Annotated in this window: 55 protein-coding genes (2 of these 55 running past the window's edge); 25 read left to right on the forward strand and 30 right to left on the reverse strand. The window is 63.4% G+C overall.

Annotated elements, in window-relative coordinates:
• From E4M07_RS18890 to E4M07_RS18925, 8 genes are all read right to left on the reverse strand, one after another.
• Window positions 1–110 carry the beginning of a M56 family metallopeptidase gene (locus E4M07_RS18890; RefSeq protein ID WP_136659932.1) on the reverse strand. It extends 1,033 nt beyond the left edge of the window, so only the first 110 of its 1,143 coding nucleotides appear in the window; the start codon lies at window positions 108–110; the stop codon falls past the left edge of the window.
• Window positions 97–495, reverse strand: a complete 399-nt coding sequence (locus E4M07_RS18895; RefSeq protein WP_206057311.1) for a BlaI/MecI/CopY family transcriptional regulator — start codon at window positions 493–495, stop codon at window positions 97–99. Before E4M07_RS18895 ends, E4M07_RS18890 begins: the two co-directional genes overlap by 14 nt.
• Before the next feature lie 125 nt (window positions 496–620).
• Entirely contained in the window at window positions 621–899 is a 279-nt protein-coding gene (locus E4M07_RS18900) for a DUF2160 domain-containing protein (RefSeq protein ID WP_136659933.1), read from the reverse strand.
• Window positions 899–1,696 (reverse strand): carbohydrate ABC transporter permease, encoded by a 798-nt coding sequence (locus tag E4M07_RS18905; protein WP_136659934.1) that lies wholly within the window; start codon window positions 1,694–1,696, stop codon window positions 899–901. Before E4M07_RS18905 ends, E4M07_RS18900 begins: the two co-directional genes overlap by 1 nt.
• Before the next feature lie 16 nt (window positions 1,697–1,712).
• Window positions 1,713–2,570: a sugar ABC transporter permease gene (locus E4M07_RS18910; protein WP_136659935.1), complete on the reverse strand. Its 858-nt coding sequence runs from the start codon at window positions 2,568–2,570 to the stop codon at window positions 1,713–1,715.
• The gene (locus E4M07_RS18915; protein WP_136659936.1) at window positions 2,567–3,649 is read right to left on the reverse strand and encodes an ABC transporter ATP-binding protein; all 1,083 of its coding nucleotides are present in this window, start codon (window positions 3,647–3,649) and stop codon (window positions 2,567–2,569) included. Before E4M07_RS18915 ends, E4M07_RS18910 begins: the two co-directional genes overlap by 4 nt.
• Before the next feature lie 11 nt (window positions 3,650–3,660).
• Window positions 3,661–4,725, reverse strand: a complete 1,065-nt coding sequence (locus tag E4M07_RS18920; protein ID WP_136659937.1) for an ABC transporter ATP-binding protein — start codon at window positions 4,723–4,725, stop codon at window positions 3,661–3,663.
• Window positions 4,726–4,829: 104 nt separating this feature from the next.
• On the reverse strand, window positions 4,830–6,566 hold the full coding sequence (locus E4M07_RS18925) for an ABC transporter substrate-binding protein (RefSeq protein ID WP_136659938.1): 1,737 nt from the start codon (window positions 6,564–6,566) through the stop codon (window positions 4,830–4,832).
• Between the two features lie 536 nt (window positions 6,567–7,102).
• On the opposite strand from E4M07_RS18925, the gene E4M07_RS18930 reads away from it, so the two are divergent.
• Window positions 7,103–7,390: a hypothetical protein gene (locus tag E4M07_RS18930; RefSeq protein ID WP_136659939.1), complete on the forward strand. Its 288-nt coding sequence runs from the start codon at window positions 7,103–7,105 to the stop codon at window positions 7,388–7,390.
• A 21-nt stretch (window positions 7,391–7,411) separates the two neighbouring features.
• Here E4M07_RS18930 and E4M07_RS18935 read toward each other — a convergent pair whose 3' ends face one another.
• Window positions 7,412–8,338 carry a LysR family transcriptional regulator gene (locus E4M07_RS18935; protein WP_136659940.1) on the reverse strand — a complete coding sequence of 309 codons (927 nt, stop codon included), beginning with the start codon at window positions 8,336–8,338 and terminating at the stop codon, window positions 7,412–7,414.
• A 368-nt stretch (window positions 8,339–8,706) separates the two neighbouring features.
• Here E4M07_RS18935 and torT point away from each other — a divergent pair, with 368 nt between their 5' ends.
• From torT to E4M07_RS19005, 14 genes are all read left to right on the forward strand, one after another.
• The gene (gene torT, locus E4M07_RS18940) at window positions 8,707–9,780 is read left to right on the forward strand and encodes a TMAO reductase system periplasmic protein TorT (protein WP_136659941.1); all 1,074 of its coding nucleotides are present in this window, start codon (window positions 8,707–8,709) and stop codon (window positions 9,778–9,780) included.
• 22 nt (window positions 9,781–9,802) lie between these two features.
• Window positions 9,803–11,341, forward strand: a complete 1,539-nt coding sequence (locus E4M07_RS18945; protein ID WP_136659942.1) for a sugar ABC transporter ATP-binding protein — start codon at window positions 9,803–9,805, stop codon at window positions 11,339–11,341.
• Entirely contained in the window at window positions 11,341–12,369 is a 1,029-nt protein-coding gene (locus E4M07_RS18950) for an ABC transporter permease (protein WP_136659943.1), read from the forward strand. Before E4M07_RS18945 ends, E4M07_RS18950 begins: the two co-directional genes overlap by 1 nt.
• Before the next feature lie 14 nt (window positions 12,370–12,383).
• Complete coding sequence (pxpA, locus tag E4M07_RS18955; protein WP_136659944.1) at window positions 12,384–13,112, forward strand: 5-oxoprolinase subunit PxpA; 729 nt, start codon at window positions 12,384–12,386, stop codon at window positions 13,110–13,112.
• A gap of 31 nt (window positions 13,113–13,143) precedes the next feature.
• A complete protein-coding gene (locus tag E4M07_RS18960) occupies window positions 13,144–13,386 on the forward strand; it encodes an acetyl-CoA carboxylase (RefSeq protein WP_136659945.1) in 243 nt (80 codons plus the stop codon).
• A 10-nt stretch (window positions 13,387–13,396) separates the two neighbouring features.
• Window positions 13,397–14,785: an acetyl-CoA carboxylase biotin carboxylase subunit gene (locus E4M07_RS18965; RefSeq protein WP_136659946.1), complete on the forward strand. Its 1,389-nt coding sequence runs from the start codon at window positions 13,397–13,399 to the stop codon at window positions 14,783–14,785.
• Entirely contained in the window at window positions 14,782–15,657 is an 876-nt protein-coding gene (locus tag E4M07_RS18970; protein WP_136659947.1) for a carboxyltransferase domain-containing protein, read from the forward strand. The genes E4M07_RS18965 and E4M07_RS18970 overlap by 4 nt, the downstream gene beginning before the upstream one ends.
• A complete protein-coding gene (locus E4M07_RS18975) occupies window positions 15,647–16,621 on the forward strand; it encodes a biotin-dependent carboxyltransferase family protein (protein ID WP_136659948.1) in 975 nt (324 codons plus the stop codon). The genes E4M07_RS18970 and E4M07_RS18975 overlap by 11 nt, the downstream gene beginning before the upstream one ends.
• An 8-nt stretch (window positions 16,622–16,629) precedes the next feature.
• A complete protein-coding gene (locus E4M07_RS18980) occupies window positions 16,630–17,934 on the forward strand; it encodes a 4-aminobutyrate--2-oxoglutarate transaminase (RefSeq protein WP_136660014.1) in 1,305 nt (434 codons plus the stop codon).
• A 65-nt stretch (window positions 17,935–17,999) separates the two neighbouring features.
• Complete coding sequence (gene bioB / locus E4M07_RS18985; protein WP_136659949.1) at window positions 18,000–18,992, forward strand: biotin synthase BioB; 993 nt, start codon at window positions 18,000–18,002, stop codon at window positions 18,990–18,992.
• Window positions 18,976–20,133 carry an 8-amino-7-oxononanoate synthase gene (locus E4M07_RS18990; RefSeq protein ID WP_136659950.1) on the forward strand — a complete coding sequence of 386 codons (1,158 nt, stop codon included), beginning with the start codon at window positions 18,976–18,978 and terminating at the stop codon, window positions 20,131–20,133. Before bioB ends, E4M07_RS18990 begins: the two co-directional genes overlap by 17 nt.
• Window positions 20,130–20,756, forward strand: a complete 627-nt coding sequence (bioD, locus tag E4M07_RS18995; protein ID WP_136659951.1) for a dethiobiotin synthase — start codon at window positions 20,130–20,132, stop codon at window positions 20,754–20,756. The genes E4M07_RS18990 and bioD overlap by 4 nt, the downstream gene beginning before the upstream one ends.
• A gap of 31 nt (window positions 20,757–20,787) precedes the next feature.
• Window positions 20,788–22,056, forward strand: a complete 1,269-nt coding sequence (locus E4M07_RS19000; RefSeq protein ID WP_136659952.1) for an adenosylmethionine--8-amino-7-oxononanoate transaminase — start codon at window positions 20,788–20,790, stop codon at window positions 22,054–22,056.
• The gene (locus E4M07_RS19005) at window positions 22,056–23,039 is read left to right on the forward strand and encodes a beta-ketoacyl-ACP synthase III (protein ID WP_136659953.1); all 984 of its coding nucleotides are present in this window, start codon (window positions 22,056–22,058) and stop codon (window positions 23,037–23,039) included. The genes E4M07_RS19000 and E4M07_RS19005 overlap by 1 nt, the downstream gene beginning before the upstream one ends.
• 4 nt (window positions 23,040–23,043) lie before the next feature.
• On the opposite strand, the gene E4M07_RS19010 is transcribed toward E4M07_RS19005, so the two are convergent.
• Window positions 23,044–23,820: a 3-keto-5-aminohexanoate cleavage protein gene (locus E4M07_RS19010; RefSeq protein ID WP_246660507.1), complete on the reverse strand. Its 777-nt coding sequence runs from the start codon at window positions 23,818–23,820 to the stop codon at window positions 23,044–23,046.
• A 342-nt stretch (window positions 23,821–24,162) separates the two neighbouring features.
• Here E4M07_RS19010 and E4M07_RS19015 point away from each other — a divergent pair, with 342 nt between their 5' ends.
• Genes E4M07_RS19015 through E4M07_RS19025 form a run of 3 tightly spaced genes read left to right on the forward strand, consistent with a single transcriptional unit; the run spans window position 24,163 to window position 25,782 of the window.
• Window positions 24,163–24,372, forward strand: coding sequence for a PqqD family protein (locus E4M07_RS19015; protein ID WP_169054286.1), 210 nt, complete (start codon window positions 24,163–24,165; stop codon window positions 24,370–24,372).
• Window positions 24,359–24,799: a lasso peptide biosynthesis B2 protein gene (locus E4M07_RS19020; RefSeq protein WP_136659955.1), complete on the forward strand. Its 441-nt coding sequence runs from the start codon at window positions 24,359–24,361 to the stop codon at window positions 24,797–24,799. Before E4M07_RS19015 ends, E4M07_RS19020 begins: the two co-directional genes overlap by 14 nt.
• Complete coding sequence (locus tag E4M07_RS19025; RefSeq protein WP_136659956.1) at window positions 24,796–25,782, forward strand: hypothetical protein; 987 nt, start codon at window positions 24,796–24,798, stop codon at window positions 25,780–25,782. Before E4M07_RS19020 ends, E4M07_RS19025 begins: the two co-directional genes overlap by 4 nt.
• A gap of 7 nt (window positions 25,783–25,789) precedes the next feature.
• On the opposite strand, the gene E4M07_RS19030 is transcribed toward E4M07_RS19025, so the two are convergent.
• The 4 genes from E4M07_RS19030 to E4M07_RS19040 are packed head-to-tail and all read right to left on the reverse strand — an operon-like array spanning window position 25,790 to window position 29,068.
• Window positions 25,790–26,809: a nucleotidyltransferase family protein gene (locus E4M07_RS19030; protein ID WP_169054287.1), complete on the reverse strand. Its 1,020-nt coding sequence runs from the start codon at window positions 26,807–26,809 to the stop codon at window positions 25,790–25,792.
• Window positions 26,806–27,045: an acyl carrier protein gene (locus E4M07_RS29145; protein ID WP_169054288.1), complete on the reverse strand. Its 240-nt coding sequence runs from the start codon at window positions 27,043–27,045 to the stop codon at window positions 26,806–26,808. The genes E4M07_RS19030 and E4M07_RS29145 overlap by 4 nt, the downstream gene beginning before the upstream one ends.
• Entirely contained in the window at window positions 27,042–27,629 is a 588-nt protein-coding gene (locus E4M07_RS19035) for a GNAT family protein (protein ID WP_136659958.1), read from the reverse strand. Before E4M07_RS19035 ends, E4M07_RS29145 begins: the two co-directional genes overlap by 4 nt.
• On the reverse strand, window positions 27,626–29,068 hold the full coding sequence (locus tag E4M07_RS19040; protein WP_136659959.1) for a class I adenylate-forming enzyme family protein: 1,443 nt from the start codon (window positions 29,066–29,068) through the stop codon (window positions 27,626–27,628). The genes E4M07_RS19035 and E4M07_RS19040 overlap by 4 nt, the downstream gene beginning before the upstream one ends.
• Before the next feature lie 354 nt (window positions 29,069–29,422).
• Between E4M07_RS19040 and E4M07_RS19045 the strand changes: the two genes are divergently transcribed.
• From E4M07_RS19045 to E4M07_RS19060, 4 genes are all read left to right on the forward strand, one after another.
• Window positions 29,423–30,328, forward strand: a complete 906-nt coding sequence (locus E4M07_RS19045; RefSeq protein WP_136659960.1) for a MurR/RpiR family transcriptional regulator — start codon at window positions 29,423–29,425, stop codon at window positions 30,326–30,328.
• 5 nt (window positions 30,329–30,333) lie between these two features.
• A complete protein-coding gene (locus E4M07_RS19050) occupies window positions 30,334–31,305 on the forward strand; it encodes a TAXI family TRAP transporter solute-binding subunit (protein ID WP_136659961.1) in 972 nt (323 codons plus the stop codon).
• A gap of 79 nt (window positions 31,306–31,384) precedes the next feature.
• A complete protein-coding gene (locus E4M07_RS19055; protein WP_136659962.1) occupies window positions 31,385–34,207 on the forward strand; it encodes a TRAP transporter permease in 2,823 nt (940 codons plus the stop codon).
• A gap of 3 nt (window positions 34,208–34,210) precedes the next feature.
• A complete protein-coding gene (locus tag E4M07_RS19060) occupies window positions 34,211–34,651 on the forward strand; it encodes a universal stress protein (RefSeq protein WP_246660508.1) in 441 nt (146 codons plus the stop codon).
• Between the two features lie 87 nt (window positions 34,652–34,738).
• Here the strand turns inward: E4M07_RS19060 and E4M07_RS19065 are convergent, their stop codons facing one another.
• The 10 genes from E4M07_RS19065 to E4M07_RS19110 all read right to left on the reverse strand — a co-directional run bounded on the left by E4M07_RS19065 (window position 34,739) and on the right by E4M07_RS19110 (window position 44,661).
• Window positions 34,739–35,236, reverse strand: a complete 498-nt coding sequence (locus tag E4M07_RS19065; RefSeq protein ID WP_136659963.1) for an OsmC family protein — start codon at window positions 35,234–35,236, stop codon at window positions 34,739–34,741.
• Window positions 35,233–36,258: an SMP-30/gluconolactonase/LRE family protein gene (locus E4M07_RS19070; protein ID WP_136659964.1), complete on the reverse strand. Its 1,026-nt coding sequence runs from the start codon at window positions 36,256–36,258 to the stop codon at window positions 35,233–35,235. The genes E4M07_RS19065 and E4M07_RS19070 overlap by 4 nt, the downstream gene beginning before the upstream one ends.
• The gene (locus E4M07_RS19075; protein ID WP_136659965.1) at window positions 36,258–37,196 is read right to left on the reverse strand and encodes a 3-keto-5-aminohexanoate cleavage protein; all 939 of its coding nucleotides are present in this window, start codon (window positions 37,194–37,196) and stop codon (window positions 36,258–36,260) included. The genes E4M07_RS19070 and E4M07_RS19075 overlap by 1 nt, the downstream gene beginning before the upstream one ends.
• 9 nt (window positions 37,197–37,205) lie before the next feature.
• Window positions 37,206–37,982, reverse strand: a complete 777-nt coding sequence (locus E4M07_RS19080; RefSeq protein ID WP_136659966.1) for a cyclase family protein — start codon at window positions 37,980–37,982, stop codon at window positions 37,206–37,208.
• An 11-nt stretch (window positions 37,983–37,993) separates the two neighbouring features.
• Window positions 37,994–39,307, reverse strand: coding sequence for a TRAP transporter large permease (locus E4M07_RS19085; protein ID WP_136659967.1), 1,314 nt, complete (start codon window positions 39,305–39,307; stop codon window positions 37,994–37,996).
• Complete coding sequence (locus E4M07_RS19090; protein WP_136659968.1) at window positions 39,294–39,857, reverse strand: TRAP transporter small permease subunit; 564 nt, start codon at window positions 39,855–39,857, stop codon at window positions 39,294–39,296. The genes E4M07_RS19085 and E4M07_RS19090 overlap by 14 nt, the downstream gene beginning before the upstream one ends.
• 64 nt (window positions 39,858–39,921) lie before the next feature.
• Complete coding sequence (locus tag E4M07_RS19095; RefSeq protein ID WP_136659969.1) at window positions 39,922–40,983, reverse strand: C4-dicarboxylate TRAP transporter substrate-binding protein; 1,062 nt, start codon at window positions 40,981–40,983, stop codon at window positions 39,922–39,924.
• 64 nt (window positions 40,984–41,047) lie between these two features.
• Complete coding sequence (locus E4M07_RS19100) at window positions 41,048–41,725, reverse strand: TetR/AcrR family transcriptional regulator (RefSeq protein WP_246660509.1); 678 nt, start codon at window positions 41,723–41,725, stop codon at window positions 41,048–41,050.
• Between the two features lie 168 nt (window positions 41,726–41,893).
• Window positions 41,894–43,375 (reverse strand): di-heme oxidoredictase family protein, encoded by a 1,482-nt coding sequence (locus E4M07_RS19105; RefSeq protein ID WP_136659970.1) that lies wholly within the window; start codon window positions 43,373–43,375, stop codon window positions 41,894–41,896.
• 11 nt (window positions 43,376–43,386) lie between these two features.
• Window positions 43,387–44,661 (reverse strand): imelysin family protein, encoded by a 1,275-nt coding sequence (locus E4M07_RS19110; RefSeq protein WP_206057316.1) that lies wholly within the window; start codon window positions 44,659–44,661, stop codon window positions 43,387–43,389.
• 440 nt (window positions 44,662–45,101) lie between these two features.
• Between E4M07_RS19110 and E4M07_RS19115 the strand changes: the two genes are divergently transcribed.
• Window positions 45,102–46,829 (forward strand): long-chain-fatty-acid--CoA ligase, encoded by a 1,728-nt coding sequence (locus E4M07_RS19115; RefSeq protein WP_136659972.1) that lies wholly within the window; start codon window positions 45,102–45,104, stop codon window positions 46,827–46,829.
• Between the two features lie 184 nt (window positions 46,830–47,013).
• Window positions 47,014–48,642, forward strand: a complete 1,629-nt coding sequence (gene pgi / locus E4M07_RS19120; RefSeq protein WP_136659973.1) for a glucose-6-phosphate isomerase — start codon at window positions 47,014–47,016, stop codon at window positions 48,640–48,642.
• Window positions 48,643–48,649: 7 nt separating this feature from the next.
• Here pgi and E4M07_RS19125 read toward each other — a convergent pair whose 3' ends face one another.
• Window positions 48,650–49,120 carry a DUF1203 domain-containing protein gene (locus tag E4M07_RS19125; RefSeq protein ID WP_136659974.1) on the reverse strand — a complete coding sequence of 157 codons (471 nt, stop codon included), beginning with the start codon at window positions 49,118–49,120 and terminating at the stop codon, window positions 48,650–48,652.
• Between the two features lie 126 nt (window positions 49,121–49,246).
• Window positions 49,247–50,743, reverse strand: coding sequence for a CoA-acylating methylmalonate-semialdehyde dehydrogenase (locus E4M07_RS19130; protein ID WP_136659975.1), 1,497 nt, complete (start codon window positions 50,741–50,743; stop codon window positions 49,247–49,249).
• Window positions 50,744–50,870: 127 nt separating this feature from the next.
• Here E4M07_RS19130 and E4M07_RS19135 point away from each other — a divergent pair, with 127 nt between their 5' ends.
• Complete coding sequence (locus E4M07_RS19135; RefSeq protein WP_136659976.1) at window positions 50,871–51,752, forward strand: LysR family transcriptional regulator; 882 nt, start codon at window positions 50,871–50,873, stop codon at window positions 51,750–51,752.
• A 120-nt stretch (window positions 51,753–51,872) separates the two neighbouring features.
• On the opposite strand, the gene E4M07_RS19140 is transcribed toward E4M07_RS19135, so the two are convergent.
• The 4 genes in view from E4M07_RS19140 to E4M07_RS19155 are tightly spaced (at most 34 nt apart) and all read right to left on the reverse strand, a layout consistent with a single transcriptional unit that may run on beyond the window.
• Window positions 51,873–52,634: a hypothetical protein gene (locus E4M07_RS19140; RefSeq protein WP_136659977.1), complete on the reverse strand. Its 762-nt coding sequence runs from the start codon at window positions 52,632–52,634 to the stop codon at window positions 51,873–51,875.
• Window positions 52,635–52,652: 18 nt separating this feature from the next.
• Window positions 52,653–53,840, reverse strand: coding sequence for a carboxynorspermidine decarboxylase (locus E4M07_RS19145; RefSeq protein ID WP_136659978.1), 1,188 nt, complete (start codon window positions 53,838–53,840; stop codon window positions 52,653–52,655).
• Complete coding sequence (locus E4M07_RS19150; protein WP_136659979.1) at window positions 53,833–55,089, reverse strand: saccharopine dehydrogenase family protein; 1,257 nt, start codon at window positions 55,087–55,089, stop codon at window positions 53,833–53,835. The genes E4M07_RS19145 and E4M07_RS19150 overlap by 8 nt, the downstream gene beginning before the upstream one ends.
• Before the next feature lie 34 nt (window positions 55,090–55,123).
• Window positions 55,124–55,809 carry the 3' portion of an orotate phosphoribosyltransferase gene (locus E4M07_RS19155; RefSeq protein ID WP_136659980.1) on the reverse strand. The gene runs 16 nt beyond the window's last position, so the window shows 686 of its 702 coding nt (coding positions 17–702); the start codon falls outside the window, past its right edge; its stop codon occupies window positions 55,124–55,126.

Below are 55,809 nucleotides of genomic sequence, written 5' to 3' on the forward strand. Positions count from 1 at the left end.
ATGCCGGCGCGATTGAGACAGAGACGGGCGAGCAGCCACAGGCCGAAGGCAAAGGCCATCAGGATGTTGATGTTGAGATATGCGTCAAGGACGGCGCTAATCGGAATCATTTTTCATCCTCCTATCCAGCAGCTCGCTGATTTCGTTCAGCGCGTCCTTCGACAGGTCATTGTCATCGACCAGGCGGGCCACCAGCGTGGCCGGCGTATTGTCGAAAAGCTTCTCGGACAGGTCCTTCAGGGAGCGCGTCTGATACGCGTCCTTGCTCAGCAGTGCCCTGTAGAGGAAGGTCTTTCCCTGTTTCGTGCTGGTAACGAACCCCTTTTGCTCCAGGATCCTCATGATCGTCGCCGCAGACGTGTACGCAAGATCGCGGTCCGGAGCCAGGTTGGCCAGGACATCACGAACCGTTCCCTCCCCGAGTTCCCAAAGACGGGTCATGAATTCGAGCTCGACCTCTGTCAGAAATTCGGCCTTCTTCTTTTGTCGCACCATGGTCCCGTCCAAAGACACCTCGCCTCGTTCCGCGCGACAGTACATACTAAAACTTTCGTTTTTCCAAGCGAATTTTTCGTGCCCCCGCGATCGGGACCGGACTGGATCGCACCGAATCCCCTTTGTCAGACTTTCCAGAAGCAGAAGGCACCCCAGGCAACGCTCAAGAAAAGCGGCGCCCAAAGCGGCAGGCCGAACAGTCCGAGCCAGGCAAGAAAGATATAGACGGCGCCCAGAAGCGACATGAACAGCCGGTCGCCGCGGGTGGTCACCAGACCGAATATGCCCCGGCGTTCTGCGCCGCCGGGATAGCGGATTTCAAGGGCGGTGAGCACGGCCATCGCCGAAAAAATGCCGATGAACACCAGCGCGGTCGGCCAGGTCCAGGCCATCCAGCTCAGCATCACACCCTCCCCAGGGCAAAGCCCTTGGCAATGTAGTTGCGGACGAAATAGATGACGATCGCGCCCGGAATGATGGTCAGCGTTCCGGCCGCGGCCAGCAGGCCAAGCTCGTAGCCGGCGCTCGACGCGGTCTTCGTCATCGTCGCGGCAATCGGCTTGGCGGCCACCGCCGTCAGTGTCTTGGCGAGCAGCAGCTCGACCCATGAGAACATGAAGCAGAAGAAGGCGGCCACGCCGACGCCCGAACTGATCGTCGGCAGGAAAATTGTGATGAAGAAGCGGGGAAAGGAATAGCCGTCGACATAGGCGGTCTCGTCCAGCTCCACCGGTACGCCGCTCATGAAACCCTCGAGGATCCAGACGGCAAGCGGAATGTTGAACAGACAATGCGCCAGCGCCACGGCCCAATAGGTGTCGAACAGGCCGACGGCCGAATAGAGCTGGAAGAAGGGCAGTGCGAAGACGGCGGCCGGCGCCATCCGGTTGGTCAGCAGCCAGAAGAAGAGCTGCTTGTCTCCCAGGAACCTGTAGCGCGAGAACGCATAGGCCGCAGGCAACGCCACGGCGATCGAGATCACCGTGTTGAGCGACACATAGGCGATCGAGTTGATATAGCCCCAGTACCAGGAAGGGTCGGTGAAGATCACCCGGTAATTATCGAAGGTCCAGGTCTGCGGGAACAGCGAGAAGCCCGACAGGATCTCGCCCGTTGTCTTGAAGCTCATCGCCACCAGCCAGTAGATCGGCAGGAGCAGGAACAGGATATAGATGATGACGATCCAGTTTCTCTTGCGCATTTGGTCTTTCCTGCCGCTAGTTGTTGCGGGTCATCAGCGTGTAGAACAGCCACGAGGCCAGAAGCGTGATCGCGAAATAGATAAGCGACATGGCCGCTGCGGGACCGAGGTCGAACTGACCGAGCGCCATCTTCTCCAGATCGATCGACAGCAGCGTGGTGGAGTTTCCGGGGCCGCCGCCTGTCAGCACGAAGGGTTCGGTGTAGATGTTGAAGCTGTCCATGAAGCGCAGCAGCACAGCGATGATCAGCACCTGCTTCATCTTCGGCAACTGGATGAAGCGGAACACCGACCAGGCCGAGGCCCCGTCGATCTTCGCCGCCTGGTAATAGGCGTCCGGGATCGATACCAGTCCTGCGTAGGACAGCAGCGCCACCAGCGACGTCCAATGCCACACATCCATCACGATAATGGTGATCCAGGCGGCCAGCGGATCCTGGGTCATGTTGTAGTTGATGCCCAGCGTGTGGTTCATGACATAGCCAAGCAGGCCGATATCGGGCAGCGTGAAGATGTTCCACATGGCGCCGACGACATTCCACGGAATGAGCATCGGCAGCGCCATGGTGACGAGGCACACCGGCACCCAGAAGCCCTTGCGCGGCATGGCCAGCGCTATGATGACGCCGAGCGGCACCTCGATCGCCAGGATTGTGCCGGTGAACAGGAACTGCCTGCCGAGCGCGGCGTGGAAACGTTCCGAACGCAGCAGCTTCTCGAACCAGTCGAGCCCCTGCCAGAAGAAGAGGTTGTCGCCGAATGTCTCCTGCACCGAGTAATTGACGACGGTCATCATCGGGATCAGCGCGTTGAATGCCACTAGCAAAAGCACGGGCATGACGAAATACCAGGCTTTCTGATTTTCGACCTTCATGCGGCCATCTCCCCCGGAACGCTGGCGATCCAGCCGTCGCGATACAGGCGCGTCTGCGCCGGCTCGAACTGCAGATGCACGGTTTCGCCCTGTTCAGGCACCGAGTGCTCGACAATGGCATTGACGCGGGTGTCGCCGAGCATCGCCTCGACCACGAAATGGCGCCCGACATCGGCCACCTTGCGCACCGTTGCCGCCAGGCCCTTACCAGCGATCGAGACGAATTCCGGCCGCACACCGATCTGGGTTGCGCCGGTGCCATCAGCGACCGCGCCCTCGAGGGCGATGCGATCATCCCCGACATAGGCGGCGCCGCCGCGCACTTCGCATGGCAGAACGTTCATACCGGGCGATCCGATGAAATGGCCGACGAATGTGTGGGCGGGTCGATCGAACAGCTCGACCGGAGTTCCGATCTGCACCACCTCGCCCTCCTGCATGACCACCACCTGATCGGCGAAGGTCAAGGCCTCGGTCTGGTCGTGGGTGACATAGATCATCGTCGCCCGCACCCGCTGGTGCAGTTCCTTGAGCTTGGAGCGCAGCTTCCATTTCAGATGCGGGTCGATAACCGTCAGCGGTTCGTCGAACATCACCACATTGACGTCGTCGCGCACCAGGCCGCGGCCCATGGAGATCTTCTGCTTGTTGTCGGGCGAAAGGCCGGCGGCGCGTGTCTGCAGCATGTCCGTGACCTCCAGCATGCCGGCAATCTCGCGGACGCGCGCATCCACCTTGTCTTTCGCGACGCCGCGGTTGCGCAGCGGGAAGGCCAGATTGTCGTAGACGGTCATCGTGTCGTAGATCACCGGGAACTGGAAGACCTGTGCGATGTTGCGCTCGACCGGCGGCAGGGCCGTGACATCGCGTCCGTCGAACAGGATGCTGCCTTCGGAGGGCGTCAGCAGGCCGGAAATAATGTTGAGCAGGGTCGACTTTCCGCAGCCGGAAGGACCGAGCAGCGCATAGGCGCCGCCATCCTGCCAGTCGATGTCGATCTGCTTGAGCGCATAATCCTCCGGGCCGGCCGGGTTTGCGAGATAGCTGTGGCGCAGCCTGGACAGGGTGATTTTTGCCATCGTTGCCGCTCCTAAGCCGCCAACGTTCCGTCGGGGCCGAAGTAAAAGCACTTCGACGCGTCCATGAAGAACCGGTGATCCTCGCCGACGCGGTAGGGATGCACGCCTGCCGCCAGCGACACCCAGCTGTCATTGCCGAGGAGGAAATGCGCGCTGCTCTCGGAGCCGTTCAGCTCGGTCACCTGCACGGTGCCCATCATCGGCACGGCGTCGTCAGTGCTCTTCACGGGCGAGACATGGTGGGGACGCACCGCAACCGTGTAGGGACCGTCCGTCAGGTCGGCAGCCTGTCCCGTCAGCGTCCATTTGACATTGGCGTTGAGCCGCGCCTCGCTGCCCTGCTTCTGGATCTGCGCCGCGTTGATCGGCGGATCGGAGAATACCTCGGCGGAGATCAAATCGCGCGGATTGCGATAGATTTCGGCCGTCGGCCCGAACTGCGTGACACGCCCGTCGTGCATCAGTCCGGTGCGGCCGCCGAGTAGCAGCGCCTCTTCGGGCTCGGAGGTCGCATAGACGACGACGGCACCGCGTCCCGCGAACAGATCGGGAAGCTGATCGCGCAGTTCCTCGCGCAGCTTGTAATCGAGGTTGGCGAGCGGTTCGTCGAGGAATACGGCATTGCTTTCCTTGGCGATCGCCCGGGCCAGGGCCGTGCGCTGCTGCTGGCCGCCGGAAAGTTCGTGCGGCCTGCGCCGCAGCATTGGCTTCAGCTGCAGCAGGTCCGCCGCCTCTTCGACCCTTGCCTCGACCTCCGAACGCGCCATGCCAGCAACACGGAGCGGCGAGGCGATGTTGTCGAAAACACTCATGTGCGGGTAGTTGACGAAGAACTGGTGTACGAGGCTGATGTTTCGCTTCTGGGTACTCAGCGCCGTAACGTCACGGCCGTCCATCATGATCTGGCCGGTGGCGCACCGGTCGAGGCCGGCCATCAGTTTGATGAGCGAGGTCTTGCCCGCCCCGGTCTCGCCGAGAAGCACGTTGAAGTGGCCGGGCTCGAGGCGCAGATTGACCGGCTTGATGTGCTGGATGCCGCCGATGCGCTTGGTGACGCTTCTGAGTTCAAGAGCCATGGTGGAAAATTTCCCGTAATCGATGCCCGTTTTCGCAGTAACAGCCGGGACCCGCAGGTCCCGGCCAGGTCCGCCCGGAGGATGTTGGCGTGACGGAAAGGGCTTTACTGGGATGCCCAGCGGGCAACGAGATCGTCGTAATTGACCGTCTTGCCCTGCGGCTTCTCGTTGTCCAGCGGCGGTTTGGCGCCACCGTTGGCGTACCAGTAGGCCGCGTCCTTCGGCTCATTGAGGCGCGGGCCGCAGCCGCCGTAGACATTGGCCTGCTCGTCGGCAGCCTGCATGCGGGCCATGGTGACGTCCATTTCCTCGGCCAGCCGGTCCATGGCTTCCTGCGGCGTGAAGGCGCCGGAATTCACGTCACCGATCTGCTGCCACCAGATCTGGGCGAGCTTCGGATAGTCCGGCACGTTGATGCCGGTCGGCGACCATGCCACCCGGTCAGGCGAGCGGTAGAACTCGACCAGGCCGCCCAGCTTCGACGCGCGCTCGGTAAAGGACTCATGGTTGACGGTGCTGTCGCGGATGAAGGTCAGCCCGACATGCGACTTTTTGGTGTCGACCGTCTTGGAGACAACGAACTGGGCGTAGAGCCAGGCGGCCTTGGCGCGGTCGACCGGGGTCGACTTGAGGATCGTCCAGGAGCCGACGTCCTGGTAACCGACCTTCTGGCCTTCTTCCCAGTAGGGGCCGTGCGGTGACGGTGCCATGCGCCACAGCGGATTGCCTTCGGCATCGACGGTGTTGTTGCCTTCCGAATTCGGCTTCACCATGTCGGCGGTAAAGGCCGTATACCAGAAGATCTGCTGCGCCACGTTGCCCTGGCTGAGCGCCGGTAACGACTGGTAGAAGTCGAAGGACGCGGCGCCGGGAGGCGCGTAGTTGCGCAGCCATTCGTCCCATTTGCGGATGGCGTAGACGGCGGCCGGGCCGTTGGCTGCACCGCCGCGCGATACGGAGGCGCCGACCGGGTTGCAGCTGCCTTCCTCCATGCGGATGCCCCACTCGTCGATCGGAATGCCGTTCGGCTCGCCCTTCGAGCCGGCACCGGCCATCGAAAGCCAGGCGTCGGTCATGCGCCAGCCAAGGTCGGGGGCGCGCTTGCCATAGTCCATATGGCCGTAGATGCGCACTCCGTCGATCTCCTCGACGTCATTGGAAAAGAACTCGGCGATATCCTCATAGGCCGACCAGTTGACGGGCACACCGAGGTCGTAACCGTATTTCGCCTTGAAGGCCTCCTGAAGATCCGGACGGTCGAACCAGTCCTTGCGGAACCAGTAGAGATTGGCGAACTGCTGATCGGGCAGCTGGTAGAGGTCGCCGTCGGGGCCGGTGGTGAACTGGGTGCCCATGAAATCGCCGAGATCGAGGCCCGGATTGGTCACGTCCTTGCCCTCGCCCTCCATCCAGTCGCTGAGGTTGTAGGCCAACTGCAGGCGCGAATGGGTGCCGATCAGATCGGAATCATTGACATAGGCGTCGTAGAGGTTCCGCTTGGTCTGCATCTGGGTCTGCACGGCCTGCACGACCTCGCCCTCACCGAGGATCTGGTGATTGACCTTGATGCCGGTAATGTCCTCGAACGCCTTGGTCAGCACCTCCGACTCGTAGGAGTGCGTCGGAATACCTTCGGACAGGACGTTGATCTCCATTCCGCGGAACGGTTCCGCGGCCTCGATGAACCATGCCATTTCGGCCATCTGCTCATCCTTCGTGAGCACCGAGGGCTGAAACTCCTGATCAATCCATTTCTTTGCCGCGGCGGCGTCAGCATGGGCCGCCGACGTTCCGGCAACGACCGCCGCGACCGCTACTGCGGATAGCAGATACTTGCGCATCTCTTCTCCTCCCGAGATTTCATTTGACCAGCAAATCCTGGCTGACAAATTCTCTGAACAACGGTGACAAAAAGTCAAACTAAAAATTTAGTAGATGAGAATCTTTTTTACAATCCATTGATTTTAGTATGAAATTTTTTTCATCGGGTTGGCCTATAGCGTGCTTGCGAGGCGATTGCGATCCCTGTCTTCCTTTCCGGCATCTCATCGTCCGGTCGAATTCCCGTCCTTTGCCCGGACAATTTTCCGGCGATGAATTCAGCTGCCATGCAACCTGTGCGACGGCGCAACGAAGCCGGCCGTTGTCGCAGTCCAATCGATCTTGTCGCACTGCCATGGCACGCCTTGAGCAGTCGCCGCCAAAACCTGCCTGAGTGTGGCAACGGCCACAGTCGCCCCATCGTGAACCGACTAAACTCACGAAGACTTTACTGGACGGGCCACTCGCGCGCGGCTCTATGCTCTGCGACGCGCACAACCGTTGTTTTAGTGAGGGATCAAGAATTTTTTGCGGGGACACGATAAAGGATTTCGAAATGTTGCCCAGGACGACTCCGCAAATTGCACTCCTGCTCTTCCATAATGCCATCGGCCACGCCTATGGCGAGGTTACCACGCTCGGCTGGCAGGGCTGGCTGACGGAGGGTGAAATCAGGCGCATCGAGGAGGATGCGATCGCGATGATCCGCGACGGCGAGGCTTTGCCCGAAACGCTGCACGATTTCGACCCGGGCCCGGCGATCGAGGACGCCGAGGTGCTGGCAAGGGAGTTCTTCACCATCATCCGCACCTCGCGGACACGGCAGCCGATCAATTTCCAGTAGCGGCCGGCGCACCCGTCCTCCCTAGTCCCGTGCCACGCCGAACGACTGGTCCGAGCCGATCGCCAGATGCATGAAGTCGATGAAGGCGCGGGTCGCCGGGCTCAGCTCAGCAGAATTTGACCACGCAAGGCCGACATCCATGGTGGGAACCGGGTCCGCCACCGGCATCACCTCGACGCGCCTGCCCTCGAGTGACCAGGGCCGGTAGACCATGTCCGACAAAATGGCGACGCCCATGCCATTGGCGACCATGGAACGCACCGCCTCCACGGACGAGGTGCGGAAGATGACGTTCGGGCTATAGGGGCTGCGATTCCAGTAGCGCTGCGCCGTGTTGCTCGCCTCGTCGACCGTCAGCATGATGTAGGGTTCGGCGGCGATGTCCTGCAGCGACACGCTCGGCCGCTCGAGAAACCGGTGCTGCGCATCGACCCACAGGCGGCGCCGCGACCGCAACAGCGTGTCGTAGGAAATGTCTTCCTGGTTGATGATGTTGGAGGTCAGCATGACGGCGAGGTCAAAGGTCCCGGCGATCAGGCCTTCCTCGATATCGGGGCGGTCGGCCTCGCTCATCTGCACTTCGACATTCGGGAACCCACGGGTGAAACGCGCCAGGTGCGAGGGCAGGAAATACCCGAGGACCGTGTAGCTGACAGCCAGCTTGACGTGGCCGCGCACATCGTCGCGAATGCGGCGCGGCAGTCTCACGGCCTCGTCCACGGTGGCGACGATATGGCGGGCATGATCGAGAAACAGGTTGCCCTCATAGGTCAGGCTGACGCCGCCGGAGTGGCGTTCGAACAACGGCGCGCCGATCGATTCCTCCAGCGATTTGATGGCAGCGGTCACCGCGGACTGGGAGACATTGATGTCCATCGCCGCCCGTGAAACCTGCCCGGCATTGGCCGTGGCGATGAAGTAGCGGATCTGCTTCAGGGAAATTTCCATCTCAATTTCCGATTCGGTTTACAATTTGAATCAATATTCCTCAAAAGGTGTTTTCGCGGTATTGACAGCTCCCGGTTGAGAATTTGCCCGGAATCCCTCCAGCAACTTGCTCTTACGCTTTTGTTTTTTAACCACTATCTTTGACTTCTTTTGTGTTGGAAGCAGCAGGATGGCCGAATTCCGGACATGCGACGCGAACATCGCTATAAATCTGTTTTTCAGATTTTATACAGTCTAAAATCATATTTTACAATAATAGCGATCCGGTCCAACCTTGTGTGCGCCAATGGGAGCGGACGGCGATCCGGGAGACAATGCCGTTCAGGCACAGCCGGAAATGTCCGCCACGGAATTCGGGAGCACACAGAATGACGAAGACAATTCAGAAACTACTGATATCGGCTGCCATCACGACAAGCCTCTCGGCCGTCGCAGCGGCGGAGAACTGGTATCCCTACCCGGTGGAGGTCTGGGACCCGCCGTTCAACATGGAAAGCCCGCGATCGACCCTGGACTACCAGCCGTTGCCCGCGTCGTCGAAGCCGTGGGAAATCTGCGTTTCCTTCCCCCACATGAAGGACGCGTACTGGCTGGGCGTCGACTACGGCGTCGCACAGGAGGCCGAGCGGCTCGGGGTCAAGATGCAGCTCGTCGAGGCCGGCGGGTACACGGAGCTCAACAACCAGATCTCGCAGATCGAGGATTGCGTCGCCGCAGGCGCCGACGCCGTCATCATCGGAGCGATCTCGTTCGACGGCCTCAACAACATCGTCAAGGAGATCGCCGACAAGGGCGTTCCCGTGATCGACGTGATCAACGGCATGTCCTCGCCAGACCTTTCGGCCAAATCGCTGGTGTCCTTCGGCGAGATGGGCGGCAAGGCGGGCGCCTTCCTGGCCGAATTGCACCCGTCGGGCGGCGAGAAGGCCAAGGTCGCCTGGTTCCCCGGACCGGCGGGCGCCGGCTGGGTCGAAGCCGGCAATACCGGGTTCACCGGCGCCATTGACGGATCGTCCGTCGATCTCGTCGAAACCAAATACGGCGACACCGGCAAGGAGGCGCAGGCCAAGCTTGTCGAAGACACGCTGGAGGCCCATCCGGATCTCGATTATGTCGTCGGCACCGCCGTGACGGCGGAGGCGGCCATTCCCATCCTGCGGGCGCGCGGCCTGACCGACAAGGTGAAGGTCATCTCCTACTACTACACGCCGGGCGTCGACCAGGGCATCCGCCGCAAGCAGATCCTCGCCGCGCCGACGGATTCGCCGGTCATCCAGGGCCGCATCGCGGTCGACCAGGCGGTACGCATCCTCGAGGGCGAGCCCTACCAGAAGCATGTCGGCCCGGCGCTGCGGATCGTAACGCAGGACAATCTTGCCGACTTCGACCCGTCCTCGACGCTCGCGCCGAGCGGCTTCAAACCGGTCTTCCGGGTCAACTGACCCTCTCGGAAGGTCAACGATCATGTCCTCCCAAGACAGAGAAGGTGCGCGTCGGGCCGATGCGCATCTCCTTCTCGAGGCCATCAACGTCACCAAGCAGTTTCCCGGCGTCAAGGCGCTGGACGGCGTCAATTTCGAATTGCGCCACGGCGAGGTGCATATCCTTTTCGGCGAGAACGGCGCCGGGAAATCGACGCTGATTTCGATGATTGCCGGCGCGGCGCGGCCGACCACGGGCGAATTCCGGTTCAACGGATCGCCGGTACACCTCGATTCCGTGCATGAGGCGCGCGCGCTCGGCATCAGCGCCGTCTTCCAGGAGTTCTCGCTGATCCCGCAGATGAGCGTCGAGGAAAACCTCTTCCTCGGAGCGGAGGAGACCCGCTCCGGCATCCTGCAGAAGAAAGCCCTGCACCGGCGCGCAACGGAAATCCTCGAGGACCTAGACTTCCACCTGCCGGTCAATCTGCCTGTCTCGCGCCTCACCCGCGCAGAGCAGCAGATGGTTGAGATTGCCAAGGCGTTCCGCTCGGAACCCTCCATCCTCATCCTGGACGAGCCGACCGCGTCGCTGACCCAGCACGAGACCGAGCAGCTGTTCCGGCTGATCGCCCGCCTCAAGGCGAAGGGCGTCGGCATCATCTACATCACCCACCGCATGTCGGAGATCCGCGAGATCGGCGACCGCATCACGATATTGCGCGACGGCCATTACATCGACACGGTGGACGCCAAGACCACCTCCGAAGACGAACTTGTCCGGCTGATGACCGGCCGCGTCGTCGGACAGGTCTTTCCGAAGATTGAATTCAACCCGCAACAGACGCTGCTTGTGGTCTCCGATCTGGCCACAGCCGACAACGGCGTGCGTGGCGCATCCGTGACCGTGCGCCGCGGCGAGATCGTCGGGCTCGCAGGGCTCGTCGGATCCGGCAAGTCGCGATTCGCGCAGGCCTGCTTCGGAGCCCGCGACATCGTTTCCGGCACGATTACGTTCAAGGATGCAGACGTTACCGGGCTTTCGACACGCAGGATGCTCGACCGCGGTTTCCTCTATCTTCCGTCCGACCGCAAGAATGACGGCCTGATGATGATGCGGCCGGTGCGCGAGAATATGAGCCTGGCGTCCCTGACCCGAAAACCGGTCTCCAACGGGCTTTTCCTCAGCGCCGGCGGCGAAGCGCGCATGGCGGCCGAGCTTGCCGAGCGGCTGCACCTGGCGCCCATGCGCGTCGAGCGCACCGTCGAGCACTTTTCCGGCGGCAACCAGCAAAAGGCGATGCTGGCGCGCAGCCTGACGCGCGAATTCGACCTCATCGCCTTTGACGAGCCGACGGTCGGCGTCGACGTCGGCACCCGCGCGGCCATCTACCGGTTCATCGCAGAGCTGTGCGAAAACGGCGCGGCGATCCTGCTGATCTCGTCGGACCTGCCGGAAATCCTTCACCTGTCGAACCGCGCCTATGTGTTCTACCGCGGGCAGATCCAGGCGGAGCTCGAAGGCGCGGAAATCACCGAGGAAAATGTCCTCAAGCACTTTTTCGAACGGGAGGCCGCGTAATGGCGAGCGAGGCTAGCATGAGCGCCGAAAGCACCATCAATCTGTCGGACCGGCTCAAACGCCTGTTCATCCGCCTCGGCATCCTGCCGTTCCTGCTGGTGATCGCGGTCATCGTGTTTTCGCTGATGTCGGACAATTTCCTGACCGGCCGCAACCTGATGAACGTGCTGCGCCAGTCGGTGTACCTGACCATCGTGTCGCTCGGCCAGATGCTGGCGCTCTTGACCGGCGGCTTCGACCTTTCGGTGGGCACGATCGTCGCGCTGTCCTCGGTCGTCGGCGCGCTGGCGATGGCGACGGCCTTCGCGGCCATGCCGGAGCTGGTGTGGCTGGCCATCATCATCGGCTGCGTCGCCGGCATCCTCGCCGGAACCATGATCGGCGTCGTCAACGGCATCGGCGTGTCGCTGTTCAACGTTTCGCCCTTCATGATGTCGCTCGGCATGGCCTCGGTCGGCTTCGGCATCGCGCTTTATCTCACCGGCGGCGTTCCGGTCTACGGCATGCCGCAGCAATTCGGCGACATCTTCGGCTTCGGCGCGCTTTTCGGCATACCCGTGCCGGTCTATGTCGCGGCGATCATCATCCTGTGCCTTTACCTTTTCCTCAACTGGACGCCGTTCGGGCGCTACTTCTACGCGGTCGGCGGCAATATCAAGGCGGCGGGCCTGTCGGGCATCAGCACCCGCGCCACGCTGTTCTGGACCTATGTGTTCTGCGCGGCGCTGGCGGCTGTTGCCGGCATGCTGCTCACGGCGCGGCTGGACACGGGCGAGGCCAACATCGGCGCGTCGATGCCGCTTGAATCGATTGCCGCCTGTGTGATCGCCGGCGTCAGCCTGCGCGGCGGTGTCGGGCGGGTCGAGAATGTCGTCCTCGGCGCGCTGTTCATCGGTCTGGTGCAGAACGGCATGAACCTGGCACGCATCGAATCCTACCTGCAGACGGTCGTCCTCGGGGCGCTCCTGATCCTGGCGGTCATCGCCGACCAGATCAGGCTGCGCTACGTGGCGTCCCTCAAGCGCTGAACCGGAGGCACTTTATGTCGGTCGATATCAACTGCGACATGGGCGAGAGCTTCGGCATCTACCGGGTGGGTGACGACGAGGCGATCATGCCGCACATCACCCAGGCGAACATCGCCTGCGGCTTCCACGGTTCCGATCCCAACCACATGCGCGCCTCGATCGAGCTGGCGCGGCGGCACGGGGTCAAGATCGGGGCGCATTTCTCGCTGCCGGATCTAGCAGGCTTCGGCCGTCGCGAGATGACGATCGAGCGCGGAGAGATGGCCAATATCATCATCTACCAGATCGGCGCGCTCAAGGGGTTCCTCGATGTCGCGGGCATCCCGCTCAGCCACCTGAAGCCGCACGGCGCGCTCTACGGAATGGCGGCGAGCCGGGAGCATATCGCCCACGCCGTCGCCGACGCCGCGGAGCATTTCAGGGTGCCGCTGCTCGGCCTTGCCGGCACGCTGCACGAGGAGATCTACACCGCGCGCGGGCTTGAGTTCCGGGCGGAATTCTTTTCCGATCTCGAATATGACGATGAGGGCCGGCTGATCATCACCCGCCAGCACGAGGCCGTGGACCCGGACTTCGCCGCGCAACGGACCGTGCGGGCCGTGACGGAAGGCCAGGTGCGTTCCGTCAACGGCACGGACCTTCCGGTGCGGGTGCAGACCGTCTGCGTCCACTCCGACACGCCGAATGCCGCGGCGGTGGCACGCGCCGTCCGCGTGGCGCTCGAACCCTTTCTTGCCGCCTGACCGGCAAGCCGAAACAGGACTGGAGAATTTCATGGCAAAACAGGAAATCCGCTCACCGCTTCCCGGCACGTTCTACCGCAAGCCGGCGCCAGACCAGCCGGAATTCAAGGCGCCGGGCGACCCTGTCGCCAAGGGCGACGTGATCGGGCTCGTGGAGGTGATGAAGTCCTTCCATGAAATCCGGTCCGACTTCGAGGGCACCCTGGCGGGCTTCCTGGTGGACAATGAGGACGCTGTCACGCCCGGACAGGTTCTGGCCGAGATCGAAAGCTGAGGATGCCGCCATGCCGATCGGAAAACTGCTGATTGCCAATCGCGGCGAGATCGCCGTACGGATCAACCGGGCCGCCCGCGAACTCGGCATCCGCACCGTCCAGGTGCACAGTGCCGCCGACGCGGATTCGCTGGCCGTGGAGATGGCCGACGAGGCCGTCGACATCGGCCCGCCGGCGGCGGCGAAATCCTACCTGAATGTCGCGGCCATTCTCGAGGCCGCACGCAAGACAGGCGCCGATGCCGTTCACCCCGGCTACGGCTTCCTTGCAGAAAACGCCGAATTCGCCGACGCGGTCGAAACCGCCGGCATGGTCTTCGTCGGTCCGCGTGGCGAGACCATCCGCCGCATGGGCGACAAGGCCAGCGCCAGGCAGGCGGCGAAGGAGGCGGGCGTTCCGACCGTGCCCGGCAGCGACGGCCTGTTGAGCGATCCCGGCGCCGCCAGGACGGTCGCCGACCGTATCGGCTACCCGGTGATGATCAAGGCGACGGCCGGCGGCGGCGGCCGCGGCATCCGTATCGCGCAAAACGGCGATGAGCTCGACACGCTTGCCCCGCAGGCGGCGTCCGAGGCCAGCGCCGCCTTCGGCGATGGCGGGCTCTATCTCGAAAAGGTCATCGAGCGGGCGCGCCACATCGAGGTCCAGATCCTCGGCGACGGCAACAATGTCGTGCATCTGTTCGAGCGCGAATGCTCGCTGCAGCGCCGGCGCCAGAAGGTCTGGGAGGAAGCGCCCTCCCCGGCCCTGGATGCCGAGACGCGGCAGGCCCTTTGCGACTCCGCTGTGCGGCTGGCGCAATCCGTCGGTTACCGCGGCGCCGGCACCATCGAATATCTCTACGACGATGTGAGCGGCGCTTTCTATTTCATCGAGATGAACACCCGCATCCAGGTCGAGCATCCGGTGACCGAGGAGATCACCGGCGTCGACCTGGTCGCCGAAATGATCCGCATCGCCGGCGGCGCGCCGCTCTCGATTGCCCAGGCGGATCTCGCCATCAGCGGCCACGCGATCGAGGTGCGGATCAATGCCGAGGACCCGGCCAACAACTTCATGCCGTTTCCGGGCGTTGTCGCCGATTTCCGCTTTCCAGGCGGTCCGGGCGTGCGCTTCGATCACATGCTCTATCCCGGCTACCAGATCCCGCCCTTCTACGATTCGCTGCTCGGCAAGCTGATCGTGCGGGGCGAGAGCCGCGAACAGGCGATCGCCCGCCTTCAGCGTGCCGTGTCCGAGTTCCGCATCGACGGGCTGAAGACGACGGCGCCGCTGTTTTCGGCGCTCGCCGGGGATGCCGCGGTCCGGTCCGGTGCCGTCCATACCGGATGGCTGGAGCCGTGGCTTGAGGAAAACGGCGCCGGACTGGCGCAGAACGAAGGAGGCCTGGCGGCATGACATCGCGATATTCATTCGGCGGCGACGAGCACATCTTCGTGGAGGTCAGCGAGGACATGTCGCTGGAGGCCTTCTTCAAGAGCCTGTCGATCACCAATTCGGTGCGCGAGGCGCAGATCAGGGGCGTCACCGAAATCTGCCCCGCCAACGCCTCGTTCCAGATCAAGTTCGATCCGGACGTCATCCATCCCGACGACCTGATGACCGAATTGAAGCGGATCGAAGAGACGGCGGAGCACGCCGAGGCCGTGCTGGCGACCCGCATTATCGAGATTCCCGTCCACTACCAGGACCCGTGGACCAACGAGACCCTGATGCGGTTCCGCGAACGGCACCAGGATCCGGAATCCACCGATATCGAATACGCGGCACGGATCAACGGCTTTGCCGATGTCAGCGAATTCATCGCCGCGCATTCCGGCTCGCCCTGGTTCGTTTCCATGGTCGGCTTCGTCGCCGGCCTGCCGTTCCTCTACCAGATGGTCGACCGGCCGCGGCAAATCCAGGTGCCGAAATATCTGCGCCCGCGCACCGACACGCCGAAACTGACGGTCGGCTACGGCGGCTGTTTCTCCTGCATCTATTCGGTGCGCGGCGCCGGCGGCTACCAGATGTTCGGGATCACGCCCATGCCGATCTACGATCCGGCGCAAAAGGTCTCGTATCTCAAGGACTTCATGGTGTTCTTCAAACCCGGCGACATCGTCAAATGGAAGCCGATCAGCCGCGAGGAATACGACCGGGACGTCGCCGATGTCGAGGCGGGGCGCTTCATGCCGCGCATGAAAGACGTCGTCTTTTCCCTCGAAGCGTTCAACCGGGATATCGACGGAACCAACGCAAAACTGCTGGAGGCGCTCAATGTCCGTTAAAGTCCTTTCCCCCGGGCTCATGACCACCATCCAGGACATGGGGCGGCCCGGCTACTATCATCTCGGTATCCCAATCGGCGGCGCCATGGACCGGATGGCCCTCAGGACCGCCAACCTGCTGGTCGGCAATGACGAGGGCGCTGCCGGGCTCGAAGCGGTGTTCACCGGGCCGGAGCTGGAATTCACCGGCGATGCCGTCGTCGCCGTGACCGGCGCCGACCTGCCACCGAAACTGGACGGCGAGACCATGGAGTGCTGGACATCCTTTGCGGTGAAGTCCGGCCAGGTGCTTTCGTTCGACTATCTGCGCTCGGGCGCGCGCGCCTATATCGCGATCTCCGGCGGCATCGACACGCCGCCGGCGCTCGGCAGCCGCTCCACCTACGCCATCGGGGCGCTGGGCGGCGTCGACGGCCGCGCGCTGCAGGCCGACGACGTGCTGCCGCTCGGTCCGTCAGCGGGATCCGCCGCGGGACGCTCCGTTCCGCAAGACCTGCGCCGCACGCCAGGCAACCCGGCCGAGCTGCGGGTGCTGCCGGGGCTCTACTGGCATCGCATCACCGAGGATTCGGGCCAGCGCTTCTTCGACGAGACCTGGAAGGTCGCCGGCGAGGCCGACCGCATGGGCTACCGTTTCCAGGGCGGAACGCCCCTCGATTTCATCGGGCGCGAACCGCCCTTCGGCGCCGGCTCCGACCCGTCGAACATCACCGACGCCTGCTATCCCTACGGTTCGATCCAGGTGCCCGGCGGCACCGAGCCCATCGTGCTGCACCGGGACGCCGTCTCCGGCGGCGGCTATTTCATGATCGGCACCGTGATTTCCGCCGACATGGACCTGATCGGCCAGTTGCAGCCGAACACGCCAGCGCGGTTCGTGCGCACCGACATGCACGGCGCCCTCGCCGCGCGGCAGGACCGGGCGCGCATGCTCGCATCCGTCAGGGAGGTTCTCGCACCGTGACCGCCGCATTGAACTCCAGGCTCGCTGAGCGACGTAGCGCGGCCCTGTCCCGCGGTGTCGGCACCATGACCGGCGTCTATGCCGAGCGTGCCAGCAACGCCGAGATATGGGACGTCGAGGGGCGCCGCTATATCGACTTCGCCTCAGGGATCGCGGTGGTCAATACCGGCCATTGCCATCCGCGCATCGTCGAGGCGGCGCGCGCGCAGCTCGAACGGTTCACCCATACCTGCCACCAGGTGGTGCCTTACGAGAACTACGTGGCGCTCGCCGAACGGCTGAACGCGCTCGTTCCAGGACCGGGCGAGAAAAAGACCGTCTTTCTCACAACCGGCGCCGAGGCTGTGGAAAATGCCGTCAAGATCGCCCGCGCGGCCACCGGCCGTTCAGCCGTCATCGCCTTCAGCGGCGGTTTTCACGGGCGCACCTTCATGGGCATGTCGCTGACCGGAAAGGTGTTTCCCTACAAGGCCGGTTTCGGCGCCATGTCCGGCGACGTTTTCCACGCGCCCTTCCCGATCCCGCTGCACGGCATTACGGCCGAAGATTCACTTGCCGCGCTCGAGCAGATCTTCAAGAGCGATGTCGATCCGGGACGTGTCGCGGCGATCATCCTGGAGCCGGTGCAGGGCGAAGGCGGATTCTACCCCGCGCCACCGGAATTCATGACGGCGCTGCGCGAATTGTGCGACCGGCACAGCATCCTGCTGATCGCCGACGAGGTGCAGACCGGCTTTGCCCGCACGGGCCGCCTGTTCGCCATGGAGCACCACGACGTCGCCCCGGACCTGACGACCATGGCCAAGAGTCTTGCCGGCGGCTTCCCGCTGGCCGCGGTCACCGGCCGCGCCGAACTCATGGATGCGCCGCACGCGGGCGGTCTCGGCGGCACCTATGGCGGCAATCCGCTCGGCATCGCGGCCGCGCATGCCGTCCTCGACATTATCGAGGAAGAAGGTCTGTGCGAACGCGCGGAGCGCCTCGGCGCCTGCCTCAAGCAGCGCATCGGCGGTCTTCGCGACGTCGTGCCGGAGATCGTCGACATTCGCGGCCCCGGATTCATGAACGCGGTGGAATTCAACGTTCCGGGCAGCGGTGCGCCCGATCCGGAATTCGCCAACACCGTGCGCGCCAAGGCACTGGAAAACGGGCTTATCCTGCTGACCTGCGGGGTGCGGGCCAATGTCATCCGCTTCCTGGCGCCGATTACGATCGAGGAGTCGGTGTTCGCACAAGCCCTCGACATTCTCGAAGACGCCCTTCTCGCCAGCCGCGAGGCCCATCAGGGCAAAGAGGCCGCACTGGCCTCATAGCATTTGCGACAAAAAGGAGCGGGTGCTAAACGGGAGCACCTTTTGCAACAAGGCGATACGACCCAATGAGTGAAACAGCCGCAAAAACATGGTCTCGCGAGGAAGCGGAGGCGATCTACCACCTGCCGTTCAACGACCTGATCTTCCAGGCGCAGACGGTGCATCGCCAGCATTTCGACCCGAACCGGGTTCAAAAGAGCCAGCTTTTGAGCATTAAGACCGGCGGCTGCCCGGAAGACTGCGGTTATTGCAGCCAGTCGGCGCATCACAAGACCGGATTGACGGCGTCGAAGCTGATCGAGGTCGAACGGGTGCTGGCGGAGGCGCGCCGCGCCAGGGATGCCGGCTCCACCCGCTACTGCATGGGCGCCGCCTGGCGCAACCCGAAACCGCGCGACATGCCGGCGCTGGTGGCCATGATCGAGGGCGTCAAGGCCATGGGCATGGAAACCTGCATGACGCTCGGCATGCTGACGCCGGAACAGGCGCTTGAACTGAAGGGCGCGGGGCTCGACTACTACAACCACAATCTCGACACGTCCGAGCGCCACTACAGCGAGATCATCACCACCCGGACCTATGCGGACCGGCTCGACACGCTCGCCAATGTGCGCGATGCCGGCATGAAGATCTGTTCGGGCGGCATTTTGGGCATGGGCGAGAAGGCGCAGGATCGCATCGACATGCTGGTAACGCTCGCCAACCTGCCGGAACCGCCGGAAAGCGTTCCGATCAACATGCTGATCCCCATCGAGGGCACGCCGCTGGAAAACGCCGAGCCGATCGATCCGCTGGAATTCGTCCGCACCATCGCGCTTGCCCGCATCATGATGCCGCAAAGCCATGTGCGGCTTTCGGCCGGCCGCACGGAAATGTCCGACGAGACCCAGGCGCTGTGCTTCCTTGCCGGCGCCAACTCGATCTTCAGCGGCGACACGCTGCTGACGGCGGACAATCCGGAAGACGACGCGGATACGGTGCTGTTCCGCAAGCTCGGCCTTCAGCCGGAGGCCGCGCAGGTGCAGGAGGAACCCGTCAGCAATGTTGCAGCGGAATGAAGATGCCGGCCACCTGACGCGCTACGAGACCACGCTGCGGCGCCTGGCCGGGCGCGGACGGCTTCGCGGCCTTTCCGAAAGCGGCGGCATCGATTTCTCCTCGAACGACTATCTCGGGCTTGCCGGCGACGGCCGCGTTGCCGAAGCCCTGCAGGCGGCGATCGCGCGGGGCGTACCAATTGGCGCAGGAGGTTCGCGCCTTCTGCGCGGCAACGATCCGGAGCACCTGGCGCTCGAAGCGGAGGCCGCGGCGTTTTTCGGCGCGCAAAGGGCGCTCTATTTCGGCAGCGGCTTCGTGGCCAATTACGCACTGCTCGCCTGCCTGCCGCATCGAGCCGATCTCGTCGTCCTTGACGACCTTGTCCATGCCAGCTGTCACGACGGTGCGGGCGCAACCCGCGCGGAAGTGGCCTTTGCCCGGCACAACGATGCGAACGCATTCGAGGACGCGATCCTTGCATGGCGCAAGCGCGGCGGCACCGGGTGCCCATGGCTCGTGGTCGAGAGCCTCTACAGCATGGATGGCGACCGCGCGCCGCTGGATGCGCTGATTGACGTTGCCGACAGGCATGACGGCTTCCTCATTGTCGACGAGGCCCATGCCACCGGCGTCTTCGGGCCGGACGGGCGCGGCCTTGCGGCCGATTTCGAAGGCCGGGACAATGTCGTCGTCGTTCATACCTGCGGCAAGGCTCTGGGTGCCTCCGGGGCGCTTGTGTGCCTGTCGCCAGTGCTTGCCGACTATCTCGTCAACCGAAGCCGGCCCTTCATCTACGCAACCGCGCCCTCACCGCTGATGGCCGCGGCGGTGCGCGAAGCACTGCAGGTCCTGAAAGACGAACCGCAGCGCCGGGACAGGCTGAACGGGATGATGTCGCAGATGGCCCAAGGGCTCGCCGCACTCGGGCGTCCGTCAACCGGATCGCAAATCCAGCCGGTGATCATCGGCGATGCAGAGGCGACGATGGGCTGCGCCGCCGCATTGCAGGCACGCGGTTACGACATTCGCGGCATCCGGCCGCCCACCGTTCCGGAGGGCACGTCGCGGCTGCGCATCTCGCTGACCCTGAATGCGGACGAGGCGGCGGTCGCCGGCCTGCTTTCGGCGCTTGCCGAAACTCTTGACGGGCCGGGCCGATGACCAGGATCGTCGTCCTCGGAACCGACACGGATATCGGCAAGACGGTGTTTGCCGCCGGGCTGACAGCGGCGCTCGGCGCCTCCTACTGGAAACCGGTCCAGTCCGGCCTCGACGGCGATACGGATGCGCAGACCGTGCAGCGGCTCGCCGAACTGCCCGCTGAACGCGTGTTACCGGAAACCTACCGGCTGAACAGCCCACTCTCCCCGCACCGCTCGGCGGAGATAGACGGCGTTGAAATCGATCCGGAGAGGCTGACACCGCCGGATATCGAAGGACCGCTTGTGATCGAGGGCGCCGGCGGCGTGCTGGTTCCGCTCACACGTGAAACGCTTTACGCGGATGTCATTGCCCGGTGGAACCTGCCGGCCGTGCTTGTCGGGCGCACCGCGCTCGGCGCGATCAACCACGCGCTCTTGTCCATCGAAGCGCTGCGCGCGCGCGGCGTTTCCCTCCTGGGGATCGCCTTTGTGGGCGAAGAGATCGCCGACACGCAGGCGACAATCGCCGAGATGGGCAGGATCCGCCAGCTCGGCCGGCTGCCGGTGCTCGATCCGCTGGCTCCCGACACGCTGCAATCGGCCTTTGCGCAGGCATTCAACGCGGATGATTTCCGCGCCTGATCGCAGCAGCGAACGCGCATGAGGAAGACCCATGAACGCTGAGAAGAACTTTCCGATCTGGCATCCCTTCACCCAGCACGCCGTACTGCCGGATATGGCCCACATCACCGAGGGCAAAGGCGCCTATCTGACGGCGAAGGACGGACGGCGGATATTCGACGGCGTGTCGAGCTGGTGGGTGACGACCCACGGGCACTGCGAGCCGCGCATCATCGAGGCGATCCGCGAGCAGGCGGGCAAGCTGGACCAGGTCATCTTCGCCGGCCACACGCACGACCCGGCCGAGGCGCTCGCCGAGCGGCTGCTTGAGGTTACGCCATCGACGCTCAACCACGTGTTCTTCTCCGACAGCGGGTCGACCTCGGTCGAGGTGGCGCTGAAGATGGCGCTCGGCTACTGGCGCAATATCGGCAAGACCGACCGCACCCGCATCGTCGTCATGGAAAACGGCTATCACGGCGACACGATCGGCACGATGTCGGTGGGCGAGCGCGGCGTCTTCAACGCCGCCTACGAGCCGCTGATGTTCGACGTCACCTCGGTTCCCTTTCCGCAGCCGCATGACGACGCGGCGACGATCGCGGCGCTCGAAGAAGCCTGCCGCGCCGGCGATGTGGCGGCCTTCATCACCGAGCCCCTGGTGCTGGGCGCCGGCGGCATGCTGATGTACCCGCCCGATACGCTGGGGCAGATGAAGGCCGTATGCGAGGCCCATGACGTCCTTTTCATCGCCGACGAGGTGATGACCGGCTGGGGCCGCACGGGCTCCATGTTCGCCTGCGAGATCGCCGGTATCGAGCCGGACATCGCCTGCTATTCCAAGGGCATCACCGGCGGATCACTGCCGCTTGCGGTCACGCTGTGCCGCTCGGAGATCTTCGAGGCCCACTATTCGACCGACCGGTCGAAGACCTTCTTCCATTCGAGCTCCTACACCGCCAATCCGATCGCCTGCGCGGCCGCCGTCGCCAATCTGAAGATCTGGCATGACGAGCCGGTGCTCGACACGATCGCCAACCTTGCCGGCATGCAGCACGAGCGGCTGACCCGCTTTGCCGAGGATGAGCGCTTCGAGAACGTGCGCCAGTGCGGCACCATCACGGCCATGGACCTGAAAGCACGCGACGACGGCTATCTGTCCAATGTCGGCCCCAAGCTCTATGCCTTCTTCCAGGAACGCAACCTGCTGCTGCGGCCGCTCGGCAACACCGTCTATGTGCTGCCGCCCTACTGCACCACGGCCGACGATCTCGATACGGTCTACGGCGCCATCGCGGATGCCGCGGAGGCCTTCGCGTAATGCCGGCCGGGGTCGCTATCGCCGGCCTCGGCCACCATGCGCCCGAGCGCGTGGTGCCCAATGCCGAGATCGAGGCGCGCCTCGGCCTCGAGCACGGCTGGATCGCGCGACGGTCGGGCATCCACAGCCGGCGCTACGCGGCGCCTGACGAGGCGCTGACCGACATCGCCCTGCCGGCCGCCGAGATGGCCCTGCGCGACAGCGGGATCGAACCGGCGGATATCGGGCTGCTGTTGCTCGCCACCAGCACGCCGGACCACCTTTTACCGCCGTCCGCACCCCTGCTGGCACATCGGCTTGGCCTCGCCTCGCCCGGTGCCGTCGACATCACCGGCGCCTGCGGCGGTTTCCTCTATGCGCTGAGCTTTGCCGAGAATTTCGTGCGCTGCCAGCAGAAACCGGCCATCGTCGTTGCCGCCAATATCCTGAGCCGCCGCATCGACCCGCAGGAACGGGCGAGCGCAGTGCTTTTCGCCGATGCGGCAGGCGCAATCGTCCTTGAACCGCAGTCAGACGGCATCGGAGGCCTGCAATCGCTGGAACTGCGGTCCGACGGCGCGCAATACGACCGGATCCTCATCCCGATGGGCGGCTCGCGGCAGCCGTTCGCGCCGACCGCGAACCAGGCGGCGCTCAAGATGCATATCGACAACGGCAAGCGGGTGTTCTCGCACGCCGTCCACATGATGGCCGACAGCGCGCGAACGGCGCTGGACCGATCGGGCCTCGCCGCCGGCGATATCGACCGATTCATCCCGCACCAGGCCAATCGCCGCATGTTCGACGCGGTTGCCCACGCAATCGGGATTCCGGAGGACAGGATCCTGTCCTCCGTCGGTGAATATGGCAACAGCTCGGCGGCGACGATCCCGTTGACCTTGTCGCTCGCCCACCGGACCGTGCCCCTGAGGCGTGGCGAAGTGTTGCTTTTCTCGGCCGCCGGCGCCGGCATGACCGGCGGATCCGCGGTGTGGCGGGTTTAGGCCTCTAGCCCAGCACCCTGACCAGTTCGCGCACCCGCTCGGCATTGTCGGCGGCGATGAGGCCGTCGCGGTTCCACAGGCTGTTCTCGAAGCCGATGCGGGCGTGGCCGCCGCGCCGGACGGCCTCGGCGAGGCAGTCCGTTTCGTTGCGCCCGAAGGCGCAGAGACCCCATGCGACCGTGCCGTCCTCGTAATCCTGGAGCGCCAGCGCGCTGAGGAACGGATCCATGTCGGCGACCTCGCTCTGCTGGTCCTTGGCATACCGTCCGAGCACGAACAGGATCTGCAGTTCGTCGGCCGGAATCACGCCGGACCCGATGCGGGCGAAGAGATCGGCAACCTCGCCGGCCTCGTAGAGAATGTGCTGCACGGCGATGTCCGCCTCGCGCGCCCAATGGTAGAAGTCCCTGGCCGCCTGGACCTCGCCGTCATCCGGCAGCATTTCACGCAGCGCAACCGACACCGCCTTGGGCATGACGTCGCGCACCACCCGCCGCTGCTCGCCGGGCGAATAGCGACCGACCGCCTCCGTGGTGATCTGAACGGCCATGTCCGGCACAGTGATGGCGAGCTGGGCGATCAATTCGCGGTAGAGACCGGCATCCAGGGAGTGTTCGCCGTTGCTGTCGCGCACGTGGGCGTGGATCGCCTCGGCACCTGCCGAGAAGCAGGATTTCGCCGTCTCCACGGTTTCGGCGATCGTCACCGGCAAGGCCGGGTGATCGGTTTTTCCGCGTCGCGCGCCGTTCGGGGCGACCATGATGCGGGCAAGGTTCTTCAAATCAAAATTCCCTTAAATATCTCGAAAACTATTGCCGGTGTGCCAGGTGTCACAGGCGCCGCCGGCGCGCGGATGATACGTATGTTTCGCGCTTTGGCAAATCATGTCGGTTTCGTTACGCGTAAAGCCGTCGATTCTCGTATTTCTGCTGATGGAACACCTCAGAAATAGTATTCGGCATGAGATAAGCTTTTCAAAAAGTTCGATTCGATTGCCGGTCAAATAAGTGATAGGAATTCGGTCGCGACATGGAGACATATGATGGCGATGGATCCTACCAAGATCTTCAAACTAGCCGACAAAGCAACTTTTCGTTCGGTTGGAGACAGCGGCGTTATTCTGATGACCGATTCAGGTCAGATTTATTCTTGCAACAGCACGGCCGAGGCCTTTCTACGGCTGACCGACGGGAACAGGAGCCTCGGCGCGACGGCCGACGCCGTTTGCGAGGAGTTCGATGTCACGCGCGAGCAGCTTCTGTCGGATCTGGAGGAACTGCTCACCTATCTCCAATCGGAAGGCGTAATCGACAATATCGATGCAAACGCTTAGCGCAGACGGGGCCCCAGATCGGAGGCGAAAACCCAGGGAGCGGCTTTTTCAGGCCGAACTCTGGCTGACCGCGCGGCTGTTGCCCCTGGTCGTTGCGGGACGCGACCTTGAGGGCGCCTTGCGCCTGGCCGACGGCGGTGGAGCGGCACGGTATGGGGGCCTGTCCGCCGAACTGATCTCGGATGCCGTCATCAAGGTCACGCGCCGGCCCTGGCTGATGCGAAGCCGCCGCTGTTTCCGCCAGGGACTGCTGGGATACCGGTTTTTGAAAATGGCGGGCTACAGCCCGGAACTTCACTTCGCCATCGACCGGCAGAGCCTGTATGCGCCGACCATCGATGCCCACTGCTGGGTCGTCCTGGACGGCGAACCGGTCGTCAACGACATCATGGACGGCATGTTTCCGATCCATGTTCACAAGGCATGACAACACGCCAATTCGATCTTGCCGGACTGCGCCTCGCGGTGTCCACGGATACGCCGCGTGTTCTGGGGCCGCTGCTCAGTCTCATCGGCGAATGGGAAGTGACTGCGGATGTCGCGGTGGAACCGCAATGCCGGCTGACGCTGGTGCGCGGTCCCGTGGAACAGTCAACGCCGCCCGGCGACGCTTTCTTCTCGGGAACGATCGGCGACGAAGGACCTTTCCATCTCTCGGGCGATGCCGCCAACTGGCAGTTGCTCCTGCCTGGCGAACTCCATGCCCGTTTCGACGGAAACCCGGGCACGGTCGCGTTCACCATCGCCCCGGCCTGCCGCGGCGAGACGCTGAGCATCGCAACGAGCTTTGCGCTCGACCATATATTGAGCGCCGCCGGCCATGTCTTGGTTCATGCCGCCTGCGTTGAAACGCCCGGCGGCGGCCGGCTGGTGCTGCACGCGCCCAGCGGCACCGGCAAGACGACAACCGCCCTTGCGCTGGTGGACAGGGGCTTCCGGCTGTGCACCGACGACGCGACGGTGCTCACGCCGACCGGCGACGGGCCGGTGGCGGTCCGTGGTGTGCCCCGCCCCATCAAGGTGCACCGAAAGACGGCGAAACTCTTCCCCTGGCTTGAAGGAATGCTGACGCAGGAGGGCTGGGACGAGAACGGCGAGCAATGGGTGCAACGCGATGACCTCGCGGCATCGGGGTGCCTTGCCGCCGCGGATCCGCGGCCGGTCATCGCCGTGATCGCGCTGCGGCGTTCCGGCAGGCCCATGCGGCTCAGAGCGGTGGACGGCGCGGAAGCGCTCACCGAGATGATCGCCGACAACATCAATCTCGGCTCGGCCGGCCTGTTCCCCGGCCACGACAGGCGGCTGGACGTCTACTCCCGGATGCTCGCCTCGTCGGCCCGCTTCGTGCTCGACATAAACGGCCCGCCCGACAAGGTCGCGGCGCTGATCGACACGGCGGTAAACGGCTGAAGCGGCCTCAACGCCGCGGCGCGATACGCTGCACCCAGCGGAATGCGTGACGGCGCATACGCGAGCGATGACCGGCATCGTTCCAGGTGTCGATGACGGCGGCGGGCGTAACCAAACGCCGTCCGAAACGGTAATTTCGGCCGGACCCCAGGCTGTTACGCACATGTGCCGTCGCCTCGTCGCCGAACAGGGCGCAGACCAGATCGAGGCAGACAAGCACCTCAAGGCGCGCACGGAGGCCGTCGAGCGAGGCATTGAGGTGAGCGATATCCTCCTCGGTCAGCTTTCGCGCGGCCTGCATGACGTCGACAATGAGCTGCAGGCGGTGAAACTTGTGCCCCGCGGCCGCGTGAACAACCGCCGTCATGAAATAGGCCACATTGGGGAACGCGCCGTCGCCGGAGGCGGTCCGGTATTCATCGAAACCGAAGGAGACGCGCCATCTCAGACTGGCATAGTGAACGAGGTTCCCGTGCAGTTCGACCAGGATGTTGTGATTGTCCTTGCGGACCCATTTCTGCTCCATGTTGCGGGCGGACTTGTCGAACATCCTTTTGCGGTACAGCAGGAAATCGCTGTCTTCGAGGATCTGCCCGACGGCGGGCACCGAGCGCGGATGCGCCAGGATGTCGACATCGGTGAATGGCCGGTCCGATGCGCGCTCGTAAAGCGCCTTGGCGAAGACCTGCCCCTTGACGATCACCGCATCCAGCCGCGCCGCATCGATGGCCGACATGATCTGCAGCGCCAGCGCCTCAAGCACCAGGGCATGCGCGTTGGCCAGCAGCTGGCGTTCGCGAACCGCGTCGATCAGCCCGGTATAGGGTGGCTCATTCGGCAGGATGCCGGTCAGTTTCCTGAGCGCCACGGGCTCGATGCCGTGGTGCTGGATGGCGTCGAACAGGGGCTGCGCCGGCTGGGCAAGGCAGGCTTCTGCGGTCGGACCCTTCGCCTGCGGATCCGCAAGCTCGCAAAGAACCTGCCCGAAATTGCCGCCACCCGGCCTCTGACCGCCCGACTCGTTCATGGCGCCGTGTTCTGTTCGGTCAGGAACTCGGCGATGGAGCGCACCGAGACAATGTCGACGATGGCTTCCGGCGTGAGCTGTTTTCCGGCCAGTTCCTCGACGGCCAGGATAATGCCGATATGGGCGATGCTGTCCCATGCAGGCATGGACTGGATATCGGCCTCTTCGGGCAGTTGGTCCAGCGGCGTGCGTGTCGCCTCAGCCACGATCCGCCGGGCATTGTCCATAGCGCTCATGTTTCCGCTCCCAAGAGGTAGGGCGGGAAGTCCTCCTTCAGCAACTCAAACTGCAGATAGTCGACCGGAGCCTGGCTCTTGGTATTGAAATTGCAGCGATGCTGGGTGCCGCTGTGATTGAACCCCAGCTTCTTGTAGTTGAGAACCGAGGCAAAATTGCGCGCCTCGACGGAGCCCGTGAAGCGTTCCACGCCGGCATGGCGAACGAAGTGGGACATGATCGCGCTGCGCACCTCGACCGGAACGCCCTTGCCCCACCAGTCACGATCGAGAATGACGACCCCGAGCGTCGCCGAAAGATAGGGTATGAGAAAGATCTCGTGATAACCGATGCAGGCGGTGCTGCCGGACGGAACGATTTCATGCATGAAGCGCGACCGGCCGTTCGGCAGCTTGTATTTCCGGATCAGCCGCCACCAGCCGGATTTTCTTTCGCTGTGCGAAAGCTGCAGCAGGATCTCGGGATCATCATTCATCCGCCTGTAGAGGTTCAGGGCACGCCACCTGGTCGCCGGCCGCAGCAGAAAGCGTTCGGTCACGATGGTTTCTCCCAGTGCGGCGATCTTGCGCCGATGCCACTTCATGACGATGGTTCCTGCCCTTGCGCGACAGCCCGGACCTTGCTTCGCACGATCTTGCCGCGATCGTTTCGGGGAATCTCCTCCAGTGGATAGAGAACAGCCGGAACCGCTTCGGACCGAACGCGCTCGCGGCACCACTGGCGTATCTCCTCCAGGTCCGCAGCCGCGTTTGTCGTCAACACGATCGCCGCAGCCACGACCTCGCCGCTGGCTGGATCGTCGATGCCGAAGGCGCAGGCCTCGTCGATCGCCGGATGGCGCTCGAGCAGCATGTCGATTTCTTCCGCCTGGATCTTGATGCCGGCACGGTTGATTTCGGACTTTATCCTGCCGACGAGCGTCAGCTCCCCGGATTCTTCGAGGACGCCGATATCGCCGGTGCGAAACCAGTCGCCGACAAATGCCTCGGCGGTCTTGTCCGGCGCGTTCAGATAGATCTGCATCGTGCTGGGCGATTGTACAAGCACTTCGCCCTTTCCCGCACCGCCGACACGTCCGTCCTCGCCGAGAACGGCGTAGCGGCCGCCCCAGATATTTCCGACATAGCCGTCCCGTCCGCCGGCCGCGGCGAGCGTGCCGCCGCCCATCCAGTTGGCGGTTTCGGTCATGCCGTACATGTTGAAGACATTGTCCGTTCCAACCCACTCTGCAACGGCCTGCCAGTGTTCGACCGACAAAGGCGCCGAGCCGATATGGACCCGCTCCGGCGCGGATACGGGCCGCGACGACATGCGCATGGCCAGTTTCCAGAAAGACGGGACCGAACTCATGAAGGTGATCCGGTGCGTGTCGATCCATTGGCCGAGAGCAGCCACTTCCGTGATGCCGGGACCGCACCACAGGCACAGGGTTCCGCCGGCGGCCAGCGGGGTCAGGCAGTTGCCGATGAGACCGTGACCGAAATGCATCGGCAGCACGCACAGGCTGTGCGCCAGCGGTCCCATGCCCATGTGGGCAATGTTGAGGGCGACGCGCGCATGAAGGCTGCGCAATGAGTGGACGATGCCCTTGGGCACGCCGGTCGTACCCGACGTCATCAATATCAGCGCCGGCCGATCGGGCCCGAGCGCGCGGTACCGCGCTTCCTGCGAGGGCGAAGGATTTGCAAAACCGCAGCGGATGTCGCCGAACCAGGCCACCGCTCCGGTGTAGGTCAGGACGTTCTGCTGCTCCTCGGCGCTCAATCCGGGATTGACAACGATGGCGCAGCGGCCGGCGGCCCATGCCGCGAATATCATCGTCAGCATTTCGACGGAATCGGCTTCAGCGACCACCACCGGACCGTCCCGCCCATCGGTCTGCGCCGCTATGCGCGCGGCAGCGCCGGTAATCATTTCTCTCAGCGCTTCGCGTTCGACGGATCGCTCGCCGCGAATGTCGACAACCCGGGCGGACTGCGGAAAGGCGTCGAACAAGGGCACTGCAACGACACTGTCGGTCATGACCGCCCCTTTCGACCGGCGGATCCGGCAAAGGCCATCAATTCAATACCATTCATCCGCAGAACTTTCCCAACATCGAATGCCCCCAAACCTTTAGGGTCCAATCGTGGGCGCTTCAAGCCGAAACGACAATCGGCGTGTGCTGCCGGTCACAACGGGGGCCCGTACGCGTGAACCCGCGTACAATCACCGATAGGGCCGGGTGTCATATTTCAGCCATCTGTTGCGCGGAGTGTATTGCCCGGGAATCAGTGCCTGCCGTAAATTTGATGATACAAATGTTTCACTAATTGACAAAGTAGGATTTGTTTGAAACAGTCTGTTTCAGAACCGGACAACCGGCGGAGGAACGGGTTGGAGAGCCGCATTTCGATCAACGACTTGATCGCGCTTCATTATGACGGCCTCAGCCCGCAGCTGAAGATAGCCGCAGACTATGTGGTCGACCACCATGACGACGTTGCCAGCCGCTCGCTGCGGGCAACGGCCAGCAGCAGCAAACTCAATCCGCCGACATTCTCGCGACTCGCCCGGGCACTGGGCCTCGGCTCCTACGAGGAGATGCGCGAGCTTTGCCGCAACGAAATCAAGCACCGCAGCATCAGCTTTGCCGACAAGGCGACGCTTCTGCAACTGGAAGACGCCACCGACGGCGGCGAGGAGAAGGCGCCGTTCGCGCTGCGCCAGGCGGCCTCGGCCATGCGCAACATAGACCAGTTTGTCAATGAGCTCGACGTGACCCGGCTGCGGACCGTCGCCGATAGGCTGGTTGAGTCAAAGAACGTGTTCGTCGCCGGCTCGCTCGCCTCGGTCGGATTTACACAGTATTTCGGCTACCTGGCCAATCTTGCCTTCACCAACTGGCAGGTGCTGGGACTCAACGGCGTTGCCCTGGCGACATCGCTGACCGGAATCTCCGGCAATGACGCGGTCATCATCATCATGAAGGACCCCTATGCGAAGCGATCGGTCGACGCGGCCCAGATCGCCCATGAATCGGGCGCGTTCGTCGTGGTCATTTCAGATTCCATGGCTTGTCCCGCATTCCCCTTTGCAACGCACCATTTCATTGTCCCGACGGACAGTCCGCAATTCTTCTCCTCCTACATAGCAACGCTCCTTCTGCTGGAATCGCTGATGGGAATGGTGATCCGCCGTTCCGGTCCGGAAACGAGCGAGCGCCTGAAGGAGGTGGAGACGAATAATCACCGGCTGGGAGAATACTGGCCGGTGACGCAATCAACATCTAACAGGGAGTAGTAAAGATGTTATCACGACGCAACATGCTTGCCGGCACGGCCGTGGCGCTGTCCATGGGGCTTGCCGGGACGGCCATTGCGGAAGAGACCTTCGTCACCATCGGAACCGGCGGTCAGACGGGTGTCTACTATCAGGTCGGCGGCGCCATCTGCCGTCTCGTCAACCGCGGCACCAAGGATCACGAGATCAAGTGCACCCACACCACGGGCGGATCGGTTGCCAACATCAACGGCATCCGCACCGGCGACCTCGACCTCGGTGTCGCCCAGTCGGACTGGCAGTACCATGCCTATAACGGAACCGCTCCGGACAAGTTCCCGGACGGAAAGTTCGACGGACTGCGTGCCGTGTTCTCGGTCCACCCGGAACCCTTTACCGTCGTTGCCCGTGCCGATTCCGGCATCAGCAGCATCGACGACCTGAAGGGCAAACGCGTCAATATCGGAAACCCGGGCTCCGGCCAGCGCGGCACCATGGAAGTGCTGATGGACAAGATGGGCTGGTCGATGGGTGATTTCGCGCTCGCATCGGAGCTGAAATCGGCCGAACAGGCCGCCGCCCTTTGCGACAACAAGGTCGACGCCATCGTGTTTACCGTCGGTCACCCGAACGGCTCGATCAAGGAGGCGACGACCTCGTGCGAATCGAAGCTGATCAATGTCGACAACGATGCCGCCAAGGCACTCGCCAGCGACAACGACTTCTACGCGATGGCGACGATTCCGGGCGGCATGTATACCGGCACAGACAGCGATGTCACGACGTTCGGTGTCGGAGCGACGTTCGTTTCGTCAACCAACACACCGGATGAGGTTGTCTACGAGATCACCAAGGCCGTCTTTGAGAATTTCGACCGGTTCAAGAAAATGCATCCGGCGTTTGCAAATCTCAAAGAAGAGGACATGATCAAGAACAACCTGTCCGCGCCGCTGCATGACGGCGCCGCCAAATACTACAAGGAGCGCGGCTGGATGTAGTCTAGCACGCAAGCCGGGGGCGGAAGGCAATCCGCCCCCGATTGCCTTTTGAAGCTCAAAAGGGATAGCGGGGGAGATCATGGCGCAGGAAGACACCGGGAAACTAAGCAGCGAGGAACTCGAAGACCTCGTCGCGTCAACGGACACAGGCGGACGAAAGCCCACCAATCATTCGGTTGCCCTGCTGATAGCAGGTACGGCACTCGCCTGGTCGCTCTTCCAGGTCTGGATCGCCTCGCCACTTCCCTACACGACCGGTTTCGGTGTCTTTTCCAGCGGCGAGGCGCGGCCCATCCACCTCGCCTTCGCGCTTTTCCTGGCCTATCTCGCCTATCCGGCCTTCCGATCCTCGCCGCGCCGGGTCATCCCGACGGCCGACTGGGTGCTGGCCATCGCGGCGGCCTGCTGTTCGCTGTATCTCTTTTTCTTCGACACGGAAATCATCAAGAGCATCATGGGAACGAGGCTGTCGGACCGGCCCAACAACCCGAACCAGCTCGATGTGATCGTGTCGGTGCTCGGCATCATCCTCTTGCTTGAAGCCACCCGCCGCGCGCTCGGACCGCCGCTGATGATCGTCGCAATGGTCTTCCTCGGCTACACGTTCCTCGGGCCCTACGCGCCGGGATTCCTCGCCTGGAAGGGTGCCAGCTTCAATGCCGTCGCCTACCATCAGTGGCTCTCGACGGAAGGCGTGTTCGGCATCGCGCTCGGCGTTTCAACCGATCTCGTCTTCCTGTTCGTGCTGTTCGGCGCGCTGCTCGACAAGGCAGGCGCGGGCAACTACTTCATCAAGGTCGCCTTCTCGCTGATGGGCCATCTGAGCGGCGGCCCCGCCAAAGCGGCCGTTGTCGCCTCCGGCATGACCGGCCTGATCTCCGGCTCGTCCATCGCCAACGTGGTGACGACCGGTACCTTCACCATTCCGATGATGCGCCGCGTCGGCTTTTCCGCCGAAAAGGCGGGCGCCGTGGAAGTCGCGTCGTCAGTCAACGGCCAGATTATGCCGCCGGTGATGGGCGCCGCGGCGTTCCTGATGGTCGAATATATCGGCATTTCCTATTTCGAGGTCGTCAAGCACGCCTTCGTTCCGGCCATCATCTCCTACATCGCGCTCGTCTATATCGTGCACCTGGAAGCCAAGAAGCTCGGCATGGCCGGCCTTGACCGGGCAACGGAACCCAAGCCGCTGAAATGGGGACTGATCTCGTTCGGCATCACCATGGCGATCATCCTCGCCGCGGCCAGCGCGATCTACTACCTGTTCCTCGCCTTCGAGGCGCTGCAGGAGGCCGACAGCCGCGTGCTGGCCGTTGCGGTCGTCCTTGGCATCATCTTCACCATCTTCGCGGTGCTCGGCGCACGCCTGAGTGAAGAGCGCAAGATCCAGGTCATCTCGACGGGCGCCCAGGTGCTTGGTTTCACAGTTATCGGCGCTTTCGGAGTCTTCTACCTGATCCAGACCATCGGTTCGCTCGCCGGCGCCGCGACACCGTGGATCATCGCCGCGCTGCTGGCCGTCACCTATGTCGGGCTGGTGCGCTTCTGCTCGGCCTATCCCGAACTTGAGCTGGACGACCCGAACGAGCCCGTCGTTCGTCTGCCGGAACCGGGACCGACGGTCAAATCGGGCCTGCATTTCCTGCTGCCCGTCCTGGTGCTGATCTGGTGCCTGATGGTCGAGCGCCTGTCGCCGTCCCTTTCGGCGTTCTGGGCGACCGCCTTCATGATCTTCATCCTGCTGACGCAAAGGCCGCTCTTTGCGATGTTCCGCGGGGACAACCGCGACGGCGCCTTCGCCCGCGGTTTCAACGAGCTGATCGACGGCATGATCGCCGGTGCCCGCAACATGATCGGCATCGGCATCGCCACGGCCGCCGCCGGCATCATCGTCGGAGCCGTATCGCAGACCGGCGACGGCGCGGTGCTTGCGGCACTCGTCGAATTCCTGTCCCAGGGCCAGATCATGCTGATCCTGATCTTCACCGCGATCCTGAGCCTGATCCTCGGCATGGGCCTGCCGACGACCGCCAACTATATCGTCGTTTCGTCGCTGCTGGCGCCGGTGATCGTGGCGCTCGGACAGGAGAACGGGCTGATCGTGCCGTTGATCGCGGTTCACCTCTTCGTCTTCTATTTCGGCATCATGGCGGATGTGACGCCACCGGTGGGCCTCGCGTCCTTCGCGGCCGCGGCGGTGTCGGGGGGCGATCCGATCCGGACCGGGTTCGTGGCGTTCTTCTATTCGCTGCGAACGGCGCTGCTGCCGTTCCTGTTCATCTTCAACACCGACCTGCTGTTGATCGATGTCTCGTGGGCCCAGGGCATATTCGTCTTCATCATCGCGACGGCGGCGATGCTCATCTTCACGGCCGGTTCGCAGGGATTCTTCATCGCACGCTCGCTCGTGTGGGAATCGCTGGCGCTGTTGCTGATCGCCTTCACGCTGTTCCGGCCGGGTTTCTGGATGGACTATGTGGTCCCGCCCTATTCGAATGTCAGTCCGACGGAGATCGTCCAGGCCATGGGCGAAGCGGAGCCCGGAACACAGATGCGGGCCATCGTTGACGGTCTTGACGATGTGGGCGACCCGATCACCCTGACCATGGTGATCGATGTCGGGGACGAGGCGACCGGAGAGGAGCGGCTTGAAGGCTTCGGCCTTGAAGTCTTCGAAGACGACGGCAAGGTCCTCGTCGACAACGCCGTCTTCGATTCCAAGGCACAGGCCGCCGGGTTCGATTTCGACCAGGTTATCAGCCAGTTGCTGGTGCCGGCGCCGCAGCCGAGCAAGTACCTCTTCTATATTCCCGCGCTCGCACTTCTGGCGCTGATCTTCATGCTGCAGCGCCGCCGAAGCGACGACACGCCGGAATCCGCAACCGTCGAACAGGGAGCGTAGACCATGGCGGCAACGAATATCTTCAAGAAGGTGCTCGCCACGATCGATCTCGGCGACGAGGAATCTTCCGTCAAGGTCATCCAGGCGGCCCAGGAAGTGATGGTGGCCGAGGATACGCTGCACGTGGTGTGCGTTGTGCCGGATTACGGCCGCAGCATTGTCGGCACGTTCTTTCCCGCCGACCATGAGAAGGAGATGATCGAGCACGCGACGCAGGCGCTGCACGCCTTTACCGCGAAGCACGTCCCGAAGGGCACGCGCATACAGCACATCATCGCCCATGGCAGCATCTACGAGGAGATAATCGCGGCAGCGGATCAGTGCGAGGCGGACCTGATCGTTGTCGGCTCACACCGTCCCGCCCTGAAGGACTATCTTTTGGGACCGAATGCGTCTCGTGTCGTGCGGCATGCGCGCCAGTCCGTTCTGGTCGTGCGGCATTAGCAGCCGCCAGACAACTATGCCCTATGGCACCCGACGTAGTGCCCGCCGCTCACCGCCCTGAGCGGCGGGTGCGTTTTGAAGCTCCAGTCAGACCTGGCGCCAGCCGTCGGCGGTCTTCATGCGGTGGTTGATGGTGTTGGCGACGCCGAGCGTCTGCTCGATGAAGCAGCCCTTCTTGGCTGTCTCGATCAGTTCCACCACCTTTTCTTCCGGATCCGGGCTGTCGATCAGCACGTCGATTTCGAAGCTTTTCGGCGCCGTCTCGTAGACCCGGCCGACCGCCTGCCAGTTCCACTGCACACGCGTGTGGACGTCAAGGTTGTCGACGGTCACGCCAAGCCTTTTGGCGAAGGCCCGTATCTGCGTCATGATGCAGCCGGTGATCGAGCCGACGAACAGCGCCAGCGGCGGCGGCGCCGACGCATCGCCGCCGTGAAAGGCGCCCTCGTCCGTCGCCATTTCGAATTCTTCCTTGAACGGCTTGACCATCTCGATGGCCAGTTCATTGCGCATCTTGCCGACGGCCGCGCCCCGGCAGTCGAACTGCACGACAGCCTGTTCAGGCATGCCACTCGTTTCGCTCATGGTTTTCTTCCTTCGTTCCAGTGAACCATCGGCAGACCCGCCACGGGCGAACGGAACCAAGGGATCGTCGTGCCGCGCAGGCTGCCGATATAGACGTTTTTCAGATCACGCCCGCCGAATGTGACACTGGCCATCCACGGCGCGATCTTGCCGCCGCAGGCCACCGCCAAATCCGGTGTCACCCGGTCTTCGGCGAAGGCCGCAAGCAGCGCCTTGCCGGCCTCAGAACCGTTGTCGTCATCGAGGATGATCTGCAGGTCGCCATCGGGCGTGATGGCGAAGATGCGGTCGGCCATCACATGCGTGCCCCACAGATTGCCGAAAGCGTCGAAGGCAATGCCGTCGATAAAGGCGTTGTGGTCGGAGGGACCATAGGTCTCGCGCCCGCTGAGCGTGCCGTCGCCACCGACGCGCATGCGGGTGATCCGGCGGGCGGTCGTCTCCACGATGTAGAGAAACTCCTCCTTCGCATCGAGGCGGATCTCGTTGGTGAAGGCGAAGCCGTCGGCGACGATGCGCAGGCCGTTTTCGTCGGCGAGCGCGATAAAGCCGTCGCGTATATTGGGGCTGACGGCGTCCATCCAGTTGGGGATCTGTGTCGAGACCGTCAGCCAGATGCGGTCCTTCGAATCGCGCAGCACGAAATTGACCTTGCCGATGGGTGCGCCGTCGATCGTGTCGTGAAGCACACGCGTTTCGCCGGTGCGTTTCATGACCTCGAGCCGGTCGGTGCCGAAATTGGAAATCAGGATGTCGCCGTCGCGGGCAAAGGCCAGCCCGTTGGGCAGCGTTCCTTCGGTGAAGCGCGTCGCCTCGTCCGCGGCGTCGGCGAAATCCGTCCGTTCGGACTGGGTGATGATCTTCTGGCTGCCGTCCGGCCTGATATGCACGACACCGCCGCGCGCATCGGCCGACCAGAGCGAACCGTCCGGTTCCGCCAGGATGCACTCGGGCCGCTGCAGATCCCGGCCGATGGTCTGAATTTCTGCCGGGTCGACCTCAAATCCGATTATCGGGTTCATCAGAAATTGACCCGGTCGCCGCCCTTGAGGTCGAGGATGGCGCGGGCATCGTCCGGCGCGGCGATCTCCATGCCGAGTTCCTCGATGATCGTCCGGATCTTGCGGACCTGCTCGGCATTCGACCGGGCGAGCTGGCCCCTGGCGATGAACAGCGAATCCTCCAGCCCGACGCGGACATTGCCGCCGAGCATGGCGGCCTGGGTGATGAAGGGCATCTGGAATCGCCCCGCCGCCAGCACGGACCAGACATAGTCGTCGCCGAACAGCCGGTCCGCCGTCTGTTTCATGAACATGACGTTTTCCATCTCGGCGCCGATGCCGCCGAGGATGCCGAAGATCGACTGGACCAGGAACGGCGGCTTGATGAGGCCGGCATCGACAAAATGCGCCAGGTTGTAGAGATGCCCGATATCGTAGCATTCGTGCTCGAAACGCGTGCCGCAGCCCTCGCCCAGCCGCTCGAGGATCATGCGGATGTCTTTGAATGTGTTGCGGAAAATGAAATCCTCGCTGCCAGTGAGGAAATCCCGTTCCCAGGGATATTTCCAGCTCGGATATTTGTCGGCAAGCGGGTGCAGCGAAAAATTCATCGAGCCCATGTTGAGCGAGCACATTTCGGGTTCGGCGCGCAGCGGCGCTGCAAGCCGCTCCTCCACCGTCATGCCGAGCCCGCCGCCCGTGGTGATGTTGATCACCGCGTCCGTTGCCTGCTTGATGCGCGGCAGGAACTGCATGAAGACGTCCGGATCCGGCGTCGGCCGGCCGTCCTCGGGATTGCGCGCGTGCAGGTGCAGGATCGAGGCGCCGGCCTCGGCCGCTTCGATGGACTGCTTGGCGATCTCGTCCGGCGTCACCGGCAGGTTCTCGGACATGGTCGGCGTGTGTATGCCGCCGGTCACGGCGCAGGTGATGATCACCTTGTTCATTTTCCGGGCCATGGCGTTCTCCTATTCGTCGAATATCGCGACGGCGCGGGTGAAGCCCGCCGAACCGCCCTTGATCTTGTAGGGGAAACAGGCGATCTCGTAGCCGCTCGGTGGCAGCGTCTCGAGATTGGTCAGTTTCTCGATATGGCAGTAGCCGATCTCCATGCCGGCGCGGTGTCCTTCCCAGATGATGCTCGCGTCGTGGGTGCGCTCGTATTCCTTCGCCGTGTAGACGAAGGGCGCGTCCCAGCTCCAGGCGTCTGTGCCGGTGACGCGAACGCCGCGCTCGAGCAGGTAGAGCGTCGCCTCACGGCCCACACCGCAGCCTTTGGCGACATAGTCCGGCTGGCCGTAGCGGGCGCCGGCCGCCGTGTTGACGACGACGATGTCGAGCGGCTGGAGATCGTGGCCGATGCGCTTCAGCTCTGCCTCGACATCGGCCGCCGTCGCGACGTAACCGTCGTCGAAATGGCGGAAATCGAGCTTGACGCCGGGCTGGAAGCACCATTCCAGCGGCACCTCGTCGATGGTGATCGCGCGCTCGCCGTTGTTCATGGTCGAATGATAGTGATAGGGCGCATCGAGATGGGTGCCGTTGTGCGTGGTGATCCTGAGCTGCTCGAGCGCCCAGCCCTCGCCGCCAGGCAGGTCCTCCTTCTTCAGACCCGGAAAGAACCCCATGACCTGTTCGGCGGACATGTGGTGGTCGACATAGTCGATCTCCGGCAGCATGACGGGCGGATCGGAGGCGATGTCCGCTTCCAGGGGCACCGAAAGGTCGACAATTCTGCGCGGCATATTCTTCTCCGTCAGTAACCGAGCGGCAGCGTCGCCAGCGGCGGAAACAACAGCACCAGCGACAGGACAAGCAGCATCATGAGGGCGAATGGCGCGGCGCCGGCGAAGATATCGCCGAGCGAGATCGTGTCGTCACTGAGCGCCGACTTGATGACGAAGACCGAGATGCCGAAGGGCGGGGTCAAAAGCCCGATCTCCACAGCCAGCACGGTGACGATGCCGAACCAGATAAGGTCGATGTTCATCGGCTGGATCACCGGCAGCATCAACGGCACCAGGATCAGCATGATGGACGAGGAGTCGAGGATCGTGCCCATGACGATGACCAGCGCCACATAGGCAAGCACCACGCCCCAGAATCCGATATCGGCGGTCGCGACGAACGTGCCGAACTCGGCCGGCGCGCCGGAGAGCGCCAGCATGCGCGAATACATCTGCGCCGCGATGATGAGGAAGCACACCGAGGCGGTGACAAGGCCGGTGTCGGTGAGCACGCTCCAGAAGTCCTTCCAGGTGAGCGAGCGGCGAAGAAGGCCGATGAGGATGGCGCCGAGACAGCCGACGGCGCCGGCCTCGATGGGCGTGAACCAGCCGGCGTAAATGCCGCCCAGAACCAGGAAGATCAGAGCGGCAATGGGGAAGCCTTTCCTGAAGAGTTCCCCGCTGTCGAGCAGCGGCTCATCGCTGTCGGACAGGTTCTCGCCGATGAAGCCGGGCCAGAAGCGGGCCATGGCAAAGACGCCGATGCCGAAGATCAGCGCCAGCAGGAGGCCGGGGATTACGCCGGCGATAAAGAGGTCGCCCACCGATTGCTCGGTCAGAAGCCCGTAAAGGATCAAGAGCAGGCTTGGCGGTATCAGCATGCCGAGCACGGATGAACCGGCAACGACGCCGACGGAGAACCGCTTGGTGTAGCCGTGGCGGACCATTTCCGGAACGGCAATGCGCGTGAAGACCGCCGCCGAAGCGATGGAGATGCCGGTAATCGCCGCGAAGATCGCGTTGGCGCCGACCGTGCCGATACCGAGCCCGCCGCGGAAGCGCCGGAAGATCTGGTTGGCGACGTCGAAGGCGTCGCGCCCCATGCCGGTGACGGAAACGATGTATCCCATCAGCACGAAAAGCGGCACGACGCCGAAGAAATAGCTGGATATCGTTTCCGACGCGGCGAGCGCCAGCAGCTTGCCGGCCAGGATGGGCGATCCCTTCATCACCCAGACGGCGCAATAGGAAACGACCATCAGTGCCAGCGGTACATACATGCCGACATAGACGAGCACCACCATGACCGCGAGGGCGGCGAGTCCGATCTCAAACGGCGTCATGGCCACCTGCCGAGTCCGGGAGAACGACCTTGCGGCCGCTGACCATCTCGATGGCGCTGCGGATGGCCGACATTGCGAGCTGCAGGATCAGCGCGGCGCAGCCGATGAGGATCACCAGCTTGACGGGCCAGATCGGGGCAATGAAGTCGCCGACGGTGCCGACAAAGGTGTTGCGGTCCCAGGCCTTGATGAACAGCGGATAGCTCGCGTTCAGCAAGGCCCCGATGATGAAGAACCCGGCGGCGCTGTAGACGAGCTCGAGCCCGGCCCGGATCCGGGGCGCGCGTTTCTCGAGCACATTGATGAGCGCGTCGGTGCGGGTGAAGCGGCCCATGCGGAACGCCTGGCCAACCTGCAGGAAGACGATGGCGACGATCGACATGGAAACGAGCTCCGGAACGCCCGACACGGGCGACAAGAACACGCCGCGGCCGATGACGTCGCTGTTGATGAGGACCATCAGGGCGAGGATCAGAAGCGTGCCGAGCACGTTCAATGCCATGGTCAGCCGGTCGATGACGGCCTGCACCTGTTGAAGAAATCTGGGCATGACGAAACCGCTGTTTCGCGGCGGCACCGGCTTTGATGCGCGGCGCCGCCACGGATTTCAGGACCTATTCCTTGTCCCAGTCGCGCACCGGCGTCGCGCCGTCCTGGCGCATGGCGTCCATGTAGGCCGACAGCACGCTGGAGCCGGGCTTGCCCTCGCCGTCGAGCTGGGCGGCCCATGCCTTGGCGACGTTCTCCATTCCGGCAGCCCATTTCATGCGGAATTCGGGAGAGACCTCGGTGATGGTGGCGCCGTTGGCGCGCATGGCTTCGAGCGACGCGGAGATCGCCTGGTCGAGATCCTTGTGGTAGGCCTCGCGCTGGGCGACGCCGCCACGCCGCAGTGCATTCTGCAGCGCCTCGGGCTGGGCATCGAACCATTCCTTGTTGGCGGCGATCCCGCCGGCATACTGGGCACCGAATCCGACCTTGGTCACATAGGGCGCGACCTCGTAGAGCTTGCCGGGAACGGCAGCCGTCGCAAAGACGATGACCCCATCGTAAACGCCGGTCTTGATCTCGTTGTAGTAGGTGGTCAGGTTGCCGGAAACGCCGATAGCGCCGGTGCCCTTCAGCCAGTTGACCGCCGGCCCCGGCGCACCGATCTTCTTGCCCTTCAGATCGTCGAGCGAATTGACCGGAAACGTGGTCATCAGCAGATAGTCGTCGATGCCGATGGCGGCGCCCAGATATTCGAGATTGTTGTCCTCCCAGGACCTGCGCAGTTCGGCATTCTCCTCGTGCAGCTTGTCCATCAGCTCGGAGATGGCCGTGGCATTGCTCGACACGAAGGGGGTGAAATAGGTGACGTTCTGCGGCGACAGCTTCGCCGCCTCGAACAGGCTGGAGACGAGGCCGACCTCGGCGAGCCCCTCCTCGACCGCCTCGAGCACGCCGCCGACCTTGGCGAGCGAGCCGCCATACTGCTCGCTCCAGTTCACGGTGATGCCGCTGCCTTCAAGTGCCTTGTTGACGGCCGGAATGAAGGTCTGGCTGGTGTGCTTGACCCAGCGGAAGACCGGCGGATGTCCGGCGGCGATCGTGACGTCAACGGTTTCGGCGCGCGCCGCGAGCGATGCGCCCGCCAGCACGGCCGTGGCAAGCAATGCAGACATTAGTCGTTTCATGGTTTCCTCCCGGTTTACACCATTTCGCTGTTTTCGCGGCCGCACATTCATGCGGCCTTGATGGTCAATCCTTCCTTGTCCCGGCGGCTCCGTTCGCCAGCGACCGGATACCGGCGCAGGCAAAGGCGACAACGGTCGATACCGTCTCCTCGGTGTTCGAATCGTCGCACAATCCGTCCGAAAGACGGGCGGCGCGGCCGGTTTTCGCCATCACCGACAGGGCGACGCTGATGGCGAAGAGATAGCCGCGAACGGCGTCGGCCCTGCCGAGCTGCGGCAGGACCTTCATGATCGCGTCGATCGACCTTCGGGCGATCGGATCGTAATTCTGCTCGGCGACCCGCTGCGAGCGCTCATCGGCCGAGTTGTTGAAATAGACGATCAGGCGCGCATAGGCGTCGCCGCCGCGCTCGACGTCGTGGCCGAGCTCGATCGTCGGCCGCAGCAGCGCCTCGACCAGCTCTTCGAGGGTCGGCACGGCATTGTCGAACAGCGCATCGAGCGCTTTGTTGCGGCGGTCGTTGATCTCGCCGGCACGCCTTTCGACGACGGCGGAAAAGAGCAAATCCTTGTTCTGGTAGTAATAGTGGATCATCGCCTGATTGACGCCGGCATCGCGGGCGATTGCGCGGATTGACGCGCCGCCAAAGCCGAAATCGGCGAAGGCGCGCTCGGCCGCATCCAGGATCGCCTTGCGGCTGTCCTTCTGGCGTCCCGGCTGCATTGCGTGCGCCTGCGGCAACCTGTTTCCTCCCAGTCGTCGCGCGCCGGTCTGATATCCCACGATCTTCCGCAAGACCGGCCGGCGCGCTTTATTAATTAAACGTTTGATTAAAACTCATAGATTGTCAAGCACGCTGAGGGTGCAATTCGCCGCAGTGCCAAACGAAAATTCAGTAACTATTTAAATTCATAGGGATTTCAGAAAAGCGATCAGTGCGATTCTTCGGTCTTTCGCCATGGCGGCAAACGCATCGCGGGCCGGCCGCGCTTCGCCGCCATGCCACAAAATGGCCTCTTCAAGGGTCCGGGCGCGGCCGTCATGCAGGTAGTTGCCCTGCCCGAGTACGGTCTCCGTCAGGCCGATACCCCAAAGCGGCGGCGTGCGCCATTCGCGCGCCAGTTCGGTGCCGCCCCCGTCGGCGAGACCGTCGCCCATGTCGTGGAGGAGGAAATCCGAATAGGGCCAGATGAGCTGGAAGTTGTTGGCCCCAGCCTCCTTGCCCCGCCACGTAACGAATTTCGGGCGGTGGCAGGATGTGCAGCCGGCGCCGTAAAACAGCTTCTTGCCCTCAAGAACCTGCGCATCGCCGACGTCGCGGCGTTTCGGAACGGCAATGCCGCCCACAAAGGCGGTGACAAGCTCGAGCACGGTGTCCGGCACCTCGACGGGGCCGAGGTGCGGCTGCGCCCCGTGCGGCCGCTCCAGGCAATCGGGCTGGAACGGCGTGCAATCGCCGGCATGGGCCGGAAACAGGGTCGTCGAAAGGCCGATATCATTGGCGAATGCGGAGGCTGACTGCGACCTGATGCTGTGCCGGGATGCCTTCCAGCCGTAACGACCGGCCACCTTTTTGCCGCTCTCGGGATCGACGACCCAGCGGATGCGGCCGGATATCCCGTCGCCGTCCAGGTCGTGCGGATCCTCCAGCGCCTGCAGGTCGCTCAAAACGATCTGTTCGACAAGGCCGAGGCCAATCATCGGCGGCGCCAGCCGCGGCGAGATCCACGTCTGGCTACCCAGTGGACCATGGGCAAGACCGGCAACGTTGTAAGCCGGTCTGCGCAGCCGCACTTCGGTTACGTCTGCAAGGCGCACGGGAACCGCCTCATAGACCGTCCTTGTCGTCGCCTCGGCCTTCAAACCCTGGACGGCGCGGGTCTGCAACTGGCCGCCATAGACCGGGTCGGCCTTTGCACCGGCCGTCAGCGCCAGGATCAGCGATCCTTCATTGCCCTGCCCGTCCGGAGCAAGCCCACGGCCATTGCGGATGTGGCAGCTTGAACAGGCGCGGGCGTTGAACAGCGGGCCGAGCCCGTCGGAGGCCTTGGTCGAGGCCGGGGCCGAGACCCAGAGCTTTTCAAACAGCGCTTCGCCGAGGACGAAGGCCTCGCGCCCGCCGAAACTGATATTGGCGGCCGGGAAGGAAAAGGACTTTCTGCCGGCGGCTTTGCGCAGGGTCGTCGCACCGCCCGGCATCGCCTCGAAGCGCTCGGGTTTGGAAAAGTCGGCGGTCGGCTGCGTGACCGCCCGCACCCTTTCAAGTTCGGCAGCGCTCAGGTGACCGCGCGCACCGGGAGCGGATGCGGCGGCCAGGCCAACAGCCGGCACCGCCGCAATGAGCACAAGCGTGATGGCATGCCGCCAGGTGACCGGCCAACGGTCACGCATGGTCCGGCGCCCTACTCGAACACGGCACTCGGATTGTCGAGGCTGTCGGAGCCCTCGAATTCCAGCGCGCCGATATCGAGCGCCGCAACGGCGCGTTCGATGGACTTGGTCTGCTTGACCAGCGCATCGATGGCGGCCTGGATCCGTGCATTTCCGGTCTTGTTGCCTTCGCCGATCTGCTGGTCATAGGCTTCGCCGCCCACGGCCGCATCGGCAATCGCCTTCATGGCGGCAACGGTGGCGTCGATATCTGTCCGCAGCTCCTTGTCGATATCGGCGTTCGACGCCTTCACCATGTCGGAGACGGAAGGGCCCTCGACCACCGATCCGTCGGTGCGGGTGTAGGACCCCTCGTAGACATTGCGGATGCCGATGGCGTCGTAAAGGTGCGAAATGTGCGTGTTGTCGGAGAAGCAGTCATGCTCCTCTTCCGGATCGTGCAGGAGCAGGCCGAGCTTCATGCGCTCTCCTGCGAGTTCGCCGTAGGACAGCGATCCCATGCCGGTGAGGATCGTGGCGATGCCCTGCTTGACTTCGCCGCCCATGACCGCCTTGCGCGCCTCGCCGTCGGTGCGCCAGTTGGCGACCATTTCTTCCAGATCGTCGACAAGCAGGTTCGCGGCCGCTGCCAGATACTCGGCGCGGCGGGCACAGTTGCCGCCCGTGCAGTTGTCGGGATCGAAATCCGTATAGGGCCGGTTGCCGGCGCCGGCTTCCGTTCCGTTAAGGTCCTGGCCCCAGAGCAGGAACTCGATGGCGTGATAGCCCGTGGCGACGTTGGCTTCGACGTCGCCCGCCTCATGCAGTTCTCCCGACAGGAAAGACGGCGAAATGACGCTGGTGTCGACATCCTTGCCGTTTACCTTGATCGACCGGTTGGCGATGATATTCGCCGTATAGAGCGGGTTGAGGTCCGAATCGCTGCCGTAGCTTGAATCGACATAGTCGATCAGCCCTTCGTCGAGCGGCCAGGCGTTGACCCGGCCCTCCCAGTCATCGACGATCGGATTGCCGAAGCGGAAGGCCTCGGTCTGCTGGTAGGGAATGCGCGCCGCCTTCCAGGCCTCGCGGGCACCCTTCATGGTCGCCTCGCTCGGATCCGCCACGAGCGCGCCGACGGCCACTTCCAGGGCCTTGGCCGTGTTCAGCGAATCCTCGTAATTGGCCTCGGCGATGTCGGCATAGGTCTTCAGGACGGCTTTGCCGTCCACTTCGGCCTGGACAGTGGGGGCCGATACGGCAGCCATGAGAAGGGCGAGCGGCGCGGCCCGGGCGATCTTGCTGATTCCATAAAACATTTGATGCTCCGGCTGATCGGTTGCGGCAGACTTGGACTTCCGGCCGGTCGGGTGATCCGTCGGCAACGCACAATCTGCTGCCGAAAGCCCCGCCCGGTCCTCTGTGCTAGAAACCTCTCCAATACATGAATGTCAAACTCTTATTTCAACAAATGCAAAGAAATTTCAAACGTTTAGATCAATTCTAATTTTTGCGCACCCATTCCCGGTCAGGCTTGCGGCCCTGGGCGCGGTCGTCCCTGCGCCTCCCTTTTTGGCGGACAATTGCCGGTCCGGTAAACTCAATTCTTACCTTTACGTAAAATGGCACTTGCACCGGAGGGCCCGTGACAATAAATCAGGAAGCGAGGGAGGCGTGTCCGGAATCCGCTCGCCGGACGGGCACGTGAACGAACAACCAGAGCGCTTGCGCAGCCCGGGAGGAATTCATGACAACAGCACCTGAGCAGAAGGACACGCCAGAGAAAACCGAAAAGGTGTGGCTGAAGTCATATCCCGAAGGCGTTCCCGCCGAGATCGGCGAACTGGAGCACGCATCCGTCGGCGCGCTGATCAAGAAGGCCTGCGAGGAAAATGCGTCGAAGCCCGCCTATACGTGCATGGGCAAGACGATCACCTATCGCGAGCTCGACACCTATGCCGCGCAGATCGGTGCGTGGCTGCAGTCGCTCGGCCTCGAAAAGGGCGACCGCGTCGCCATCATGATGCCGAACATCCTGCAGTATCCCATCGCGGCCGCGGCGGTCCTCGAGGCCGGTTATGTGGTCGTTAATGTCAACCCGCTCTACACGCCGCGGGAGCTCGAACACCAGCTCAAGGATTCCGGCGCCAAAGCGATCTTCATCCTGGAGAACTTCGCAACGACGCTGCAGGAGGTCATCGCCAGGACCGACATCGAGCATGTTTGCGTCGCGACGATGGGCGACATGATGGGACTGAAGGGCCACCTGGTGAATTTCGTGGTCCGGCGGGTCAAGAAGATGGTGCCCGACTGGTCGCTGCCGGGCCATGTTCCGTTCAAGCAGGCGCTGGCAGCCGGCGCCGGCAAGAGCTTCACCATGGCCGATGCCGGGCCGGACGACATTGCCTTCCTGCAGTATACGGGCGGCACGACGGGCGTTTCCAAGGGTGCGACCCTGAACAACCGCAACATCCTGTCGAACGCGGCCCAGAACCATGTCTGGCTGGAGGCGCTGAGGCGCAAGGAGGAACTGCCGGACCAAATGGTCTATATCTGCTGCCTGCCGCTCTACCATATCTTCGCGCTGACCGTGAACGCCATCATGGGCATGGACCAGGGCGCCCATAACATCCTGATCCCCAATCCGCGCGACATACCGGGTTTCGTCAAGGAACTCGGCAATCACCAGTACCACGTGCTGCCCGGCCTCAACACGCTGTTCAACGCGCTGCTGAACAACGAGGACTTCCGCAAGCTCGACTTCTCCGAGCTGCGGCTGACCATCGGCGGCGGCATGGCGGTTCAGCGTCCGGTGGCCGAGCGCTGGAAGGAACTGACCGGCTGCACGATCTCCGAGGGCTACGGCCTTTCCGAAACATCGCCGGTGGCTACCGCCAACCGGTTCGACGGCGACGGCGATTTCAGCGGCTCCATCGGCATGCCGATCCCGTCGACGGAGATCGATATCCGCTACGAGGACGGCACATCTTTGCCACTCGGCGAAGTGGGCGAGATCTGCATTCGCGGCCCGCAGGTCATGGTCGGCTACTGGAACCGCCCCGAGGAGACGGCGAAGGTGATGACCGAGGACGGCTACTTCCGCTCCGGCGACATGGGCTACATGGACGAGACCGGCTATGTGCGCATCGTCGACCGCAAGAAGGACATGGTCCTCGTCTCCGGCTTCAACGTCTATCCCAACGAGGTGGAGGAAGTGGCGGCCGGCCATGAAGGGGTGTTGGAGGCCGCGGTCATCGGCGTGCCGGACGAGCATTCCGGCGAGGTGGTCAAGATGTTCGTCGTCCGGTCCGATCCCAATCTCACCGAGGAGGACGTCCGGACCTGGTGCGCCGACAAGCTGACCAACTACAAGCGGCCGAAATATATCGAGTTCCGCGACGAATTGCCGAAAACCAATGTCGGCAAGATCCTGCGCCGCGAGCTGCGGGACGAAGCAACAGCCAAATCGGCCTGATCTGCGGGCACGTCACGAGACCGAAAGGACGCCGGGCCATGCCCGGCGTTTTCTTTTGCCAAGGTATTTAAATCGATTTGACCGACCGTTTCTGCTGTGCGACATAGCCGTCGCAATGGTCTAGTATGGGGTGCCGGCACCGCCGCTTGCGCGACTGGACCTCCAGAACAGAACAGGATGAGAAATGATCCCGGAAATCGGCAAGACACTCACCAGACTCCAGGTTCATCACGTCCAGAACATGCCGCTCGACATGCGCGCCGCCTTCGCCGACGATCCCGGCCGCTTCGACCGCTACTCGGCGCGGCTCGACGATCTCCTGCTCGATTATTCCAAATGCCCGGTCGATGACGAGACAATGCGGCTGCTCGAACAGCTCGCCGTCGATGCGCATCTCGCGGACAAGCGAGACGCCATGTTCGCAGGCGCCCATATCAACACCACCGAGGACCGCGCCGTGCTGCATACGGCGCTGCGCAACCGGTCGGACAATCCGGTTCTCGACGGCAAAACGGACGTCATGCCGCAGATCCGGGCAGTGCTCGACGCGATGGGCGCGTTCGCGGCCGGACTGCGCGACGGCACGATCACCGGCGCCACCGGCAAGAAGATCACGGATATCGTCAATATCGGCATCGGCGGATCGGACCTCGGGCCGGCGATGAGCTGCCAGGCACTGGCCCCCTATTGCGACGGCCCCAAGACCCATTTCGTCTCCAATATCGACGGTGCGCATATCGCCGATACGCTGGAAGGACTCGATCCTGAGACGACGCTGATCATCGTCGCGTCCAAGACCTTCACCACGATCGAGACCATGACCAATGCGGCGACCGCGCGGCGGTGGATCGCCGAGGCGAATGGCGAGGACGCCGTCGGCAACCATTTCGCAGCGGTCTCGACGGCGCTCGACAAGGTGGCGGAATTCGGCATTGCCGAGGAGCGTGTCTTCGGTTTCTGGGATTTCGTCGGCGGACGCTACTCGATCTGGTCGGCCATCGGCCTGCCGCTGATGATCGCCATCGGGCCGCAGCGCTTCGCCGCGTTCCTCGAGGGCGCGCACCATCTCGACAACCATTTCCGCACCGCGCCGGTGACGGAGAACCTGCCGATGCTGCTTGGCCTTATCGGATTCTTCCATCGCGCCGTCTGCAATTGGGAATCGCGTGCGGTGATCCCCTACGACCAGCGGCTTGCGCGCCTGCCGGCCTATCTGCAGCAGCTCGACATGGAATCGAACGGCAAGAGCGTTCGGATCGACGGATCGGCCGTCGAAGGCCCGACTGGCCCGCTTGTCTGGGGCGAGCCCGGCACCAACAGCCAGCATGCCTTCTTCCAGCTCCTGCACCAGGGCAGCGACATCATTCCCGTCGAATTCATTATCGCCGCCAAGGGGCACGAGGACGATCTTCGGCACCAGCACGACCTCCTCGTCGCCAATTGCCTGGCGCAGTCGGAGGCGCTGATGCGCGGTCGCACGCTCACGGAAGCCCGCTCGCAGATGCAGGCCAAGGGAGCGGATGACACGCTTGCCCCGCACCGGGTCTTTTCCGGCAACCGGCCGTCGCTGACGCTGGTCCACGAGAAGCTCACGCCCTATGCGCTCGGCCGGCTGATCGCGCTCTATGAGCACCGGGTGTTCGTCGAGGCGCAGCTCTTCGGCATCAACGCCTTCGACCAGTGGGGCGTCGAACTGGGCAAGGAGCTGGCGACCGCGCTGCTTCCGGTGGTCGAAGGCAAGGAGAGCGCCGCGGGCCACGACAGTTCCACGGCCGGTCTCGTCGCGTTCATCCGGGGCGAACAGAGGGGCTGAACGCCCTTCAGCCGCGTTCGACCCGGCAGTAGAAGCAGTTGTTGCTTGCCGAGCGAACGTGGATGAAGGCGATCTGCGGGTTCACGAAGATACGCTCGCACGCGGCGTGAACGTCGGACGTCGCGACCACCTTGCCGGTTCCGTAGCGAATGCGTTCATCCGCCGTGTAGCCACGGACAATGAACTGTGGTGGTGTGGTCATGACTTCCGGCAGTTCGCCACTCTCATCATGGCGTTCGCACCGGTCGGCGCACAGGAAGATCGGCCCCATTTCGGCGTAGGGCTGGACACTGCCGAACGGCCTGTGGCCGACGACCAGGAAGTCCTTGCCCGCCCCGACGAAATTCAGGCAGTGCCGGCACGGCACGCCCTGCCCGTCCGACGTATAGACTTCCGGGTTCTGTCCGTTGGAATCGGCGCCGCCGGCCTGCAGGGCGCGGACGGTATCGGTGGAAAGGGCCTTGAATACAATCGACATTTCACATCTCCGGCTGGTTGCTTCCCGGAGAAATGCCGCATGGGATAAAGAAACGATATCCGCTTGTTGCCCTGCAATTGAAACGCCCGCCGGAGCGGCGGGCGTCTTACAGTCAGACCGGTCCGATCAGTTCATCGTCGGGATGACGAACTCGGCGCCGTCCTTGACGCCTGAGGGCCAGCGCGAGGTGACCGTCTTGGTCTTGGTGTAGAAGCGGAAGGCGTCGGGGCCGTGCTGGTTGAGGTCGCCAAAGGCCGAGCCCTTCCAGCCGCCGAAGGTGTAATAGGCGATCGGCACGGGGATCGGCACGTTGACGCCGACCATGCCGACCTGGACACGCGCAGCGAAATCGCGGGCGGCATCCCCGTCGCGGGTGAAGATGGCGACGCCGTTGCCGTATTCGTGCTCGCTCGGCAGGCGCAGCGCGTCCTCGTAAGTGTCGGCACGCACGACCGACAGCACCGGGCCGAAAATCTCTTCCTTGTAGATGCGCATGTCGGGCGTGACATTGTCGAACAGGCAGCCGCCCATGTAGTAGCCGTTCTCATAGCCCTGCATCTTGAAGTCGCGGCCGTCGACGACGAGCTTGGCGCCTTCCTCGACGCCGAGATTGACATAGCCCTTGACGCGCTCCAGTGCCTCACCGGTGACCAGCGGCCCGAAATCAGCCGACGGGTCGGTGGACGGACCCACCTTGAGGCTCTCCACACGCGGCGCCAGCGCTTCGACGAGGCGGTCCGCCGTCTGCTGGCCGACGGGAACGGCGACGGAAACCGCCATGCAGCGCTCTCCGGCCGAGCCGTAGCCGGCACCGACCAGCGCGTCGACCGCCTGGTCCATATCGGCGTCCGGCATGATGATCATGTGGTTCTTGGCGCCGCCGAAACACTGCACGCGCTTGCCGTTGTCGCAGCCGCGGCTGTAGATGTACTGGGCGATCGGGGTCGAGCCGACAAAGCCGATGGCCTTGATGTCGGGATCGTCGAGGATCGCGTCGACCGCTTCCTTGTCGCCATTGACGACATTGAGGACGCCTTCCGGCAGGCCGGCCTCGACGAACAGCTCCGCAATGCGCATCGGAACGCCCGGATCGCGCTCTGAGGGCTTGAGGATAAAGGCATTGCCGACGGCGATCGCCGGCGCGATCTTCCACAGCGGAATCATCGCCGGGAAGTTGAACGGCGTGATGCCGGCGACGACACCGAGCGGCTGGCGCATGGAATAGACATCGATGCCCGGGCCCGCACCGTCGGTGAACTCGCCCTTCATCAGGTGCGGCGCGCCGATACAGAATTCGACGACCTCGAGGCCGCGCTGGATATCGCCCTTGGCATCGGGGATCGTCTTGCCGTGTTCCCTGGCCAGAAGCTCGGCGAGAGAATCGTATTCCTGGTGAACGAGATCGAGGAACTTCATCAGGACGCGGGCGCGCCTTTGCGGGTTCATCGCCGCCCATTCCGGCTGCACCGCCTTGGCGTTTTCGACCGCCGCGCGCATTTCCGCCGCGCTCGCGAGGGCAACCTTGCCCTGCACCGTTCCGTCCATGGGCATCAGCACGTCGGCCGTGCGCCCGCTGGTCCCGGCGACCGTCTTGCCGCCGATAAAGTGTCCGATTTCACGCATCGCAATCCTCCATGTGGTTGGCTGCATTCTGCGCTTTAATATTTGAAAATCAACGCGCAGACTTTCTCAACCGTTGTGCGCATATTATAGTTCGGCCGTTTCCGTGCACTCTGGCTGAAAGAATGACATGAACTGGGACGATGTGCGAATATTTCTGGCGGTCGCGCGCGCCGGGCAGGTCCTTTCTGCATCGCGGCGGCTGGGTCTGAACCACGCCACCGTCGGCAGGCGGGTCGGCGCGCTGGAGGAGGCCCTGCAATCGAAGCTGCTCATCCGCCGCACCAACGGCTGCGACCTGACGCCGGAGGGCGAAGCGTTCATGCACGCCGCCGAGCGCATGGAGGCGGAGATGCTATCGGCCCGTTCCGCCGTCGGCATGACGGACACGGACGTGACGGGCGCGGTGCGCATCGGTGCGACGGACGGTTTCGGCATCGCCTTCCTTGCGCCTCGCCTCGGAAAACTCACCGAGCGCTATCCGGGCCTCAAGATCCAGCTCGTCCCGGTGCCGCTGAGCTTTTCCCTTTCGCGCCGCGAGGCGGACGTGGTCGTCACCGTCGAGCGGCCGGATACCGGCCGACTCATCACCCGCAAGCTGGTCGACTACACGCTGGCGCTTTACGCCTCGAAGGACTACCTCGCGCGCCACGGCACGCCTGCGGACGAGGACGCGCTGAAACAGCACCGGCCGATCGGCTATGTCGAGGACCTGATCATGTCGCCGCGCCTGCACTACCGGTCGGAGTTCGCGCGCAACTGGGAATCGGATTTCGAGATCTCGGCCGTGCTCGGACAGGTGGAAGCCGTGCGGGCCGGCGCCGGCATCGGCATCCTGCACACGTTCCTGGCGCGCGCCCACCGGGAGCTGGTGCCCGTTCTGCCGCAAAAACGCGTCGAGCGCACCTACTGGATCGTCTATCACGAGAACCTGCGCAACATCCGCCGCATCAAGGCGGTCGTCGATTTCATCGCCGAGGAAACGGACCGGAAAAAAAGCCAGTTCAGCTGATATTCCAGAGGCTTAACGCCGGTTATGTTGCAGTGCAGCATAGGAAATTGCGCGCAAAATGCTGCAGTCATGCTGCGCAGCATTTTTTGCAGCATAAGTGCAGCATTTTCGCGCGCCGCGCTACCGCGAACGCTGCTGCGCGGCTTCTTCGGCAAGCAGGAGCGCCACGTCGAAGACCTGTTCGTTGGAGCGCCTCAGCCGTTCGGCGTCCTCCGGCTCGAGCGGGTCGAGGAAGGTGCGCCCGTGGGGCAAGGCATCCCAGACCGTCAGCATCGAAACGGCCTTGACTCCGAAGCGTTCGGCGACGGCGGCAACCGCCGATGTTTCCATGTCGATGGAGAGCAGGCCTTCGGCGGCCCAGCCGTCGCACATTTCATCCGACTGGGCGAACAGGCTCGGCCATGTCAGGTGAAAGGCCCTTTGCGTCTCCACCGCCCGGTCGGTCAGATACCGTTCGGCGCGGTTCACCCAGTCCGCATCGGTGCGCACCGTCGCGCCGGCGCCGTAATGCTGCGAGACGCCGTCACGGGCCGCACAGGACTCCGGCAGGATGACCTTGCCGGTCGAGGCCTCGGGGTCGAGCGTGCCGCAGGTGCCGATCTGGATCAGAAGCGGCGTACCGAGATGGGCGAAAATATGCGCCGGCTCCACCGCCCGCGCGGCGCCGTAGGCGCAGCAATAGACCACATCCGCGCCATTCCATTTGCCGGCAAACATATCCGGGAACGCAAGCTCGCGGACATCCGAGAGATGCGACAGCCTGTTTTCGGTGGCCGTCTTGCGCCACCAGGTGCCCTCGAGGATCAGCGCCGCCGGTTCCCGGCCTTGCGGTACGTCAAGCGCCTCGCGCCAGATGTCGTCGGCATAGTCAAGGATTGCCATGATCGAACCCTTTTGGTTTCAGGAAAGCCGTCCCTCGAAATCGGCATAGGAGAATTCGCGGACGACTTCCAGCGCATCGGTGCGGCTATCCCACAGCGCCAGCGCCGGCAGGGGCGTTCCGTTGAACGTCGTCGCCTTGACCATCGTGTAATAGCCGAGGTCGAGGAAGACCAGCCGGTCGCCGACCCGCGGCGGTTTGTCGAAACGGTAGGTGCCGATGATGTCGCCGGCGAGGCAGGTCGGCCCGCCGAGCCGCACGATATTCGGTTCATCCGGCGTCGCCTTCGCATTGCGCGACAGGGTCTGTGCGCCGAGCACGTCGGGCGTGAAGGGTGCCTCGATGACATCCGGCATGTGGCAGGTGGCCGACGCATCCATGATCGCCAGTTCGCCGACATTGCTGCTACGGTCGAGCACCTCCGAGACCAGGGCACCCGCATGAAGCCCGACCGCGGTCCCGGGCTCCAGGTAGACCGTCAGGCCTGTCCGTTCCCGGAAGTCCCTTAGCCGCCTGATCAATTCGTCAACCGGGAAACCGTCTTCCGTGATCAGCAGGCCGCCGCCGAGATTGATCCAGTCGATCGCCCCGAACAGGTGCCCGCAGTTATCCTCCACCGCCGCCAGCATGCGATCGAAGGCGCCGTAGGGATGGTCGCACAGGGCGTGAATGTGGATGCCGGACAGACCGTCGAGGTCGGCGGCGGTGAGGTCCCCTACCGGTACGCCGAGGCGCGACCAGGGCGCACAGGGATCGTAGAGCGGGTTTTCCACCTCGTTGTGGCCCGGATTGACCCGCAGGCCGAAGCGGACGTCCGCCGTATCCTCAAGCCGGCTGCGGAAACGCCGCCACTGGCCAAGCGAGTTGAGGATCAGGTGGTCGGCATAACCGAGCATCTCGCCGATGTCCGCCGCCTTCAGGCCGGGTGCGTAGGCGTGCATCTGGCCGCCGAAACGGGTCTTGCCGAGACGGGCCTCGTAAAGCCCGCTCGCGGCCGTTCCCGACAGGTATCTCGAGACCAGATCGGCGACCGCAAAGCAGGAAAAGGCCTTGAGCGCGAGCAGGATCTCGACGCCGCTCTCATCGCCGACACGCTTCAGCAGTTTCAGATTGCGTTCAAGGCGCGCGAGGTCAAGCACGTGGCAGGGGCTCGGAAGGCGCGCCGTGTCGAGACGGCCGAATTGCGTTGCGGCAGACAAATCACGCATCGGCGGGATAGGGCCAGCTACCGTCGAGCGGCAGTTCCTCGACCTGCCAGTCGATGCCGACCTGCGGCATCGCGGCGAGGAACGGATCGGGATCGAGCTCCTCGACATGCACCATGGTCTGCGGGTTCCAGGTCCCGTCGGCGATCAGCCGCGCTGCTGTGACGACGGGCACACCGGTGGAATAGGAGATCGACTGGCTGCCGACCTCGCGGAAATTCGCCTCGTGATCGCAATTCGACCAGATGAAGAAGCGCTTCTCGCGACCGTTCTTCCTGCCGCGCACGTCGACGCCGATGCAGATCTTGCCCGTGTAGCCTTCTGCCAGCGAGGCCGGGTCCGGCAGAAGCGCCTTGACCACACGGTTCGGCGCGACCTTGACCCCGTCCACCTCCACAGGAACCGACGAGGTCAGGCCAAGATAGTCCAACACATTGAAAACATTGAGGTAATGTTCGCCGAAACCCATCCAGAAAGTGATGCGCGGCGTGTCGGGAAAATTGACGGCCAGCGACTGCAGCTCGTCATGGCCCATCGAATAGACGCGGTGCGTTCCGACTTCCGGAAGCGTCACGTCCATCCAGTGGGAATGGCGCGGAATGGTCTTCCAGGCGCCGTCCTCCCAGGTGACGACGTCCTCCTTGATCTCGCGCAGATTGATGTCGGCGTCGAAATTGGTGGCGAAATAGCGCCCGTGGCTGCCGGCATTGACGTCTATGATGTCGATGGCGTCGATCGTGTCCAGAAGGTGCTTGCGCGCATAGGCGCAGAAGATATTGACGACGCCCGGATCGAACCCCATGCCGAGAAAGGCGTTCACCTTCTTCTCAGCGAATTTCGGGCGGCGCGGCCACTCCACGTAGGAATACCAGGGCGGATCGATGTTCTCGATGAATTCGTCCTCGGCCAGCGCGGTATCGAGATAGCTGGCGCCCGTTTCCAGGCAGGCGTCGAGGATCGTCGCATTACAGTAGGACGAGGCGACGTTGAGCACGATCCTTGCGTCGAGGTCGCGGATCAGGGCAATCATCTCGCCCGGATCGCGGGCATCGACCGCGCGGACGGACAGGAAAGGCCCGTCGTCCTCGCCGCCCCAGCGCGCCTGGATGTCAGCCGCGATCCGCTCCAGCTTGTCGCGATTGCGCGCGGCGAGCGTGATCGTGCCGAAATCGTCCCGGAACTGCACCGCCTTGTTGGCGACAACCTGGCCGACGCCGCCGGCTCCGACGATCAGAAGGTTGGGCTTTACCATCAGCATCTCCCGTCAAAAGAGACAAACAAACGGATCAGGGTTTTTCGGGAAGCTCCGAAATTCCGCCGTTGCGGCTGGACCATTCAAGCGGTGCATTGAGGAAGGCTTCCACCTCGGTCAGGGTCTTTTCATCGAAATAGCCGTTCTTGCGCGACAGCGCCAGCACATCCCACCAGGTGGCAAGGTAGTGCAGCGTCATGCCGTTCGCCTTGAGGCGCTCGGGCGCGTCCTTGAAAATATCGTAGTAGAAAATAGCGAATGTGTGATCGATGGTGGCGCCCGCCTTGCGGATCGCCTCTGCGAACTTGATCTTGCTGCCGCCGTCGGTGGTCAGATCCTCGACCAGGATCACCCGGCTGCCTTCCGGCATCTCGCCCTCGATCTGCGCGTCGCGGCCGAATCCCTTCGGCTTCTTGCGGATATACTGCATCGGCAGGCCCATGCGCTCGGCGATCCAGGCGGCAAACGGGATCCCTGCAGTCTCGCCCCCGGCGACGCTGTCGAACTGCTCGAAGCCGGCCTCGCGCAGGATCGTGCCGACCGCGAAATCCATGATGGCGGAACGGACGCGCGGATGGGAAATCAGCTTGCGGCAATCGATATAGACCGGGCTGGCAAGCCCCGAGGTGAAGGTGTAGGGCTCATCGGAGCGGAAATGCACCGCCTTGATTTCGACCAGCATCTTGGCAACCAGCTCCGCGGTCAACGCTCTGTCCGGAT

It is taken from the genome of Nitratireductor sp. XY-223, from assembly GCF_004959855.1.
GTDB lineage: Bacteria > Pseudomonadota > Alphaproteobacteria > Rhizobiales > Rhizobiaceae > Hoeflea_A.

What these genes read in the sequence shown, in the direction of transcription:
- E4M07_RS19145 (WP_136659978.1), bottom strand. Translation starts at nt 53,840, where the DNA reads ATGCGTGATTTGTCTGCCGCAACGCAATTCGGCCGTCTCGACACGGCG.
- pxpA (WP_136659944.1), top strand. Translation starts at nt 12,384, where the DNA reads ATGTCGGTCGATATCAACTGCGACATGGGCGAGAGCTTCGGCATCTAC.
- E4M07_RS19055 (WP_136659962.1), top strand. Translation starts at nt 31,385, where the DNA reads ATGGCGCAGGAAGACACCGGGAAACTAAGCAGCGAGGAACTCGAAGAC.
- E4M07_RS18990 (WP_136659950.1), top strand. Translation starts at nt 18,976, where the DNA reads ATGTTGCAGCGGAATGAAGATGCCGGCCACCTGACGCGCTACGAGACC.
- E4M07_RS19030 (WP_169054287.1), bottom strand. Translation starts at nt 26,809, where the DNA reads ATGAACGAGTCGGGCGGTCAGAGGCCGGGTGGCGGCAATTTCGGGCAG.
- E4M07_RS19025 (WP_136659956.1), top strand. Translation starts at nt 24,796, where the DNA reads ATGACAACACGCCAATTCGATCTTGCCGGACTGCGCCTCGCGGTGTCC.
- E4M07_RS19020 (WP_136659955.1), top strand. Translation starts at nt 24,359, where the DNA reads ATGCAAACGCTTAGCGCAGACGGGGCCCCAGATCGGAGGCGAAAACCC.
- E4M07_RS19000 (WP_136659952.1), top strand. Translation starts at nt 20,788, where the DNA reads ATGAACGCTGAGAAGAACTTTCCGATCTGGCATCCCTTCACCCAGCAC.
- E4M07_RS19105 (WP_136659970.1), bottom strand. Translation starts at nt 43,375, where the DNA reads ATGCGTGACCGTTGGCCGGTCACCTGGCGGCATGCCATCACGCTTGTG.
- E4M07_RS19090 (WP_136659968.1), bottom strand. Translation starts at nt 39,857, where the DNA reads ATGCCCAGATTTCTTCAACAGGTGCAGGCCGTCATCGACCGGCTGACC.
- E4M07_RS19040 (WP_136659959.1), bottom strand. Translation starts at nt 29,068, where the DNA reads ATGACCGACAGTGTCGTTGCAGTGCCCTTGTTCGACGCCTTTCCGCAG.
- E4M07_RS18915 (WP_136659936.1), bottom strand. Translation starts at nt 3,649, where the DNA reads ATGGCAAAAATCACCCTGTCCAGGCTGCGCCACAGCTATCTCGCAAAC.
- E4M07_RS19125 (WP_136659974.1), bottom strand. Translation starts at nt 49,120, where the DNA reads ATGTCGATTGTATTCAAGGCCCTTTCCACCGATACCGTCCGCGCCCTG.
- E4M07_RS19050 (WP_136659961.1), top strand. Translation starts at nt 30,334, where the DNA reads ATGTTATCACGACGCAACATGCTTGCCGGCACGGCCGTGGCGCTGTCC.
- E4M07_RS19095 (WP_136659969.1), bottom strand. Translation starts at nt 40,983, where the DNA reads ATGAAACGACTAATGTCTGCATTGCTTGCCACGGCCGTGCTGGCGGGC.
- E4M07_RS19080 (WP_136659966.1), bottom strand. Translation starts at nt 37,982, where the DNA reads ATGCCGCGCAGAATTGTCGACCTTTCGGTGCCCCTGGAAGCGGACATC.
- E4M07_RS18895 (WP_206057311.1), bottom strand. Translation starts at nt 495, where the DNA reads ATGGTGCGACAAAAGAAGAAGGCCGAATTTCTGACAGAGGTCGAGCTC.
- E4M07_RS18945 (WP_136659942.1), top strand. Translation starts at nt 9,803, where the DNA reads ATGTCCTCCCAAGACAGAGAAGGTGCGCGTCGGGCCGATGCGCATCTC.
- E4M07_RS18950 (WP_136659943.1), top strand. Translation starts at nt 11,341, where the DNA reads ATGGCGAGCGAGGCTAGCATGAGCGCCGAAAGCACCATCAATCTGTCG.
- E4M07_RS18930 (WP_136659939.1), top strand. Translation starts at nt 7,103, where the DNA reads ATGTTGCCCAGGACGACTCCGCAAATTGCACTCCTGCTCTTCCATAAT.
- E4M07_RS19135 (WP_136659976.1), top strand. Translation starts at nt 50,871, where the DNA reads ATGAACTGGGACGATGTGCGAATATTTCTGGCGGTCGCGCGCGCCGGG.
- bioB (WP_136659949.1), top strand. Translation starts at nt 18,000, where the DNA reads ATGAGTGAAACAGCCGCAAAAACATGGTCTCGCGAGGAAGCGGAGGCG.
- E4M07_RS29145 (WP_169054288.1), bottom strand. Translation starts at nt 27,045, where the DNA reads ATGAGCGCTATGGACAATGCCCGGCGGATCGTGGCTGAGGCGACACGC.
- E4M07_RS19065 (WP_136659963.1), bottom strand. Translation starts at nt 35,236, where the DNA reads ATGAGCGAAACGAGTGGCATGCCTGAACAGGCTGTCGTGCAGTTCGAC.
- E4M07_RS19075 (WP_136659965.1), bottom strand. Translation starts at nt 37,196, where the DNA reads ATGGCCCGGAAAATGAACAAGGTGATCATCACCTGCGCCGTGACCGGC.
- E4M07_RS19115 (WP_136659972.1), top strand. Translation starts at nt 45,102, where the DNA reads ATGACAACAGCACCTGAGCAGAAGGACACGCCAGAGAAAACCGAAAAG.
- E4M07_RS18970 (WP_136659947.1), top strand. Translation starts at nt 14,782, where the DNA reads ATGACATCGCGATATTCATTCGGCGGCGACGAGCACATCTTCGTGGAG.
- E4M07_RS19085 (WP_136659967.1), bottom strand. Translation starts at nt 39,307, where the DNA reads ATGACGCCGTTTGAGATCGGACTCGCCGCCCTCGCGGTCATGGTGGTG.
- E4M07_RS19150 (WP_136659979.1), bottom strand. Translation starts at nt 55,089, where the DNA reads ATGGTAAAGCCCAACCTTCTGATCGTCGGAGCCGGCGGCGTCGGCCAG.
- E4M07_RS19140 (WP_136659977.1), bottom strand. Translation starts at nt 52,634, where the DNA reads ATGGCAATCCTTGACTATGCCGACGACATCTGGCGCGAGGCGCTTGAC.
- E4M07_RS18900 (WP_136659933.1), bottom strand. Translation starts at nt 899, where the DNA reads ATGCTGAGCTGGATGGCCTGGACCTGGCCGACCGCGCTGGTGTTCATC.
- E4M07_RS18935 (WP_136659940.1), bottom strand. Translation starts at nt 8,338, where the DNA reads ATGGAAATTTCCCTGAAGCAGATCCGCTACTTCATCGCCACGGCCAAT.
- E4M07_RS18910 (WP_136659935.1), bottom strand. Translation starts at nt 2,570, where the DNA reads ATGAAGGTCGAAAATCAGAAAGCCTGGTATTTCGTCATGCCCGTGCTT.
- E4M07_RS19130 (WP_136659975.1), bottom strand. Translation starts at nt 50,743, where the DNA reads ATGCGTGAAATCGGACACTTTATCGGCGGCAAGACGGTCGCCGGGACC.
- torT (WP_136659941.1), top strand. Translation starts at nt 8,707, where the DNA reads ATGACGAAGACAATTCAGAAACTACTGATATCGGCTGCCATCACGACA.
- E4M07_RS18960 (WP_136659945.1), top strand. Translation starts at nt 13,144, where the DNA reads ATGGCAAAACAGGAAATCCGCTCACCGCTTCCCGGCACGTTCTACCGC.
- E4M07_RS19035 (WP_136659958.1), bottom strand. Translation starts at nt 27,629, where the DNA reads ATGAAGTGGCATCGGCGCAAGATCGCCGCACTGGGAGAAACCATCGTG.
- E4M07_RS19060 (WP_246660508.1), top strand. Translation starts at nt 34,211, where the DNA reads ATGGCGGCAACGAATATCTTCAAGAAGGTGCTCGCCACGATCGATCTC.
- E4M07_RS18920 (WP_136659937.1), bottom strand. Translation starts at nt 4,725, where the DNA reads ATGGCTCTTGAACTCAGAAGCGTCACCAAGCGCATCGGCGGCATCCAG.
- E4M07_RS18965 (WP_136659946.1), top strand. Translation starts at nt 13,397, where the DNA reads ATGCCGATCGGAAAACTGCTGATTGCCAATCGCGGCGAGATCGCCGTA.
- E4M07_RS18925 (WP_136659938.1), bottom strand. Translation starts at nt 6,566, where the DNA reads ATGCGCAAGTATCTGCTATCCGCAGTAGCGGTCGCGGCGGTCGTTGCC.
- E4M07_RS19005 (WP_136659953.1), top strand. Translation starts at nt 22,056, where the DNA reads ATGCCGGCCGGGGTCGCTATCGCCGGCCTCGGCCACCATGCGCCCGAG.
- E4M07_RS18975 (WP_136659948.1), top strand. Translation starts at nt 15,647, where the DNA reads ATGTCCGTTAAAGTCCTTTCCCCCGGGCTCATGACCACCATCCAGGAC.
- E4M07_RS19070 (WP_136659964.1), bottom strand. Translation starts at nt 36,258, where the DNA reads ATGAACCCGATAATCGGATTTGAGGTCGACCCGGCAGAAATTCAGACC.
- E4M07_RS18905 (WP_136659934.1), bottom strand. Translation starts at nt 1,696, where the DNA reads ATGCGCAAGAGAAACTGGATCGTCATCATCTATATCCTGTTCCTGCTC.
- E4M07_RS19015 (WP_169054286.1), top strand. Translation starts at nt 24,163, where the DNA reads ATGACCGATTCAGGTCAGATTTATTCTTGCAACAGCACGGCCGAGGCC.
- bioD (WP_136659951.1), top strand. Translation starts at nt 20,130, where the DNA reads ATGACCAGGATCGTCGTCCTCGGAACCGACACGGATATCGGCAAGACG.
- pgi (WP_136659973.1), top strand. Translation starts at nt 47,014, where the DNA reads ATGATCCCGGAAATCGGCAAGACACTCACCAGACTCCAGGTTCATCAC.